Origin of the sequence: Mycobacterium sp. SMC-13 (genome assembly GCF_045311035.1) — a bacterium.
In the GTDB taxonomy this organism is placed as follows: domain Bacteria; phylum Actinomycetota; class Actinomycetes; order Mycobacteriales; family Mycobacteriaceae; genus Mycobacterium.
This window is the reverse complement of the sequence record NZ_JBJIAI010000014.1, coordinates 1-57,671: the sequence shown is the minus strand read 5'-3', so window position 1 is coordinate 57,671 and position 57,671 is coordinate 1. Positions and strand designations below refer to the sequence as shown.

Genomic DNA, 57,671 nt, shown 5'->3' with positions numbered 1-57,671 from the left:
CTGCTGATCACCGACGTCGACGCGCTGTTGCCCGCCGTCGCCGAACCCGTGGCCACGTTGATCCTGACCGAGCTCCGCAAGGCCGTCGCCAGCCGCGGTGTGGCATTCATCGCGACGTCCGCCGTGCCCGACGGTGTGGACGCCCGCCTTCGCGCTCCCGATCTCTGCGACCGTGAGCTGGGACTGACCCTGCCCGACGCCGCCACTCGCAAGGCGTTGCTGGAGGTGCTGCTGCGGTCGGTGCCCGCCAAGGATTTGAACCTGGACGAGATCGCCGAACGCACACCGGGATTCGTCGTCGCCGATCTGGCGGCCCTGGTGCGTGAGGCCGCGCTGCGGGCGGCCGCCCGAGCCAGCGCCGACGGCGCCGAACCCGCCCTGACGCAGGATGACCTGACCGGCGCGCTCTCGGTGATCCGGCCGCTGTCGCGGTCGGCGACCGAGGAGGTCGCGGTCGGGTCGGTGACCCTCGACGACGTCGGCGACATGGTCGCGACCAAACAGGCGCTGACCGAAGCGGTGCTGTGGCCGCTGCAGCACCCGGACACCTTCGAGCGGCTGGGCGTGGAACCACCCCGCGGGGTGCTGCTGTACGGGCCGCCCGGCTGCGGCAAGACATTCCTGGTGCGGGCGCTGGCCAGCTCCGGCCGGTTGTCGGTGCATGCCGTCAAGGGCGCCGAGTTGATGGACAAATGGGTCGGCTCGTCGGAGCGCGCGGTGCGCGAATTGTTCCAGCGCGCACGCGATTCCGCGCCGTCGCTGGTGTTCCTCGACGAGATGGATGCGCTGGCGCCGCGCCGTGGGCAGAGCTTCGATTCCGGCGTCACCGACCGCGTGGTGGCCGCGTTGCTCACCGAGCTGGACGGCATCAACCCGCTGCGCGATGTCGTGGTGGTGGGCGCCACCAACCGGCCGGATCTGATCGACCCCGCGCTGTTGCGGCCGGGCCGGCTGGAGAAGCTGGTCTTCGTCGAGCCGCCCGACGCCGAGGCCCGTCGCGAAATCCTGCGTACCGCAAGCAAATCCATTCCCCTGGCGCCCGACGTCGACCTCGGCGAGCTGGCCGGTGAGCTCGACGGTTACAGCGCTGCGGACTGCGTCGCCCTGCTGCGCGAGGCCGCGCTGACCGCGATGCGCCGGTCGATCGACGCCGCCGATGTCACCGCGGCCGACGTGGCCAAGGCCCGCGAGACGGTGCGGCCGTCACTGGATCCCGTTCAGGTGCAATCACTTCGGGAGTTCGCCGAGGGCCGCTAGGACCCTGCCAGACCCACGACGGCGCGCATCGCGGCCCGGACGCGGCGTTCCAGCTCACCGGGGTCGGTGCTGTCGAACTTGCCGTCCAGGAACAGGAATGCCAGGCCGTGCACGAGCGCCCAGACGGCGTCGCTCAACGCGTCGGCGTCCGCATCCGGAAACACGCGGGCGATGTTCGCGCGGAGGTAGGTCGAGATCGCCGCGACGGCGTCGGCCCGCTCGGGGCTGCCGGCATCGCCCTGCTCGCTGAACATCGCCCGGAAGAGCGCGGGACGCCGCAGCGCGAATCGGACGTAGGCGATGGCGACGTCGGCGATCTCGTCGGCTGTCGAGGGGGTCTGGCTGACGGCCACGAGGTCCTGAGCCAGTTCGCGATAGCCGACGGCCGCGACGGCTGACATCAGCGCGTCGCGGTCCTGGTAGTGCCGGTAAGGGGCGGCCGCGGTGACCCCGGCGTGCCGGGCGACGGCGCGCATCGACAGCGCCGCGGCGCCTTCCTCTTCCAGCAGCGCCAGCGCCGACTGCACCAGGGCGGTCCGCAGATCGCCGTGGTGGTACGTCACTTTCGCCGTCATCCTGCGTCCCGTCTCACAAATGTTGACACTGTTTACATTGCCCCATATAAATGTGAGCAGCGTTCACATCGTACGACCCGAAGGCAACCGACCACCGATGAACCAGCCCGTCCCCCACCACCACGTCGCGATCGTGGTCACCGGCCCAGGCGCGCTCGCGGCGGCGGTCCGGCTGCACCAGGCGGCGGTCGACGACATCGTGCTGGTCGACCACGCCACCGACGATGTGCTGGCACTGCACTGGCGGGCCGACCGGCAGCACTGGCACATCACGACCGCGAGCGGCGAGCAGACGGCGACCCACGTCGTCGTCGACACCGACGCTCTGGCCGACCGGCTGGTCGGCACCGCGGGCGTCTCCATGGCCGAGACCTGGGACGGCGAGCCCGTCGCCTATCTGGGCACATCCGTCCACGGCTTCCCGAACTGCTACCTGGTGCACGGCCCGGACATCGGCCTGCGCCACAACTCGGTCGAACAGATGCGAGAGTCGCAGGCGGAGTACCTCGCCGCGGCAGTGACCTACGCCCGCGACTTCGGCTTCGCCGCGGTCGAACCGACACCGGCGGCCCAACAGAACTACGGCGACTTCCGGCCGCGGCGCACTGCCGATTTCCGCCGGCGCACCAACCGCTTCACCCCGAGGGATCATCTGGTCCAGCGACCGGTGCGCGAGCCGGTCGCCGTCAGCGCGGCGGGTCGCCTCGCCACCGAAAGCTGTTGACGTACTTGCCCATATCCGCGGCCAGCTCCAGGCTGACCCCGGTCGGCGGCCCCGAGCCCGGACCGAATTCGCTGAACGGTCCGGCCGCGGCGGCGATCAACGCGAGGTCGTCCTTGACGGCCACCATGACCAGGATGCGGGTGCGTGAGGCCACGACGTTCTGTCCGTCCGGCCAGTCGTCGGCAGCGACGCCGTAACCCGGGTGGTACCCCACCAACGTGTTGGGTATCTCGTAGGCCACCCGCGAGTCGGGAAACTTGTCCAACAGCAACGTCATGGTGATGTCCCTGGCGTCGCGGCCCCGCGCCGGTTCGCCCCACAGCCGCATGATCCCGCCGGTGCCACCGGTGTATTGGGCCGTCACACCGGTGTCGTCCATGGTCACCGAATAGGCGGTACCCGGCGCCGGGTAGGAGACGCTGAAGGCACCGTCGGGGGCGGTGAAGCGCGGGTTGATCACCACGGGCTTCCCCATCGGCGGGTGACCGCAATTGGGTGGGCACTGATACCGCGCCACCGGTTGGGTCGTCGCAGCGGCGACGCCGACCAGGCCGAGCGCCAGCACCACCACCACCGCCGTCCAGATCGCGACCAGCCGCGGCGCGGACAGTGCGCGCGCGGCGTGGGGGGCGGCGCCGCCAGGTTCTTCGTGCCGCAACGCCAGCCGCAGGACCAGACGGAGCAGCAGCACCCCCAGCCCGGCGAACGCGATGTGCCAGGCCAGCTTCGCCCACTGCGAGATGTCGGCCGAATCCTCGTCACCGAGCCACATGTGCGCCAGCACCGGCACGACCGCGATCAGCAGTACCCGCCACCAGATCCGGCTGCCGCGGGGCCGGAACCACAGTGCGGCACCGAGCATGCCGGCGGCGGCCGCCGCGGTGATGGGCATGGTGATGCCACGGATCACGGCGTCGATGAGAAAATCCGCCAACGGCTGGTCGTGGTCGACGAGTCCCGAATCCAGCTGGGCGAACATCCGGACCGCTGTGGTCGCGGCGGTCAGGCCCAAGGCGCCGCTCGCGCCGATGACATAGCCGTACAACGCTTTTCGGTCACCGGGACTGAAGAGCCGGAGAAGCAGTGCGGGCGCGATGACCAACAGCGCCTCCACCGCCGAGAGGCCGGCCTCGACAGTCCGCAGATGCACTGCGGCAACGCCACTTTCGAGCGGGACACCGTAGGCACGCGCGACGACGGCGCCGGACCCGAGGGCGAAGGCCACGCCGAACGCGATGCCGAGGCCCGCACTCACGAGCAGCCGGGCCTGCGCCGCGCCCTGGTAGTCCAACTGTCGGATGTACAGCGCGAACAGCAGCGGAATCCCCACGGCCACAAGCGAGATGAACAAACCGGGAAGCCGCAGTGCCGCGGCGCCGGCGAGCCATGCGACGAAGACGGCCACACCGATCTGGAACGCCCGGTGGCTGCGTGCCGGGAGCTGCGGGAACAGCGTGCTCACCAGTCCGATGCCGCTCATCCGGTTGTCCCCTGCGCCACCAGCAGGCTGCGCGCCAGCTTGTCGACATCGGGCGTGCCAAGACCGGTGACGGAGTCGAAGCCGGGGCCGGCCATCGCGACCGCGTTACCGCCCACGGTGACATCGTGGAACGCCGGAAGGCGGCCGGCCCGCTCCAGGCGGTACAGCAACGGGTTCAGGTCGCCGAGCAGTCGTCCGCCATGATCGAGCAGGTACTGGTCGATCACCGCGGCCATCCCGGCCCAGATCGGCGCGGACATGGACGTGCCACCGGCCAGCACCGTTTCACCGCCGAAGACCATGCGGGCTCCGGTGAAGAAGTCCGCGACCGCCGAGATGTCCGGGACCAGCCGCTTGTTGCGGCCGCGGTCCGACGGCACACCCCGTTGCCATGCCGGGCGGTCGAACAGGGCCGACGCCCCGCCGCCACTGCCGTGCGTCAGCGGCACGTCGAACCAGGCCAACTCACCCAGCCACTGGCCGTGCTCGTCGGTGGACAGCGTGGTGCCGCCGACGGCCGTCATCTCGGGCACCGACGCCACCGAGTCCAGGCCGATGTCGTCGATGCTCGGCGGTGCCGACCAGTCCTGCCCGCCTTTGCATTCCAGGCCCGCCAGGTCACCACTGGCGTCGAATGCGGTGGTGCCGCTCCGGTGCGCCCGCGCCAGGGCCGAGCGCACCGGCGCCAGATCGGCAGCGGTGAGCATCTTGTCGCAGCCCCAGCCGATCGACAGGCTCCACTCGGCGCCGGGGAAGCGCCGGTCGGCGTCGGCCATCATCTCGCCGATCTTGCGGTAGGCACCGTCGCCGGACACCGTCGGCCGGGCATTGACGTAGACGGTTCGGGCATCGGGCGCGATGGCGTGCGCCATCTGGAGATCCATCGTGGTTTCGCCGGTGCGCTCGGATGGCATGTCCCCCACCACGATGGGGGTGAAGCGCGGCAGCTGGTTCAGGTCGGCGAACATGTCGAGATCGGATTGATCGAAGCCGTCGAAACCGAAGATGACGATGGTCCGTCCCTTGCCCGTGTAGCCCTGATCGGACAGCGGAAAGACGTTGTAGGCGCGGCGCAGATCCTGGGCCGTGAGACCACCGGCGGGCACGTCACGCGGCATGATCAGCGGCCGCGACTCCCGGAACGGCGTGTAGCCGAGGAGCCTGCCGAATCCGCTCAGTTCGGGCACCAGCGACTGCGGCGGCTCAGGCTGACTGGTCGCGGCGTAGAAGGTCTGCCCGCGGCGCCCGCGGTAGTCGCGGACCTCGACGCGCAACGCCCGCGCCATGGCACGGGCGTCGCCTTCGACGGTGGCCCAGTCGTCGCCGGGCCGCCAGTGCACCGAAAGCCCTGCGGCTCTTGCCCATTGGATCAGCCCGTCGGGCCGCGTGGCACGTGTCAGCGCAGCGGTGAGTTCGACGTGCGCTGCTGCCGAGGGGCCGAGATCGACCGACGCCGAGAGCAGGTGGGCCAGTGGACCGGACAGGGACAGCCGTCCGCCCCGCTCAGCAGGCGGGCCGGCGGACGCCAGCGCCGTCAACCCCGCGGCTACCAGTACTGCGCCGATGCGCCGTACGGCGCATCGGCGACCTACTGGGATGGAGCTCCCGTCTTAGTGCGGAGCGGTGACGACGTTGCCCGGCAGCGCCGTCTGCGGTCCCGGAGCCTTCACCGTCGGGGAGAACGAGTTGCCACCCTTGGTGGGCCCGCCCTTCTCGCTCGGCGTCACCGGCGACGAGGAGGCGGGTGCCGACGTCGTGGTGGTGGTGCTCGTGGTGGTGGTCGGCTCTTCCTTGGCCTTCTCGCCGCAGGAAGACAGCAGGCCCATGGCGAGTCCGGCGGTCACGGCGAGGCCGGCCACCATCTTCTTGCGGGTCGAGTGCCGAACGGTGGTCATACCGATTCTCCTTAGTCCATTCCGTTCGCCCCGACGGCCGAAGCCACGAAGAAACGGGCATCGCGATCGTAATCTGATTCGCTTCTCACAGCATACCGACAAGCGATTTCCATTGCTGGGATATCTAGCCCGATATCGGGACATCGCACCATGCCAGCAAACAATGAGGCAGGCATGAGAATTCGGGCCGATAGCGCAACTACTGAGGCCGATGAGGCGGCAGTGGCTGTCAACCCTAAACGTTTCCTCAAAGTAGTACTTGGCGTACCAGTGACCAATACGGTCGGAATGGTTCGGACTTCAATGGCGAAGTCGTTTCACTGTCGAATACATAGGGGAAGTTTCACGTGAAAAACGAATTGCTGTTCCGCCGCACCGCCGCCGCCATCGGCATCGCCGCAGTCACCGGCGCCGCCGTCGTGGCCTGCTCGCAGACCAAGGACATCGGCTCCACCGCGTCGTCGGCCGCCAGCTCCGGCGCGAGTGCGGCATCATCCGCTGCCAGCTCGGGAGCCAGCGCGGCATCGTCCGCGGCCAGCTCCGCGTCGAGCGCCGCGTCATCGGCGATGGCCGGTCCACCCTCGTCCATCAACGCACCCGGCGTCGGCGAGGTACAACTCGACGGCCCCATCGCCGACGCGTACCACAAGGCCGGCGGCGAGGCCGCCCTCGGCCTACCGACCGCTCAGCCCCAGAAGGTCGGCGACGGTACGGTGCAGGCCTTCGCCAAAGGCACCATCTTCAGCTCGCCCGCGACCGGAGCCCATCTGGTACAGGGCGAAATTCTGCGCGAGTACACCGAAAAGGGCGGTGCGGGAGGCGAATTGGGCTTCCCCACCACCGATGAAGCGCAGACCGCAGGCGGCCCGGACGTGCCCAAAGGCGGCTGGATCAGCGAGTTCCAGAAGGGCACCATCACCTGGCTGAACCAGGGTGACGGCACCTTCAAGGCCACCATCACCCCCAAGCAGTAGTCACTGCTCTTCGGCGAGCGCGGCGAGCCGGGCCAGCGAGGCCTGCAGCCAGTCTGCGGAGGTCTGCCTGGCCCGGTTCAGCCGCTTCTCGTCGGTCAGTGCGGTCCAGTCGTAGGTATGGGTGACGCGGGTGTGCCCGTCGTCGATGGGCTCGAGTTCCCAGCGCCACAGGTGCCCCGGCTGCGGCAGTCCGGGTTCGGACGGCTTCCACGCGATGCGCCGTCCCTCGTCGAATTCGACGACGTGGTTCTCCCGGACGGCGCCGACGGTCAGCCCCATGACGAACACGTCACCCACGCCGCGGACGCGTTGGCCGGCGGCCGCCTCCGCCAGGTTGTCGTTGCCGTCCCACCGCGGCTGCTGTGCGGGGTCGGCGATCAGCTCGAAGATCCGCGCCGCCGGGGCGGCGATGTCACGGCTGGCGCTGACTACCCGAGTTTCGTTGTCCACGAGTCATATTCAACCCTATGTCGGCAGTCGCCGGTTGATCACCAGCGCGGAGATCACCGCACACGTCAGGGCAAACACGCCGAGGCGCAGCCATGCCGTCCCACCGGGTCCGCGGATGATCTCGTAGCCGATCTGCTGCTGAATGGCGTCGTAGCTCTTGTTCAGGTCCTCGATCTTGGCCGCCGTGTACATCTGCCCGCCGGACAGCTCGGCGACCCGCTTCATCGTGGTGTCGTTGACGGGGACGTTGACGCTCTGATTGTCGACCTTGATCTTGCCGCCCTTGGTCCCGAACGCGATGGTCGAGATCGGGGTGTCCGACTCTTTGGACGTCCGCGCCGCGGTGTACGCGCCGTGCGGGCTGTCCGGGTTGCCCGGCCGGTTCTCGGCGCCGTCGGACAGCAACACGATGCGTTTCGGCGGCTTGTCGGTGTTGCCACTGCCACCCAGCACGTCCGACAGGGTCGAGATCGCGCGCAGGGCCGCGAAGATGCCGTCGCCGGTCGCGGTGCCGTCGTCGACGGTGAGGTGGTCCAGCGCGGTGATGGTCGCGTTGTGGTCGGGGGTCGGCGACACCAGCAGGTTGGTGTTCCCGGAGAACGTGACCAGACCGAGGTTCACGCCGGGGGTCAGCTTCTTCGCGAACTGTTTGGCGGCGTCTTTCGCGGCGGCCAGCCGGCTCGGCGAGACGTCGTCGGCCTCCATGGACCGGGAGACGTCCATCACCAGCATGATCACCGCGCGGTTGCGCGGGGTCTTGATCTCGTGGGTGGGCGCGGCCAGAGCGACGGTCAGGGACAGCAGCGCGGCCACCGAGAACACCATCGGCAGGTGCCGCCAGCGCGTCGGCTGCAGGGGCACGACGTCGGTGCGCGGCTGGTCGCCGGCATAGCTGCGAAGCCGGGCACTGCGGTTGCGCTGTGCCGCGAGATAGGCGGCGACCAACGCGATGGGTAACAGTGCGGTCAGGAGCGACCAGGGGTGGGCGAAGCCCGACAATGACACCGATCCGATTCCCGGAAGACTCATCGGCGCCCCGTCGCGTTCGTCACCATAAGTGAAAAGTGTAGGAGTCGGTGCATCGTGCACCCGGTAGCGGGGCTGTGGCCTGCGACAACCGTCAGACCACGGCAGTCACAGCCGCCCCGTAAGCTGGCCGCGGACCGTCCCCGACACCCGCCGGAGGCCCATGCTCACCGTTCTGTACGTTCACGCGATCGCCACTGTGCTCGCTCCACTGTTGGTACGACGCTGGGGACGGCGGGCTTTCTATCCGCTCGCGCTGGCGCCCGCCGGCTCCCTGGTCTGGCTGGCTTCGAACTGGCCCGGCACCGGCGAGCAGACGGTGCACATCGACTGGGTGCCGCAGCTGTCCATGGACATCACGCTGCGGCTGGATTCGCTGTCGGCGATCATGTCGGTGTTGGTGCTGGGGGTCGGCACGCTCGTGCTCCTGTACTGCGCCGAGTACTTCCACCACGCGGACGGGCACACCGAGAACCGGCTGCCCAGCTTCGCCGCCGAACTCGTGGCGTTCTCGGGCGCCATGTTCGGACTGGTCTGCAGCGACAACACGCTGCTGCTGTATCTGTTCTGGGAGCTGACGACCATCCTGTCGTTCCTGCTCGTCGGCCACTACGCCGAACGCGTCGCCAGCCGGCGCGCGGCCACCCAGGCACTGCTGGTCACCACGTTCGGCGGCCTGGCGATGCTGACGGGCATCATCATGCTGGGCACGCTCGCCGGCACCTACCGGCTGTCGGACCTCGTCGCCAACGCGCCGACGGGCACCACGTCGTCGGTGGCCGTCGTGCTGGTGCTGATCGGTGCGCTGTCCAAGTCGGCCATCGTCCCGATGCATTTCTGGCTGCCGGGCGCCATGGCAGCGCCGACGCCCGTGAGCGCCTATCTGCACGCGGCGGCCATGGTGAAAGCGGGCGTGTACCTCATCGCCCGCATGACGCCCGGTTTCGCCGACCATCAGCCGTGGCGGCCGACGGTCGTGACGCTGGGTCTGGTCACGCTGCTGCTGGCGGGTTGGCGCGCCGTCCGCGAGTACGACCTCAAGCTGATCCTGGCCTTCGGCACGGTGAGCCAACTCGGGTTGATCACGGTGATGGTCGGCGCCGGCGGTGGCGATCTGATGCTCGCCGGCCTCGCCATGCTGTGCGCGCATGCCATGTTCAAGGCCGCACTGTTCATGGTCGTCGGGATCATCGACCACGCCACCGGCACCCGTGACATCCGGAAGCTGGCCTGGCTCGGCCAACGCAGTCCCGTGCTGCTGGGCATCGCCGTCGCCGCGGCCGCCAGCATGGCCGGGCTGCCGCCCTTCCTCGGCTTCGTCGCGAAGGAAGCCGATTTCGAAACCCTGTGGCACAGCCCGACGTTGGGGGCCTCCGCCCCGTTGGTGCTGGCGACGGTGGCGTTCGGATCGGTCTTCACCATGATCTACAGCCTGCGGTTCCTGTACGGGGCGTTCGCGCGTAAAGGCAAGGACGAGCCCACGATTCGCGTCGCCGAGATGCACCGGCCCACCGTCGGTTTCCTGGTGCCACCGGGCTTCCTGGCCGTCGCCGGCCTCGGCTTCGGGTTGCTGCCGAACGCCCTCGATCACGCCATCGCCGACTACACCGCGACCATGCCGGGCAGTACCGGGTACCACCTGGCGCTGTGGCACGGCGTCAACATGCCGCTGCTGCTGTCGGCCGTGATCGTCGCTGCCGGCGCGGCGGCGTTCGTCCTGCGGCATCGCCTCGAGCGCATCCGGGTGCCCTATCTACCGCTGGGCAACGCCGATCGGATGTACGACGCGGCCATCCGCGGCGCGGACCGCTTCGCCGTGCGGTTGACGGCGTTCACCCAGCGCGGTTCGATCCCGACGACGCAGGCGATGATCCTGTCCACCCTGACCGTGCTGCCCATCGCGGTGCTGTTGCTGGGCCCGCGGGACCAGCCCGACCTGAAATTGTGGAATTCGCCGCTGCAGGTGGTCGTCGGCCTCATCGTGCTGGCGGCGGCAGTCAGCGCGACGGTGATGCGCAACCGTCTGGCGGCCGTGCTGGTCGTCGGCGTCACCGGTTACGGCTGCGGCACGCTCTACATCTTCTACGGGGCACCGGACCTGGCGTTGACCCAATTCCTGGTCGAGACACTGACTTTGGTGGTCTTCCTGCTGGTGCTGCGCACCCTGCCCGCCGAATCCGACGCCGCCCATATGAAGCGGCATCGCCTTCCCCGCGCGCTGCTGGCCACCGCTGTCGGCGCGTCGGTGACGGCGCTGGCGGTCTACGCCATGGCCGCCCGCCACACCCGGCCGCTGGCCGAACTGCTGCCCGACGCCGCGTACTACCGCGGGCACGGCGCCAACACCGTCAACGTGCTACTCGTGGACATCCGGGCCTGGGACACCCTCGGCGAAATCTCGGTGCTGCTGGTCGCCGCGACGGGCGTCGCATCAATGGTGTTCCGGCACAGGCGTTTCGGTTCGGCACCCCGGGTACCGAAGGATCACCGGCCGACACCCGACATCACCTGGCTGCGCGGCAGCGACCTGCGCGATCCGCGGCACCGGTCCCTGGTGCTCGAAGTCGCGACCCGCATGATCTTCCCGCTCATCATGGTGCTGTCGGTGTACTTCTTCTTCGCCGGGCACAACACGCCCGGCGGCGGTTTCGCCGGCGGCCTGACGGCCGGTCTGGCGCTGGTACTGCGGTACCTGGCCGGCGGCCGTTACGAATTGGGCGAGACGCTGCCGCTGGACGCCGGGAAGATTCTGGGCGCCGGCCTGACCCTGTCCGCCGGGACGGCGACGGCCTCGCTGCTGCTCGGTGCGCCGGTGCTGTCCAGCGCGGTCGTGAAATTCACGCTGCCCCTGCTGGGTTCGGTGAAGGTGGTGACGGCGCTGTTCTTCGACCTCGGCGTGTACCTCATCGTCGTGGGCCTGGTGCTGGACATCCTGCGCAGCCTGGGAGCGAAGGTCGACGAAGAGTTGTACGCACCACGTGAGGCGGCCGCCCGATGACGACCTATCTCGTACCGCTCGTGCTCATCGGCGGTCTCACCGGCACCGGTGTGTACCTGCTGCTGGAGCGCAACCTGACCCGAATGCTGTTGGGCCTGTTGCTGATCGGCAACGCGGTGAACCTGCTGATCCTGGTGATGGGTGGCGACTCCGGTAATCCGCCGGTGCGCGGCCGCACCAGCCACGGTCGGACGGGGATCGCCGATCCGCTGGCGCAGGGCATGGTGCTGACTTCCATCGTCATCACGATGGGCGTCGCCGCGTTCGTGCTGGCGCTCATCTATCGGGCCTACCGCCTGACCACGGTCGAAGAGGTGGGCAACGACCCCGAGGACAGCCGCGTGGTGCAGCTGTCGTCCACCGACACCCCGGCGGTCGAGGAGGACCGCGGCAAGCCCGCCGTCGTCACCGACGCCGACGCACCCGCGGAACTCGACGCGCTGCCCGCCGACCCGGTGGAGCAGGCGTGACGGCGGGTGCGGTGCTGGCGCCGCTGCCCGTGCTGATCCCGATCCTCGGTGCCGCCACGACGTTGTTCGCGGGTCGCCGGCCGCGGCTGCAGCAGATCATCGCGGTCGTGGCGCTCGCCGCGGTGACGGCGGTCTGCGCGGCGCTGGTCTACGTCGTCGACCACAGCGGCACCGTCGCCGTCCACGTCGGCGGCTGGGGCCAGACCGAGCCCGGGATGGGACCGCTCGGCATTGTCCTTGTCGTCGACCGGCTTTCGGCCCTGATGCTGGTGGTGTCCTCGATCGTGCTGCTGGCGGTCGTCTGGTACGCCATCGGGCAGGGGATCCGCGACGGCGGTGACGAACAGCCGGTGTCGATTTTCCTGCCGACCTACCTGGTGCTGTCGGCGGGCGTGTGCATCGCCTTCCTCGCGGGCGATCTGTTCAACCTGTTCGTCGGCTTCGAAGTGCTGCTGGCCGCCAGCTTCGTGCTGCTGACCGTCGGCGCCAGCGAGGAGCGGGTCCGCGCCGGCATCGGCTACGTCATGGTGTCGATGGTGTCGTCGGTGATCTTCTTGATCGGCATCGCCCTGATCTACGCGGCCACCGGCACCCTGAACCTGGCCGAGCTGGCGAACCGGCTCGACGGCATCACGCCGGGCACCCGCGCGGCGCTGTTCGCGGTGCTGCTGGTGGCGTTCGGCATCAAGGCGGCGGTGTTCCCGCTGTCGGCATGGCTGCCCGACTCCTACCCCACCGCCCCGGCGCCGGTCACCGCGGTGTTCGCCGGCCTTCTGACCAAAGTCGGTGTGTACGCGATCATCCGGGCCCACACCCTGCTGTTCCCGGGCGGCGCACTGGACGGCGTGCTCATGGTCGCGGCGCTGTTGACCATGTTGATCGGCATCTTCGGCGCCATGGCCCAGAGCGACATCAAGCGGCTGCTGTCCTTCACCCTGGTCAGCCATATCGGTTACCTGGTGTTCGGCATCGCGGTGTCCAACCGGATCGGCATGGCCGGCGCCATCTACTACGTCGCCCACCACATCGTCGTGCAGACCACGCTCTTCCTCGTGGTGGGACTGATCGAGCGGCAGGCCGGGGCGTCCACGCTGCAGCGCCTCGGCGGACTCGCGGCAGCCAGCCCGCTGCTGGCGTTCGTGTTCATCATCCCGGCCCTGAATCTCGGTGGCATTCCGCCGTTCTCGGGCTTCATCGGCAAGGTGGCGTTGCTGCAGGCGGGAGCGACGAGCGCGTCGGTCCTGGCATGGGCGCTGGTCGCCGGTTCGGTCGTCACCAGCCTGCTGACGCTGTACGTGATGGCGCGCGTGTGGACCCTCGCGTTCTGGCGCGCCCGCGCCGACGCGCCGGAGGGCATGCTGTCCACGGCGGCCCCGGCCGGCCTGTTGGAACCGGTCGCGAATGTGGCGGTCGACGACCGGCCGGATGTCGGCCGGATGCCCGTCAGCATGCTGGCTCCGACCGCGGTTCTCATCGCGGTGGGGCTCGCCCTGACGGTGTTCGCGGGGCCCATCTTCGGGTTCGCGGAACGCGCCGCCGACCAGGTCACCGACCGCGGCCAGTACATCTCGGCGGTGTTGACGCCATGAGGCAGTGGTTACCGCGCGTGGGCATCCTGGTCTGGCTGATGGCCGTGTGGATTCTGTTGTGGGGCAACATCTCCGTTGCCAACATCCTCGGCGGGCTCGCCGTCGGCGTGCTGATCACGGTGCTGCTGCCGTTGCCGCAGGTTCCGGTGGCGGGGCGGCTGCATCCGCTGTCGCTGACGTGGCTGGTGCTCAAGGTCGCCTACTATCTGGTGCTGTCCTCGGTACAGGTCGCGTGGCTGGCGATCAGGCCCGGTCCCCCGCCGCTGACCGCAGTGCTGCGGGCCCGGCTCGCGCTGAAGTCGGACCTCGTGCTCGCCGTGGCGGTCAACGTGATCAACCTGATCCCCGGCTCGATCGTCCTGGAGATCGATCAGGACCGCCGGATGATCTACGTCCACGTGCTCGACGTGGGTTCCGAACGTGCGGTGCAGCAGTTCTACCGCCAGATCGCGGAAGTGGAGCGGCTGATGATCGCCTCGTTCGAACGGGAATCCCATTGGCAGCCAGTGGAAGTGGACCCGGCATGAGCACAGTGTGGATCATCGCCGCCGTGATGCTGGTCGCGGCCGCTGCCATCACGGTGTTCCGGCTGCTGGCCGGTCCCGGCACCCTGGACCGGCTGGTCGCGCTGGACACCTTCGTCGCCGTCACCATGTGCGGAATCGGCACGTGGGCGGCGTACAGCCTCGACACCACGGCCACCTACAGCCTGACGGCCCTCGCGCTGATCACCTTCGTCGGGTCGGTCAGCGTGGCCCGGTTCCGCGTCCGCGACACCGCCACCGACCCCGAAGCCGAGCCGCCACGATGAATATCTTCGATGTTGTCGCAGGTGCCCTGGTGCTCTTCGGTTCGGCACTCGCGCTGACCGCAGCGATCGGCGTCGTGCGGTTCCCCGACACCCTGACGCGGATGCACTCCGCGTCCAAACCCCAGGTCCTCGGACTGCTGCTGGTGCTGACGGGCGCCGCACTGCGGCTGCGCGGGCAGGCCGATGTCGGCATGCTGATCCTGGCCGGCTTGTTCACCCTGATCACCGCGCCGGTGGTGGCCAACCGCGTGGGCCAGCTGGCTTATCGTGAGCAGAGTTTCCGCGACGACCTGCTGATCCGCGACGAATTGGACGACAATGGCGCGTACTGACGACGATTCCTGGGACATCACCGAGAGCGTGGGTGCCACCGCGCTGGGTGTGGCCCTGGCCCGGGCCGCCGAATCCGCTTCGGAGAACCCACTGTTCGACGACCCTTACGCACAGCTGTTCATCGACGCCGCCACCGCGGCCGGCTGGTCTTCACCGTTCGCCGGTGGCGCTCCCGGTTCGGTGCAGGCTCAGCGCATTCGCATGGTGTGGGCGTACGCCGCAGCGCGCACCAAATGGTTCGACGAGTTCTTCGCGGCGGCCGGTGCCGCGGGCATCCGCCAGGTGGTGATCCTGGCCGCGGGACTGGATGCGCGGGCCTGGCGACTGCCCTGGCCGGATGGCACCGTGGTTTTCGAGATCGACCAGCCGAAAGTGCTGGCGTTCAAGGAGGAAACGCTGGCGGCCCACGACATCCAGCCGGCCGCCCGGCACGTCGGCGTGCCCATCGACCTGCGCCAGGACTGGCCGGAAGCGTTGCGGCAGAACGGGTTCGACCCCGCCAAGCCGACGGCCTGGCTCGCCGAGGGGCTACTGCCCTATCTGCCCGCCGACGCCCAGGACCTCTTGTTCGACCGCATCCACGGGCTCAGCGCGCCCGGAAGCCGCGTCGCGGTCGAGGGTTTCGGCGCCGGGTACTTCAGTGAGGCGCAGCAGCGCATCCGCGAGGAGCGGATGGCGGCCATCCGGGCTGAAGCCGCACACAGCGGGCAGCCGATCTTCGACGTCAGCAACCTGTTCTACAGCGAACCGCGCGAGGACGTCGCCGAGTGGCTGACCCGCCACGGCTGGCAGACCAGGGTCGAGACGTCCGCCGAGGTCACCGCCCGCTACAAGCCCGAGGTCGCCGGCGAGGTGCCGGATATCGGCAGCGAGTTCGTCGACGCCAAGTTGGTCTGAGCCGATCAGCGGTACCCGTCGATGTACGTTCCGCTGTCGTCCGTACGTACAGCGAGGACGACACCCGGCGCTGCAACAATCTCCTCCGCGTCAGCCGTGGGTGCGGTCCCGGTGGGAACGCAATCCTGGCGGTTGAAGACCGTCAATTGTCTTCTGGCGAACACCACCTCAGCACCGAGAATCACCGCTCGCGCATCCAACAGATCGGTCATCGGGTAGTCCGCGAAGGTACATCGCGCTTGCCCGTCTCGGCCCCTCAACATGAAGTCGTCCGCTGGCTCAGGTCCGGTGGCGAGAAAATCCGCCGACTCGTCACGAGTCCGATAGACAAGCACTTGCCCGTGAAAATCCAGAACGCGCCGATCAGCCGTACTCACGAAAGCACCCACGCCACCAGTGGATTCGACGTCGGCGCCCATCACATATCCATCTCGGCCCGCCCGGCTGATGCCCGGACGGATGGCGTTGAGGTCGTGGCCCGAATATGGCAGGCCCGCTAAAAGCGTTGTTTTCCAGCGAATTTGGCCGTTCGATGGATCGACGTAGACGAAGCGAATATCGGCTTTGTCACCAGACACACACCGATATGCGGAACCCGGCAGGCTGGGGTTTCCGCCGTACCAACCGCGGCATTCGGTGGACGGCGCCGGAATTGACCACAGCAGCTTCCCGGTCCGGGTGTCGTAGCGGGTCCACTCGCTGGCGTCCTTGTTGGTCGCTACCAGGAACGGCGGCGTTCTGCGGTTGTAGTCCAGATAGCCAAATGCTTTCGTCAGGCCAAGGTCGGACGACCACCAAAGTTGTTGGCCGGTCATGGCGTCCAGTCCGATCAACATGTCCGGACGGCCGCCCAGCCTGACCACGACTGTGCTTCCTTGATCGAAAACAGCCACGTCCGCGACAGTCTGAGTACTAGGTCCGCTGCGGCGATAATGCCAACGTTCGACGCCGTCGGACCGGTACGCGGTTACGCCGTCCTTGCCATAGGTCACGAATCCGGCCCCGCCTGACTCAACGCGCCAATTCCGACGACGCGACGTGCCGTTGGCGTCGGCAATGCGGATCGTAAAAGCTTTTTGTCCCAAACGATCTGGACTTGTAGGCACAGCCGTCTGCGTCGCGGTGGTGGCCTCGACAAACCGACCGTCGTCACCGGCTCGCAACGCCGACATTGTCATGGCACCGGCGACCACCACGGCCATCACCAATCCGATACCGACGAGCCAGCGACCACCCCGTGCCCACCGAGCGACGGCGGGCGCGGCGAGGGCGGCAGCCACGGTGCCCGACACAGCCAGCTGCCAACTGCTCACCGCGGTAGGCAGCTTGGGTGTCACCGGGAGGCGTTGCATCCAATCGAAAAACTGCCCCATCCCAGAGCCAGCCAACAGTAAGTACACCAACGCGATACCGGCCGCCAGCACACTCCATCCCCAGTACCGCGACACCCGTTTGAACCGTACGAGCAGCAGCGCGGCAACAAGAATGACTGCGACGGCGCATACCGATGACGCAACTGCTTTGGGGGACATGCTCGCCCAATACGAGGAGTTGTCGCCCTGTCGCACAGACTCTGACCACGCCGCGTAACCAGGCGAGGGGTCCGGCACCAGCCAGCTCCACAGCGATAGCCCAGCCGCCCAAACCAACAGGCCCACGGCCACGCCGAGGCAGACTGTCGACAAGCCCACCAGGACACGCCTCAGCATGCTGCCCCCGCCCCTCCCCTGACGTTGACCATCTGAACTACCGCCGGTTGTCAGGCGCAGTTCACCACCAAGCTCAGTTGAACTTGATCTTCACCTGCTCGCCGCTGACGTCGGCGGTGGTCCCGGTGACGTACGAGGTCAACGTGCCGCGCTTGGTCCCGCCATTGCGGCCCTGCCCGCTCACGTCGTAGTGCACCTCACCGCTGATCCGGACCTCCATGCGGTACTCGTCCAGATCGCCGACCTTGACGGCACTCATGTCGGGCGGGCTCCACGTCACGGTGCCGTCGACCAGATCGCGGTCGCTGATCTTCACGGGGCACGGCGCCGGCGGCACCAGTGAGCGCGACGACGAGCAGCTGCCGTACGCCGCGTCCAGCAGCTTGGCGATGGTCTTGGTGCCCGAATCGTTGAGCGCGAACTTCGGCTGCAGGTAGGCGCTCGACGAATACCCTTCGACGGCGTCGAGCAGCAGCGGCTTGGCGGCGGTGACCGACACGTACGGGCTGGTGCTGCCGAGCTCGAGGAAGCCCGGGAACACGTAGATCGCCGATTCCTCGGCGATCTCCTTGCCGAACACCGTCATGGACTTGCGGGCGGCGTTCTCGGTGCTGCTCAACGACGACAGATCGAGCTTGACGGCGGCGTGGGCCAGCTGCCACTTGCCGCCTTCCTTCTTGACGTGGATCGTGGCGTCGGAGTTCTTGTCGCCGAACTTGGCCGCCACGTGGACGTCGGCGCGGCCGATCGACTCCATGGTCTTGTCTTCGTTCAGGATGCGGATGTCGCTGATCGGCCATTCGGCGATCTGCTTCTTCAGCACGTCGCTGGACAGGAACTCCTTGGAGGCGGGCTGATCATTGCTGAACGACAGCGCCGTGTCGGCGTTGCCGTTCGACAGCGCTTCCAGATAGCCCTTCACCACCTCGCTGGCGGAGCTTGAGCCGCCGCTGTCGCCCGAACCGAACGAGTCGTAGACGTAGTAGATGCCACCACCCAGCACGACGAGCACCACGACAATGGCCGCGATGATCAGCGGCACCTTGTTCTTCTTCTGCGGGGTGACGAACGGCTGTGCGCCGTAGCCGCCTGCCGGCGCTCCCGGCCACCCCTGGCCGGCACCTGGTGCCGCCGGCGGGGTCCCCCATCCCTGCGGCGCCCCGGTGGGTGCGCTCGGCGCCTGGCCCCAGCCGCCGGTCTGCGGCGCGGCCGGCTGGCCCCAGGCCGGTGTCTGCGGCGCACCTGCCGGCGGCTGGCTCAACGGTGGCGGCGTCTGCGGGGGCCATCCGGGCGCGGCCGGCGGCGTGGTCTGGTGAATCGCCGTCTCTTCTTCGTCCGACGATCTACCCGCGCCGCCACCTGGGTTGGGACCGTTGTAACCGCTCCCCTGCCAACCCGTCATCGTGAACCCTCCCCGTAACACAACAAGCTGTGTCAAGGATAAGCGGTGCCGCACCCCCCTGCCTGCACGGAACGGCCGCCGCTACTCCTCGGACAGCTGGAATTCCACCATCGCGGTGAGACTCTCGACCGCTTCTTCGAGCGCGTCCAGCCGGGCCGCGGCATTCGGCGCGGCCAGCACGGAGTACTTGTCGGCCTGGCCGATCGGCAGTAGTGCGGCCAGCGCGTAGAGGCGTTGTCCCACATCGGGTTTGACGGTCCTGGCCAGGATCGAGGCCCGGTCCCGCAGGCGTGCGCCCTGCGCCGACGCGATGCGTTCGAACAGCGCGATGATCCGGTCCTCGACCGCCACGATGGACGCCTCCGGGACCACCGGCCCGGGCTCGTCGGGCCACCGCTCGATTTCGGCCCGCGGATACGGATCGTCGTTGTGCCACTGCACTATTCGGATGCGGTCGGTCACGCTGCAGCTCAGCATGTACCGGCCGACGCCCTGCGGCTGGCACCGGTCGATCTGGGCGAGCGCCCCGACCGAGCACCGGGCGTCGCCGCCGCCGACTTCACGGCCGGCCGAGATCAGCACCACGCCGAACACCTGCTCCGGGGCGGCCATGCAGTCCCGCACCAGTTCGCCGTACCGCGGCTCGAAGATCCGCAGCGGCAGTTCGTCGCCGGGCAGCAGCGCGGACTCCAGCGGGAACATCGGCGTGATGGGCACGGCTACAACACCAGCTCCGACACCAACGCGTCCACGACTTCCAGCAGATCCCCGTCGGTTTCCTCGGCGACCCGGCGCTGGCGTTGATACGAGCCGCCCAGGGTGTAGATGTCGACGACCCGGGCCAACTCGTCGGCGCAATTCAGTGATGCCGCAACCGGTTCCAACCGGTTCAGCAGCTCGTCCAGATCTTCGGTGACCAACCGCTCGTTGCTGTCGGCATCCAGGATGATCTCGGCGTCCAGTCCGTACCGCGCTGCGCGCCACTTGTTTTCCTGCACATGCCAGGGCGGCATGGTCGGCAGCTGCTCGCCGGCGTCGAGCCGGCGGTCCAGATCGACGATCAGGCAGTGCGTCAGCGCGACCAGCGCACCGAGTTCGGCGATGTTGGACACGCCGTCGAAAATCCGGACCTCGATCGTGCCCAGATGCGGCGACGGCCGGATGTCCCAACGGATTTCGTTCATGTGGTCGATGATGCCGGTCTTGCGCTGGTCGTAGACGAAGCGCTCGAAGTGAGACCACTTCTGAAAGTGGAATGGCAGGCCCGCGGTCGGCAGCTGCTGGAACATCATGGCCCGGTTGCTGGCGTAGCCGGTGTCCTCACCGTCCCAGTACGGCGACGACGCCGACAGCGCCAGCAGATGCGGGTACTGGTTGAGCAACGACGTGATGATCGGCATCACCTTGTGCGCCGAGGAAATCCCGACGTGTACGTGCACGCCCCAGATCAGCATCTGCCGGCCCCACCACTGGGTCCGTTTGATCAGTTCGGCGTAGCGCTGCCCTTCGGTGAGCTGCTGGCTCTCCCACTCGGCGAACGGGTGAGTGCCCGCGCAGAACAGCTCCATGCCGCGGTCGCGCACGATCCGGCGTACCGGGCCGAGCGTCGACCGCAGATCGTCCATGGCCTGGCCGGCGGTGTCGCACACACCGGTGACCACCTCAACGGTGTTGCGCAGCAATTCCTTGTGCACATGCGGCGTCTCGCCGATCTCGGCGATGACCGCGGCGGCCTCGTTGCTCAGGTCGCGTGTGCGGGCATCGACGAGGGCGAACTCCCATTCGACGCCGAGGGTCGGCCGTGGCGACCCGGCGAAATCGATTCGCGGTGGGGTGTGGCTGTCCGCGCTACCCGGCAGCGATGACACCGCACGCCACGCGCTTACCGGAGTCACCGGTGTTCATCGAAGCCTCGTCCGCCCCCGGTGCGGCGCCCTGGATCTGCTGGTACCGGTCAGCCGGGATGTTGCCGAAGTTGTCGGCCTTCTCGTGGATGATCAGCGCGGTCTTGTTGCCGGCGAGCAGCTGCTCGGCGGTGAAGGCGTCGGTGGTGGTCACCAGCGAGCCGGTGCCGTCGCCCTTGACCTGCAGCGAGGCGAGATCACCGCTCATCGGGTAGCCGGTGTGGCCCGGAGCCTGGAAGTGTCCGCCGGCGGACAGGAAGTCGCCGGGGGCGCCACCGGTCGGCGCCACCGAGTTCGGCTCGCACTTGCCGGCCGAGTGGATGTGCAGGCCGTGGAATCCGGGCGTCAGCACGCCGCCGGAGGTGGTCTTGACCGTCAGCGTGGCGAACCCACCGTTGAACAGGAACTCGGCGGTCGCGACCGTGGTGCCCTCGGGGGTCTTCAGCTCGGTGACCAGCTTCTCGCCGATCGGGGCGGCCTGCGGGGCCGCCTTCTCGCCGGCCTTTTCACCGTGGCCCTGCGGGGCGTGCTCGACGCCGGTCCACACCGCGGGGGTGGTGCCGGGCACGGACGAGGGGACCTGTCCGGGAGGGGCACATGCAGCGACGACAGGAGCGATGACCGCAGCGGCGGCGAGGAAGCGAATCGGGGCTGAGATCGGCATGCCCGAGAGCCTAACCGGTCACCAGAACGATGACGCCCGGTCCCTTGTCATTGAGCGCCGGGATGCGCGGTTCGACGGGCGCGTCGAGGATTTTGCCGACCGCTTCGGCGGCTTCCTTCTCTCCCGCGGCCTCACCGAAATACACGGTCGTGGCGGCCGGCGGGGCGTCGACGCTGAGGTTGTCGGTCTCGGTCACGTTCCACTGCTGCTCGTGCAGCTTGTTGGCGACGGTCTGCGCGGCGCCGGCCACCTCAGAGATGTTGAACACCTTGACGTCGGCCTTGGCAGGCGCCGGCGTCGTCGACGTCGTGGTGGCAGTGGCGGATGTCGCACTGGCGGAGCTGCTCGACGAGCTCGAGTCGGAGCTGCTGTCTGAACTCAGCGACTGGAACGCCACCAGCAGGAACACGACACCGAGGAACAACAGCACCATGACCATGGCGCGCAGGGGCAGTCCGGAAGACTCTCGCTGATTCATTGCTCCCCACCTTATCGAGGCGGACCCTCAGGGCAGAAAAGCTAGGTGATTTCGAAACCGAGACGACGCGCTGCCTTGGCCTTCTGTCGGCTGGCGCGCTGCCGGCGCAGTCGCTTGACCAGCATCGGGTCCGCGGCCAGCGCCTCAGGCCGGTCGACCAGGGCGTTGAGCACCTGGTAGTACCGGGTCGCCGACATCGAGAACAGTTCCTTGATGGCGTCCTCTTTGGAACCCGCGAATTTCCACCACTGACGTTCGAAACCAAGAATGTCGTGTTCGCGACGGGTCAACCCGTCAGCGAGCTCAGAGTCGTCCCCGGATCGCTCAGTACGCGCCATAGCGCCGTCCATTTCGCCCCTGGACCCTTTCTCTGATCTCGGTATATGCCAGCCTGTTTCGTGCGTCACAACGGATCTGGGACGCTGCAAGTGGTTCGGCGAACATTCAACCACGGCCGACGGTATTGAGCCGTGATCGTTACCCGCGAGTCGGATCATTAAGATTGCTCGTCATGGCTGTCCGTCCAATCTGCATCGTCGGTGACCCTGTTCTGCACACCGCGACCACTCCGGTGGCCGTCGGCGCCGACGGCTCCCTCCCTTCCGATCTCGCCGCGCTGATCGATGACATGTACGAAACGATGGACAAGGCCAACGGCGTGGGCCTGGCCGCCAATCAGATCGGCGTCGGGCTGCGGCTGTTCGTCTACGACTGCGCCGATGACCGCGGCCAGACCGCGCGGCGTCGCGGCGTCGTGATCAACCCGGTCCTGGAGACCTCGGAGATCCCCGAGACCATGCCCGACCCGGACTACGACGACGAGGGCTGCCTGTCGGTCCCCGGCGAGTCGTTCCCGACCGGCCGCGCCACGTGGGCCAAGGTCACCGGTCTGGACGCCGACGGCAAGCCCGTCGAGCTGGAGGGCACCGGCCTGTTCGCCCGGATGCTGCAGCACGAGACCGGTCACCTCGACGGCTTCCTGTACCTCGACTGCCTGATCGGCCGCAACGCGCGGGCCGCCAAGCGGATGGTCAAGTCGAACAAGTGGGGCGTGCCGGGGCTGAGCTGGATGCCGGGCGAGGTCGACGACCCGTTCGGGCACTGATGCCTTCGGTCGGTAGCCGCGTCTCGTTGCGCTACCGATTGTCCGAGCAAGAGGCCGGCCTCGAATCTGAGGCCTTCACCGACGTCGTCGGGCACCTCGAGGCGCTCACCCCGGCTGTGGTGGTGCGCACCAAATCGGGTGAGCGCGTCGAGATCAGCCCCGACGCGGTGATGTCGGTGCGCGAGTTGTCGCACGCCCCGGTGCGCAATTCAGAGATACGTGCGGTCGAGCACGCGGCCGCCCTGGCCTGGCCGGGTACCGAACGGCACTGGGCCGGCGGCTGGTTGCTGCGCGCCGGCGGGACGGACAAGCGCACCAACTCGGCTGCGCCGCTGCTCTTTTCGTCGGACTTGACGACCCTGCCGACGATCGCCGACTGGTACGCCGAACACGGACTGCAACCGTGGGTGGCGCTGCCGGAGCGGCTGCTGCCGGTCCGTTCCGAAGGCGTCGAGCCGAATCGCGTGCTCACCATGGAACTGTCGGGCACCACCCATGCCGAATTGCCCTCGCATCCGGATGCCCGATGGTTGGAGATTCACGCACAGGACGTGCCCGTCGAGCTGCTCAGCACCGTCGTCGACGGAGACGTGGCATTCGCCACGGTGGCCGACGCGGCGGTCGGGCGGGTCGCCGTGACCACGGCGCCCGGCGGCAGGGTGTGGGCCGGGCTGTCGGACGTCGCGGTGCTCGAGCCGCAACGCCGGCGTGGACTCGGCCGGGCCGTCTGTGCCGAGCTGGTGGCCTGGGCCGCCGGCCGCGGCGCGACGCACGCCTACGTCCGGGTTCCCGACGACAACGCGCCGGCGATCGCGCTGGCCGAGTCGATGGGTTTCCGGCTGCATCACCGGTCGCGGTACGTGCTCCTGTAACGCCGCGGCCACGGTTTCCCGCGCGACATCGTCGGCGCCCGGGAAACCGTGGCCTCGGCAGGTACCAGCTAGTGCGCGTCGGCTCCACTGTGGGCCGAACCACCCTGAGCTGCAGTGGATTTCGCCGGTGCCGACTTCTTCACAGGCTTCGGCTTCTCGGCCTTCTCCGACTTCTGCTTGCCCGGCTTCTTCGACTCGGACTTCTTGGTCTCCGACTTGGTGGTCTCGGACTTCGTTGTGTCGGACTTGGTCTCGGACGTCTTCGTCTCCGACTTGGTGGTATCCGGCTTGGTGTCATCCGACTTCTGGTTGTCGGCCTTCGTCGGGGTCGCCGGAGTGGCGGGCGTCGCCGGGGTCGCCGGCGTGGCCGGGGTCGCCGGCGTCTCCGACGTGGCGGGGGTGGCCGGAGTTGCCGAGGTCGCCGGAGTTGCGGGTGTAGCCGAGGTGGCCGGGGGTCTCGGTCTTGGCCGGAGCAGCAGGCTTCGCGGGCGCTTCCGGAGCCTCCGCCGCGGTCGCCTTCACCTGCGTCACCGCCAACGTGGACTGCGGGATCGAGGTGATCGAGTTGTCCGTCGCCGCCTTGGTCACCGACACCTGCGTGGCAGCAGCCGGATCGGCGGCGGTCTTGGGCGCCAGCGGATTACCCGTGCCGCTCCAGCCGATGGCCTTGGCGAGGATGCGGCCGAGCGACACCATGGCGCCGATGGGCCCGATGCCCAGACCGTCGATCTGCAGGTCCGTCCCGATGATGTCGGCATAGACGGTCTGCCCGAGTGAGTTCAGGATCGAACCACCGAGGCCCATCTGATCCCAGCCCGTCGATCCGGCGGTGAACAGTCCGCCGAACTGGATGTTGAGCGCCTTGACGACGGCATTGTCGCTGAGGGGAATGGTCTTGTTGATCAGCTTGGCCACGAGGTCCAAGTTGAGGTTGGCGCCGTTGAGGACGCCGTCCACCATGGCAGCCGGGATGTTGATGACGGTCTGCAGCGCTTTCGCCGCGTCGCCTTGCGACAGGGACGCACCGATGCTGGTGAGACTGTTCGCCAGCGCCACCGCCGGGCTGATCGCCGGTCCTGCCAGGCCGATCAGGACCCCGCTCAGAGGCGATGCCAGGAAGTTGAACACTTCCTGCACGACCCGGTTGGCCATGGCGTTCGAGGCCGTCGGAAGCAGCTTCGGAATCACCTGAAGCAGGATGAAGTGGAAGCCATCGTTCGAGTCGACGGACTGCGAGTTGTTGCCGGGGTCGGTGCCCAGCAACGTCGCGGCGGTGATCGCCGACTGCACGTTGTGCCCGATCTCGCCCAAAACCGTGCCGATGTTGCCGGGATTCTGCAGGATGGCCCCGACATGGTCGATCTGGTTCGCCAGGAACTGCTGCAGCAGCACCGCCGGCGCCTCGGAGAAGGCCTCGCCGATGCGCCCGGCATTCGCCGCGGCGGTCTTGAACGCGTCCTGCCACGGCTGCAGCGGGTTGTACGCCGCAGTCAGTTGCACGGCGGCGGTGCTGACCGACGGCAGCGCCGGAAGCTTGACGGAGGCGGGTGCCGACGTGAGCAGTGGGCCGGCCACGATGGCCGCCGTGGTCGCTGCGCAGATACCCGCCTTGGTATGGCGACGGACCGCTGAATCCATGAGAAAGACTCCTCTTGACGAGTTGATTGGGCTGATTTGGGCAGGACAAAAGAGCTCGGTTGATCGGACGGAAGGTCCGACGGGAATCAGTGGGCCTCCCCCGAGCAGGGAGGCCCACTGACTGCGACTACTTGCTGCTGACTACTTGCTCGAGGCGGCCGAAGCGTGCGAGCCGTCGGCGCCGTTGGCCGAACCACCTTGGCCAGCAGCGGGTTTCGCCGGCTTCTTCGCAGGCTTCGGCTTCTCCGACTTCTGCTTGCTCGGCTTCTTCGCATCGGACTTCTTGGTCTCGGACTTGGTGGTGTCCGACTTCGTGTCCGACTTGGTCGAGTCCGCCTTCTGGTCATCCGACTTCTGGTTGTCGGACTTCGCCGGAGAGGCAGGCGTCGCCGGGGTGGCGGGCGTGGCCGGAGTTGCCGGGTTCGCGGGCGTCTCCGAAGTTGCCGGGGTCGCCGGAGTGGCGGGGGTCGCCGGGGTCGCGGGCGTGGCCGGAGTTGCCGGGGTCGCCGGCGTCTCCGACTTGGCCGGCGCGGCAGGCTTCTCGACCGTCTGCGGAGCCTGGGCCGCGGTGGCCTTCACCGGAGTCACCGCCAACGCAGGCTGCGGGATCGAGGTGATCGAGTTGTCGGTGGCCGCCTTGGTCACCGATACCTGGGTGGCGGCAGCCGGATCAGCAGCAGCCTTGGGGGCCAACGGATTACCGGTACCGCTCCAACCGATGGCCTTGGCCAGCAGGTGGCTGAGGTTCACCAGCGCACCGATCGGTCCGATGCCCTGGCCGGCGATGGTCAACGGGTCGTTCGGGGCAAGCGACGTGACGGCGGTGAGGCCGAGGGAGTTCAGGATCGAGCCACCGATGCCGGTCATGTCCATGCCCGTCACACCAGCGGTGAACAGCCCACCGAACTGGATGTTGAGCTTCTGCAGCTCGTTGCCGGCCGGCATGGTCTTGGTGATCAGCGGCGCCAGCACATCCAGGTTCAGGTTGGCTCCGTTGAGGAAGCCGTTCACCATGGCCGCGGGGATGTTGATGGCGGCTTGGGCTGCGGTCATCGCGTCACCCGCGGCGAGCGAGGTCGCGATCTTGGTGATGCTGTTGACGAGCGCCACGACGGGGCTGATGCCGGGACCCACCAAACCCATCAGCACGCCGCTGAGCGGTGATGCCAGCACGTTGACCACCTGCGTGACGATCGCGGATGCCTGCGGGTTGCCCGCCGTCGGGAGCATGTTGGGGAGCATCTGCGCGACCAGGCCGTGCCACACGTCGTTCGAGCCGGCGATGGTCCAGTCCTCCGGCTTGGTCCCCAGCAGCGTGGCTGCGGTGATCGCCGACTTCACGTTCTGCCCGACATCCTGGATCACCGCGCCGATGTTGCCGGGATTTTGCAGGATGGCCCCGACATGGCTGATCTGGTTCGCCAGGAACTGCTGCAACAACACGGCCGGCGCCTCGGAGAAGGCCTCACCGATGCGCCCCGCGTTGGCCGATGCGGTGTTGAACGCGTCGAGCCATGGCTGCAGCGGGTTGTATGCCGCGGTCAGCTGCACCGCGGCGGTGCTGACCGACGGCAGCGCCGGCAGATGCGCGGCGGCGGGCACTGACGGCAACAGCGGGCTGACCACGATGGCCGCCGTGGTCGCTGCGCAGATACCCGCCTTGGTATGGCGACGAACCGCAACATTCATGAAGTGACTCCTCGGGGGTCGGCTTGCTTACTGGCCGGTAATTTACCGACGAGTAACCGAGTTAATCCAGAGTTTTTGACGAAGTCGTAACGAATCGATAGCGACGGCATGCGGCTCACAGGCCACACCAAGCTGGTTTGCGTATTAGCCGGTAAAGCGCCGTTCATAGCCCCGCTAACCTTCCGGGCAAATGGCCAGTCGGCAAACCCATTTACACCGCCGGGCGAGCCTCCGACGCAACCCTGGAAGACCAGGCGGACCAGCCAGATATATTCCGATTAGTCATGCTCAGGCGCGATTTTCGCGTCGTGACCGAGACCACATCGGATCACGATCGTGACCGGTATCTCACATGGGCGAAGCCGCCTCTGTGAACTCGGACGGGACGCCCCGTGCCCAGTCCGGGGCAAATCAGGCGCCCGCCTCGTGGGCGCGCCAACGCAATTGCTGCGGCCGCCCCGACAGCAGCCCGCCGCGGCCCCGGCAGGTGTCCACATGGTGAGACAACATATGGGACCGGCCGTCCCGGGCAATGCCGGCAACCGTCCCTGCGGGCGCTGCGGGGCACGACCGCCGATGCCGGCCGACGCTTCGCCAAGTATCTTGGACCGGCGGTGGAACGCACCGAAGTGTCAGGCTGGTCAGGGGTTGCGGGTGCAAGAGAATGCGGCGCTGTCGGCCGCCGAGTTGCTCGAACTCAACCGTGACGTTCAGGGCTCGCGCGCGGTCCGGCTGCTGGCGACAAACAACCTCGGCGTCTACGCCACATTGATGGAGCGGCACCTCAGTGACGGCATGATCGCCGAGACGGATCTGGTGGTCCGGCTGGAACGCGACCTGGCGACGCTCGGCGAGACCGACGACCAGCTCGGACAGTCCGGCCTGGCCCTGATCAAGTCGTGGGCCAGCCAGGGCTGGGTGCACCGGGTGACCGAGACGCGCGCCGGCGCGGAACGCAACGTCTGTTATCTGACGCAGGACGCCCGTCGCGCCCTCGACTTCGTGCGCGGCATGCGCCGCGGCGACAGCATCGCCACCGGCGGCTCGATCGCCGGCATCGCGTCCCGCATGCGCCAGATCGCCACCCGCGCCGGCAACGACCCTGACCGCATCCGGGCCGGCATCGAAGCCGAGATCGCCGCGCTGCACCGCGAGCTCGACGAGCTGGAGGCCGGCCTGCGCCCCGAGCCCGACGTCACCGACATGTACGACGAAGCCCGCGCCATCGCGCTGCAGATGGAACGGCTGATCACCGACATCGGCCTCTACGGCACGATGATCGAGCAGGCCACGCAGGCGCTGGACGATCCGATCGACACCAACATCGAGTACCGCGACCGGCAGCGCCAGATGTACGCCGATTACCAGGCGGCCTGGGATTCGGCGGGCCGCGATTCGCATCGGGCGTTCCTGCGGATGATCAACGACCCCGACCAGCGCGCCGAATTCGAGAACGACATCGCCACTGTGGCGTCGGCGCTGCCCGAGCTGGACCCGGCGCTGCGCAAGGTGATGGCCGGGTTCTTCGAGTTGATCGGCCACCAGATCGACGAGGTCGAACGCATCCAGCAGCGCTGCGCGCAGCGGGTCAAGCGGTTCACCGCGTTCGGCACCATGGAGTCCAGCCGGGGTGTGGCCCGCCAGCTCAACGAGGCCATCGGCGCCGCCCGGACACTGCTGAAGTCGTCCCTCACCGACTCCCGGCTGGACATCGAGGTCCCCCTGGCCCGGCACGCGATCAGCTCGATCGGCGCGCTGAGTTTCAAGATCGGCGACCTGTCGGCACCCAAGCCCGCCGAAGCGGCGCAGGGCGACGTCGACCTGTCCACCTTCGCGGCACTGACCACCCAGGTCGATGCGCCCGCGATGTCCGAGATGCTCAACGCCGCGGTCGCGCGACGGCCGGTGTCACTCGCCGAGGCCGTCTCCTTGCTCGATTCGGCATACCTGGGCCACGTCATCGTGTTGTGGTCCTGGGCCCTCAAACAGCCTGGCGGGCAGGGCGACCCGAGCGACGACACCATGTCGGTGCGCTTCCGGTCGCTCGACGGCCGGGACCGCGAGATCGAGGTGCCCTATCTGATGTTCACCGAGCCTGTTGCCGTGGCGGGAGCCCTTCATGACTGACTCACCCATCGATTTCGCCTCGCTGCCCGAGGTCGACAGCACCAGCCGGGCGGTGCAGCAGCGTCGTCCACGCTTCGACGGCGACGTCAGCGCCATGCCGGACCGGGCCTGCTGGGCATTGCAGCACCTGCTGACCCGCCGCTACATCAGCAGCGAGTCCGACCGTGACATCTACAGCTGGATCCTGGAGTACCGCAACGAATTGTCGGTGCGGCTGTCCGAACTCGACCTGCAGTTGCGCATCTCCGAGGGCGTCGACATCGCGTTCATCGAGCAGGCCCGTTACGAGTCGGCCAAGGGCATCAAGCTGCTGCGCCGCGAGCCGCTGGGCACCTACGACTCGATTCTGGCTCTGCACCTGGCGCAGCTGATGCGCGCCGGCGGCGACCAGAGCTTCCTCATCACCCGTGACGAGATGCATGGCATGTTCAGCGGAGTGCTGAACGAAACCGACCGTGACGCAGTCACTTTCACCGCCCGGATCGATGCCGCCATCGCCCGCCTCACCGGTCTCGACATCCTGCGCCGTAGCCGCGACGACGAGGACAGCTACACCGTGAGCCCCGTCATCACGGCCGTGATGACGGCCTCGGTGATCACCGAGCTGCAGCAGCAGTTCGAACAACTCACCGGTGGAGGTACTGAAGCCGATGTCTGAGCAGTTCCACCTGTCCCGGCTCCAGATCATCAACTGGGGCGTGTTCGACGGTTATCACAGCATCCCGTTCAGCGCCGGCGGCTCACTGGTCGCGGGCGGCTCCGGCAGCGGTAAATCGTCACTGCTGGACGCGATTTCGCTCGGCTTCCTACCGTTCAACCGGCGCAACTTCAACGCATCCGGCGACAACACCGCGGCCGGCTCGAGCGCGGGCCGCCGCACCGTCGACAAGTACGTCCGCGGCGCCTGGGGCCAGCGCAGCGAAGCCGGCACGAGCCAGGTGATGTACCTGCGCGGCGAAGGCACCACCTGGTCCGCCGTCGCGGTGACCTACACCAGCAACACGGGCCGCACCATCACGGGCCTGGTGCTCAAATGGCTGACCGGAGAATCGCGTTCGGATTCGTCGAGCCGGTTCGTCATCGGCGACGGCGACCTGGACATCGAGGACGTCTGCAACCGGTGGGCCGCGGGCCGGTTCGATGCCGGCGTGTTCAAGGGTGACGGCTGGCGGTTCACGACCAAGGTCGAGTCGCAGTACCTGGCGCAGCTGTATGCCTCGATCGGTATCCGCGCGTCGGACGCCGCACAGCAGCTGCTCGGCAAGGCCAAGTCCCTGAAAAGCGTTGGTGGGCTTGAGCAGTTCGTCCGCGAGTTCATGCTGGACGAACCGGACAGCCTGGCCCGGCTGCCTGAGGCGCTCAAGCAGATCGATCCGCTGGTCGAGGCCCGGGAACTGCTCGCGGTGGCTCAGCGCAAGCGCAAGATCCTCGGTGACATCGAGGCCATCCAGGTGCGTTACGCCTCCGAGTCGACCGACCTCGGCATCATCGACCTGGTCGACCTGCCGATGGTGCGGGCCTATACCGATCATGTGCGGCTCCGGCACTGCCCCGCGGAGATCGAGACGCTCGATGCGACCATCGACCAGCTGGAGAACGAGAACGCCGACCTGACGCGGCAGCTGAATCTGGCCAAGGCCGAAGGTGATTCGCTCAACGCCCAGATCAACGGCGCATCGGCGAACGTCGGCCCGCTGCAGGCCCAGGTCAATGCGGCCGAAGCGCAGGCCGACGACGTGGCCCGGCGGCGCGCGGCCTACGAGGAGATGGTCGCTGCCCTCGGCGTCGAAGTGCCCGATACGGCCGACGAATTCTGGAACCTGCGCGAGGAACTCACCCGGCAGGCCACCGAGATGCTGGGCAAGCTCGAGTGGGGGCGCGATGCGTCCACCGACGCGGAGTACGCACAGAAGTCGGCACGCATCCTGCGCGACAACGCGGCCAAGGAACTCAAGCGCGTCGAGCACGTCGGCTCGGCGCTGCCCGAGTCCGCCGTGACGATGCGCGACCACATCTGCGCCGGCGTCGGCATCGACCCCGCCGAACTGCCGTATGTCGCCGAGCTTTTCGACTTGCATCCGGAACACTCGCGCTGGCGACTAGCGGTGGAGAAGGTCCTGCGCGGGGTCGGCCTGCGGCTACTGGTGCCGGATCAGCACTATGCCAAGGTGCTGCGGTTCGTCAACGAGACCAACATGCGCGGACGGCTGGCGCTGCACCACGTGCGGGCCGGCGCCTCGGGACGCGAGGCCGAACCGAACACGTTGGCGGGCAAGCTGTTCCTGGTCAAGCCGAAGCACCCTTGTGCGGCCGAGGCCGTCGATGTGATCGCCGCGGCCGGTGACCACATCTGCGTGGACACCCCCGACGTGTTCGTGCGCTTCCGCCGCGCCGTCACCGACACGGGTCTCTACAAGGACTCCGATCGGCTGGCCATCAAGGACGACCGGCGCCCGATCAAGCCGTCCGAGTACATCTACCAGGGCGATATCGGCGCCAAGCTGGAAGCGCTGCACGCCGAACTCACCGAGGCCGAAGAGGCCTTCAACACCGCCCGGCGGGCCGCGGATGAGATTGCGGCGCAACGCCAGCAGTGGCGCGACCGGGCCGCGGCGTGCAAGGCAGTCTACGAACAGTTCCCGCAGTGGAGTCAGATCGACACCGACACCGCCGAGGGTCACGCCGACCGGCTCCGCGAGCAGTACGAGCTGCTGCTGGCCGACCACCCCGACATCGAGGCGCTGTCGGCGCGTGCCGAGGAGTGCTGGGTCGACATCCAGACCCTGATGACCCGGCGCGGCGCGATCCAGACCCGGCGCGACGATCTCGACGCCCGCCGGACACAGCTGATGGACCTGCAAGATCGGCTCTCCCCCGCCGCGGTGTCGGAGCAGGCCACAGATCTGTTGCGCCGCTACGCCGCTGACGTCCCGGTGCCACTGGAACTGCTCAACCCCGAGCCGCACCGCGAGGCGCTGTTCGCCGCCATCCGCCGCGAACGCGACCAGCTCACCGAGAGCCGCCGGCGCTCCTACGAGGAGCTGTCGCGCATCGTCGCGACGTTCGACGCCTCGTTCCCGGATGCGATACCGAACGACTCCGACGACTTCGACGAGCGCATCTACGACTATGTCGCGGTCTGCCGTCACATCGACGAGCGCGAGTTGCCCGACGCCTACGACCGCATGATGCGACTGATCACCGAGCAGGCGCCCGACGCGATCCTGACACTGCACCGCGTCGCCGAGCAGGAGACCCGGCGGATCAGCGAGCAGATCGAGCGCGTCAACACCGGTCTGGGGGCGGTGGAATTCAACCGCGGCACCCGGCTGACGCTGCGCGCCAACCCGCGCAGCATGGCGGCGGTGTCCGAGCTGACCGACATCGTCAAGGCCATCTCCCGGCGCATCGCCGAGGTCGGCCTGGGCGACAAGAAGGCGATCCTCGAGCAGTACGCCGACATCCTGCGGTTGCGAAACCGCCTGGCGGGCAACAACCCCGAGGACCGCGCCTGGACCCGCGATGCGCTCGACGTGCGGAACCGGTTCACGTTCGACTGTGCCGAGTGGGACGTCGCCAGCGGCGAACTGATCCGCACGCACAGCAACGCCGGTGACAACTCCGGTGGCGAGCAGGAGAAGCTGATGGCCTTCTGCCTGGCCGGAGCGCTCAGCTTCAACCTGGCCAATCCCGAAAGCGGCGACAACAAGCCGGTTTTCGCGCAGCTGATGCTCGATGAGGCGTTCTCCAAGTCCGACCCGCAGTTCGCCTCGCAGGCGTTGCAGGCGTTCCGCAAGTTCGGCTTCCAACTGGTGATCGTCGCGACGGTGCAGAACGCCACCACCATTCAGCCCTACATCGACGGCGTGGTGATGGTGTCCAAGTCCGAGGCCACCGGCCGCAATGCCCGACCGGTCGCGAACGTCGCCACCAAGACCATCACCGACTTCACCGCCCTACGTCGGGAACTGAAAGTCCCCGAGCCTGTCTGATCGGAGCGTCATGCGTATCGCCACCTGGAACGTCAACTCCATCCGCACCCGGGTCGACCGGGTCACGGACTGGCTGTCCCGCGCGGACGTGGACGTGCTCGCCATGCAGGAGACCAAGTGCAAGGACGAGCAGTTCCCGACGATGCCGTTCGCGGCACTCGGTTATGAAGTCGCGCACGTCGGGCACAGCCAGTGGAACGGCGTGGCGATCGCGTCCCGCGTCGGAATCGAGGACGTGCAGGTCGGCTTCGACGGCCAACCGCAGTGGCAGGACGCCGACGAGGCGCGTGCCATCGGCGCCACCTGCGGCGGGGTCCGGTTGTGGAGTCTGTACGTGCCCAATGGCCGGACGCTGGAAGACCCGCACCTGCCCTACAAGCTGAAATGGCTTTCCGCCCTGCGGGATACCGCGACCGGCTGGCTGGCCGACGATCCGTCGTTGCCGTTGGCCCTGATGGGCGACTGGAACATCGCGCCGACCGATGAGGACGTCTGGGACATGGCGGTGTTCGCGAACTCGACGCACGTCTCCGAGCCGGAGCGCGCGGCGTTCCGCGCCATCAACGACGCCGGCTTCGCGGACGTGGTCCGCCCGTTCACCCCGGGTCCGGGCGTCTACACCTACTGGGACTACACGCAGCTGCGGTTCCCCAAGAAGCAGGGCATGCGCATCGACTTCGTGCTGGGCTCACCGGAATTCGCGGCGCGCGTCACGCACGGCGAGATCGTTCGCGAGGAACGAAAAGGCAAGCAGCCCAGTGATCACGCGCCGGTGCTGGTGGAGTTGGCGCCGTGAGCGCGGTCATTCACGCCACCGAGCCGGCCAGCCTGCGCGCGCGCATCATTCACTTCTTCGCGTCATTGCTGTTGGCCCGCATCCTGATTCGCGCGCTGACCACGGCGGAGTACGAGGCGACGTCACAGCGGATCGTGCGGGTGGGACGCAACGTCAACAAGTTGGCCAGCCTGCAGCGTCGTCGGCCACCGCGCGGCTTCCGATTGGTCGCCGAGAACTGGAGCGGCCTGCCGGTCGAATGGGTGTCGCCGTCCGACCTCGACCCGCCCATCACCGACGGGGTCATCTTGTATTTCCACGGCGGCGGGTTCGTCCTCGGCGATCTGAACACCCATCTACGCGCCGTCGCGGCGCTCTCGCGCGTCACGCGATTGCCGTTGGTACACATCGAATATCGGCAGTACCCCGAGGTCGACCTGGAGACGACCATCCAGGACTGCCTGAGCGCTTACCGCCACCTGCTGAGTCTGGGCGTCGATCCGGCCAAGGTGGTCCTCGCCGGTGACTCGGCCGGCGGATTCCTGGCGTTCGCGACCGCGCAGCAGGCCCCGAAGCACGGGCTCCCGAGTCCCGCAGGGGTGGTCGGCATTTCGCCTCTACTGGAATTGGACAACGCCGCACGCACTGCGCATTCGACCGCGGCGACGGACGTCTTCGGGATCGCCGCCGGCTTCCCGGTCATCACCGAACGCATCTGTCCCGCCGGCAATCTCGAAGAATTGGAGCCGGTTTCCGGTCCGATGGATTCGATGCCGCCGTCGCTGATCGTCGCCTCCGAGACGGAGTCACTGCTGTGCGACGCCGAGCGGATGCAGGACAAACTGCACGAGGCCGGGCGCAAGTGCGAGGTCGCGGCGTGGCCCAGTCAGGTCCACGCGTTCCCGGCCATATTCCCCGGGCTGCCGGAGAGCCGCCGGGCCTACGCGCGCATGGCCGGTTTCATCGCCGACTGCCTGTCCGGCACAGCCCCGGCAAAGTCCGCCTAATTCAGGTACTGCTCCACCGACTCGACAAGCGCCGCCTCGACACGGCGTAGCGGCACGTCCGACTTGGTCGCCTGCGCCATGACGATGGCGCCCTCCACCGCGGCGACCGTCAGCGTCGCCTGGCGAGCGGCGTCATCGGCTGACAACCCCGCGGTTTCGAGCCCGGCGGCAATTCGACGCTCCCAGTCCAGGAAGACCTCACCGGCGGTGTCGGCGGCGGCAGGTGCCTCGGACCTGCCGAGGGCTGCCGCCATGATCGGGCAGCCGACCTCGAAGTCACTGCTGGCGAGGTTCGAAATCCACATCTCGACAAAGGCACGCACCGCCCCGACCGGACCCTTTTCGCCGATCAGGCGGTCGATGCCGTCGCCCAGCATGTTTCCTGCCGCAACGGTCGCGTCGGCGACGAGTTCGGCCTTGCCACCAGGGAAATTCAAGTAGAGGGACCGCCGCGCGGTACCGCTGCGTTCGAGCAGCTGGCTGAGCCCGGTACCTGAAACGCCCTGGCGCCGAATCAGATCGATGGCTGTGACGACGAGCCGATCGCGCGCACTCATGTGACGTAACTCCCTGTCTTTCAGCATTGTTTGTACACCAGTCGGTCTACTACCGTCTGCCTCCAATAGTAGACCGAACGGTGTAGTTCTGGTCTCGAATCGGAGGGGATCCGGGTGGGACACAACAGCAGGTTTTTCGCCGCCACCAGCCGTTTCTGTGCCAAATGGGCATGGCTCGTCATCGGCTTCTGGGTAGCGCTCGCCGGAATCCTCAACGTCGCCATCCCCCAGCTCGAGCAGACCGTCGCCGAGCATTCCGCGCCGTTCATGCCGGCGAACATCAAGGCCGCGCAGACGCTGCGCGAGATGTCGGACGCCTTCGGTGTCCCGCGGTCCTCGGCCGTCGGCAGCGTCGTGCTGGTCGACGAGAAGGGCATCAATGCGGCCGACGAAGCCCTCTACCGCGACATCGTCGCCACCTTGCAGCGCGACACCACCAACGTCGCCTACGTGCTCGACACCTACGACAATCCGCAACTGCGCGACATCGCGCTGAGCCCCGACCACAAGGCGATCAACCTCGTCCTGGCCGGCACCGGCGACGTCGGGTCCACCAAGGCGCACAAGAACACCATCGCGATCCGCGACCAGCTGCACGCCCTGTCCAAACCGCCCGGAGTCGGGGTTTACCTCACCGGGCCGTCACCAACATTGGCCGATCTTTTCAGCGCCATGGACTTTTCGCTGCTGATCATCACCGCGGTGTCTGTCCTGCTGATCACCTTGGTGCTGCTGATGGTCTATCGGTCGCTGGCCACTGCCATGGTGCCGTTGCTGACCATCGGCATCGCACTCGGCGTGGCCCGCCCGATCGTGTCCCTGCTGGGTATGGCTGGGGTACTTACCGTTTCGAACTTCACCATCTCGCTGATGACCGCGATGCTGCTCGGCGCCGCCACCGACTACGCGATCTTCATCCTGGCCGGCTATCACGAAGCCCGGCGTAGCCAGGTGCCCGTCATCGACGCGATAGCGCAAGCCGGACAGCGGGTTTCGGGCATCCTGATCGCCTCGATGCTGACCATCGCGGCGGCCGCCACAGCCATGGGATTCACCGAACTCGGCATGTTCAAGGCCGCCGGCCCACCGATCGCCATCGCGATCGTCGTCGGACTAGCCGTCTCGATGTCCCTGCCCTACGCCCTGCTGTCGCTCCTCGGCAAGCGCGGACTGGCCGAACCGCGCCCCCTCAACGACCGCCGGTGGCGCCGCATCGGATCCACCATGATCCGCCGGTCGGGCGTGCTGGTGGCCGCTTCGCTGGTGCTGTTGCTCAGCGCCGCAATGGTTCTGACCACGTTCCGGGTGAACTTCGACGAGAACGCCATGCAGCTCGACGACACCGAGAGCTCCCTCGGCTACGAAAAGACCTACGCCCACTGGGGCGTCAACGAGGCGGCGCCGGAATACCTGATCGTGTCGGCCGACCATGACATGCGGAACACCGACGATCTGGCCGCGCTCGACCGTGTCGCGGGCCGCCTCGCCGGGATGCCCGAGATCGCCTATGTCCGCTCCATGACGCGGCCGGCCGGAAAGCAGTTGCCGCAGAACACCATCGGCTACCAGGCCGGGATCGTGGCCGACCGGCTCGGCGATGCCAAGAACCAGGTCAACAAGGCGGTTCCCGACATTCACCGGCTGGACTCCGGTGCGGCCCAGCTGCGCGACGGCGCTGCCTCCGCGGTGACCCAGATTCCCCAATTGGTTTCCGGTATCAGGCAGGTGACCGGGCTGGCCCATCAGGTACTCGACGGGTACCAGGCCGCCGGCGCCGGGCTGTCCACGCTCACCGACGGCACGGTGGACGTCCGTTCGGCGTTGGCCGATCTCAGTTCCTCCACCGGCTTGCTCGACGCGGCATTGCAGGCCATCGACGGCAACGCGCAGGTCGCCGATGCCGGCCGGCTGGTGAGTTCGGCGCTCGGCTCCGCGCTGGATCCGCAACCCGGCCCCGACTGCCTGATGAACCCCGTGTGCAGCCGGGCCCGCGCGGACATCGCCGACCTCGACGCCATCTCCAACGGCGCGGTCAGCCGCGCGCTGCTGCAGGCCCAGCGGCTCTCTGCCGTCCCGCAAGTGACCGTCGAGAAGGTGCGGGCCGCCGAGCCCGCCATCCGAAATGCGTTGGCCACGTTGCAGAAAATGGTGTCGAATCTGCCCGGTGGTTCGCCGACCCAGGCTCGCACCCAGTTGGCCGAACTCGTGCGCGGCGCCGATCAGCTCAGCGCCGGGATGACCCGGCTGGCCGTCGGGCTCGACCAGGTCAAGGGCGGCGTGGACCAGGTGGTCACCATGTCAGGGCGCCTCACCGACGGGCTCGGCCAGGCGACGGACTACCTGACGACCTTGAGCACGCACACCGGCGACGGGCCGGCATCGGGCTTCTACCTTCCGCCACAAGGCTTTTCCGACCCCGCCTTCCGGGCCGCGCAGGACCTGCTGTTCGCCCCCGACGGCAAGACGGCACGGATGCTCGTCATCTGGAAGATCAACCCGTACAGCGCCCAGGCCCTCGACGCCTCCCGCGCACTGGCGCCGGCCGCGACCGAAGCCGCATCCGGAACCTCTTTGCAGACAGCACGTTTCGCCAGCACTGGCCTGGCGTCACTATCGGCCGACATGCGTGATCAGGTGTGGCACGACTTCGCGGTCTACGGCACCGTCGCGATCCTGGGCGTGCTGCTGGTGCTGGTCGCGCTGCTCCGTAGCATCCTCGCGCCGGTGTTCATGGTCGCCGTGGTGACGCTGTCGTTCGCCGCCGCCTCCGGATTCAGCGTCCTGGTGTGGCAGCACCTCATCGGTGTCGACATCGACTGGTCGGTGTTCCCGGTGTCTTTCATGGCGCTCATCGCCGTGGGCGCGGACTACAGCATGCTGTTCGCCGCCCGCATCCGCGAAGAGTCGGGTGACGGCATGATCCGCGGCATCATGCGCAGCTTCGGCAGTACCGGCAGCGTCATCACCACCGCCGGCATCGTCTTCGCGCTCACCATGTTCGCGCTGATGACCGGGCGGGTGATCAACCTGCTGCAGATCGGATTCACCATCGGCATCGGCCTGCTGATCGACATCACCCTGGTCCGCACGGTGCTGGTGCCTGCCGCGATGGCCATGATCGGCAACCGCATCTGGTGGCCGAGTAAGCCGAGCGCGCACCCGTAGGGAATCGTCGACGATTAGATCGGCTCGGTGGTTCTGGCCGAGCCCATCCCGACTCGGGCCGCCCGGGGTCACCGGTCGGCGCTGCGATCCTTGACGGTTAGGTGTGCTCGGTAGTTCGGGCCGACCCGCCCCGACTCGGCCCCACGGTTCGCGCGTGATCCTCGGTGGTTAGGTGTGCTCGATGGTTCTGGCCGTGCCCATCCCGACTGGGCTGCCGGGGTCTCCGGTCCGCGCTGCGATCCTCGACGGTTAGGTGGGCTAATCGGCGCCTGCCCCCTGGCGGTCGCGGTCCCGGATTCTTCGGTGGGCCGTCCACCGGCGGTCCGCTCCAAGGCCTCGATAACTAGCTGACCCAACCGTCGACGATCCCTGCCCGCGCTGCCTGCCCGTGCCAATCCTGCTGCGGCCCTTCTGTTTAGGTGCCCTAACCGTCGTCGATGGGTCGCGTCCGCGACGGCCGATTCGTGTCGGTGGGCGGGTATACATTCGAACGTATGAGCGAATTAGATGGTGATCCCCACGCCGCGGCCGCGGCGGTCGACGCGATCACCCTGGCCACCCGGCAAGAGAACGCCGCCGGCGCCCGCCGCCTGGGGGCGATCGGTGACCTGTGGGCGCTGCGGGCCCCCGACGACGACATCGAGAAACGGTATTGGGCGATCGACGGCTATGCCGGGCTGGTCGTCGAGGTCGCCGCCGCGTTGGGGATATCGCGTAAGCGGGCCCAAGCCCAGGTGGACCGGGCGGTGACGCTCCGCACCCGCCTGCCCAAAGTGGCGGCCGTCTACGCCAACGGCCTGATCGATGCGGTGATGGTCGCCATGATCGTCGCCCGCACCGACCTGATCATCGACGACGACGTCGCCGGGCAGGTCGATGCCGACCTGGCCGCCAAGATCGTGGCCTGGGGTCGGTTGTCGAAACCGAAAATGGAACAGCGCATCGACGCCATCATCGCCGCGTCCGACCAGGCCGGGGTCCACGCCCCCAGGCCCCCGTCGCAGGCCCGCTACCTCGACATCCGCGCCTGCGGCCCCGGCGCGGCCAGCATCTGCGGCACGGTAGACGCGGCGACCGCCGCCGTGCTCGACGCCGCCATCGACGACCTCGCCAAGAGCGTGTGCCGCAACGATCCGCGCTCCCATGATCAGCGCCGCGCCGCCGCCATCGACGCCCTGGCCCGCGGGCAGCGCCTGGCCTGCCAATGCGACAACCCGGACTGCCCCGCCGCCGCGGCCGCCATGGGGGAACTGCCGGCGCAGACCGTCGGCACCCGCGCGGTCATCCACGTCATCGCCACACCGGAGGCAGTGAACGGGCAGGCCCCAGGATTCCTGCCCGGGTACGGGCAGATCCCCGCCGAGCAGATCGCCCGCCTCGCCGACGGCGCGACCATCCGCGAGGTCGAGATCCCGCCGGATGCGGCCGAGCCCCGCTACCGTCCGTCGGCCAAGCTGGCGGAGTTCGTCCGCTGCCGAGACCTGACCTGCCGATTCCCCGGCTGCGACCGGCCCGCGCAAGCCTGCGACCTCGACCACACCGTCCCCTACCCGGCCGGGCCGACGCACCCGTCAGACCTCAAATGCCTGTGCCGGTTCCACCACCTACTCAAAACATTCCACGGCTGGACCGACCACCAATACCCCGACGGCACCGTCGTCTGGGTCGCCCCCACCGGGCACACCTACATCACCAAACCCGAAGGCGCCCACTGGTACCCACAACTGGCCACACCCACCGGAACACCCACAATCACCGAACAACCACCACGCACCCCCGGGCGCGGCCACTGCATGCCCAAACGCAAACGCACCCGCGCCCAAGAACGCCAACAACTCATCAACCAAGCACGCATGCTCAACGAAGAAACCATCGCCAGCGAAGAATGGCACCGATACCGCGAACTCGAAATGGCCCGCGCCGCAGAGGAATGGGATGAACCCGCACCCTTCTGAGCACGGAAGGCGGCAGCCCACAACGGGTTTCACCGTCATCAGCTACGCCGAGTGCTACGGGCACCCCAGGAACTGGCAGGTCGCGTTGGTGTTCTCGCCCGCGACGGTGCGGTAGTGGGGGTGGCCGCCGTACCAGCCGTCTTCGGCGGTCATGCCGACGACCTGGGGCGGCATTCCGCGGTGTACCAAGTTGTATCGATGGCAGGTCGTCCAGTCCCAGTCGACCTCGGTGAAGCCTCCGGGGACCGGCTGGCCCGGACACCAGGTGCCCGAGGAGGGTTCTGCCTGGGCAGTGCCGGCACTCAACCCGAAAGCGGCCAGACTCATCCCGCCGGACAACAGTGCCGCCGCGGCCAGTCGTGCGATTCGTCGCGTCATGTGAACTCACCTGTCTCTGCTGCTGATTGGTGAAGGAAGCATGCAGCCCGACGCTTGGCAGATTCTTGGCTTGCCCCCCACGGGGCAGCCGAACACGACCCGGCACCGGTCCGGTCCCCGGGTCGGTTCGGCGCCTGCGGCTAAACCAGTTCCGGCACCCGCAGGTGAGCGAAGGCCACGTCGAACTCGGCCTCGTCCAGCTCGGCCGCACCGGTTTCCTTCATGCGCATCTGCTTCATCGTGCGCGCGCCATCCCGGTTGCGCTCCATGGCTTCTCGGCTGTCGAACGTCGTGCAGGCCACGCCGCGTCCGGTGTTCCGATTGACCAGCAGGCTGGTGCTGCAGAAGCCCTCGAGCGCCTCACTGTCGGGGACGATGTTCATCTTGAAATGCTCGATGGCGGCGTCGGCGTGGGCCGGGTCGACATGTCCCCACGTAACCCGCGCGCACGCGCCCTCGGGCATCTGGCGAGCGCGGTGCAATATCGCGATGTCCCACTCGTCAACGGTCGGGGCGCCGCCACTGAACATCTGGGTCGCCTTTTCGCGAATCGGCCGAACCTGCTCGGCGACGGCGTTCATCGCGTCCTGGGACTCCCACGCGGTCACCACGATGCACCGGCCGGACTCCCGGTCGGTGAGCAGCGACATGCCGACGAACCCGTCGAGACCTTGGAGTTGGGGCATCACTTCATCGCGGAGGTGAGCCACTCCCGAGTCGATAGCCGAGGGTTGTGCGTTGATAGTGGTAGAGCGTGCGTACACGGCCCACCCCCTCTATATCGGGGCAGCGCCCCAGCGGCGCCGCCGGTCCACCGATATACGTTCCTCCGATGTTCGGCGGGTGGCAATAGCCGATCGACACGGGTCTCGATATTGACGAGTGAAGACGAATTCCGTTCTGCGAGAACAGGAATTGACGACTAGCTTCGTTTTACGCCGGGAAGCCGGTCGACGAGCCAGCCCAGCCGGGCCACCGTGGTATCGAGCGGCTCCACGACTTCGGCGAGCCGCTTCAGGCTCGGCAGGGTCGCCGCGATGGAGTTGGCACCGTGGGCGATCTTCTCGGCAGACGTGTCGATGCCGGCCGCGGCCTCGGTCAACGTGGTGATCTGGCTGGCGATCAGTTCGGCGTGCCTGTCGATGCCCGCTGCGCTCTCGCTCAGGGCGGCGATGTTGTCGGCGATGAACTGCGCGGATTTCCGGAGTTCGGCGACATCGTCCATCAATGCGAACACCGCTTGGACGAGGGTCTTCGGCCCGCGCTTCCGTTTGCCGGAGGAAGCCTCAGCTCCGTCTGCCTGCGCCATGACTCACGCCTTCCGTTCGACAGGAGCCCCCTTGTCCTTGGCCTCCTGCTGGTACTGCCGCAGCTCGGCTCGCACCGCTTCATCTAACGCGCGGTCAAGGCTAGCGTGGGCAGAACGGCGGGATACACGGCGCATGGCATCGATCAGGTCGGCGGCCCAGGCAAGTTCGACGTCGTTGCTGGGGTACCAGCCCGTCCCCCGCTGCCGGACCACCTCGGTGTGCCCGGCCCGGGTCATGGCCCGGGCCGCTTCGTCGAGCTTCTTGTCGACCGCGGTGGTGGTCTTGAGGATCGCCGCCAACGGCATCCCGCGGGAGATGAGCCTGGCGAAGTCGTCGATAACCCGCCGGTCAGGTACCAGGTAGGCATCCTTGTCGTCCGTCGGCTCGATGATCCGGCCGGCGACGAGCCGTCGCAGCGTCGCGCCGTCGAGCCGGCCCAGCGCCATCTCCAGCTCTTGGCGCGTCATGGTCTGCGCCTCGGGGTTCGACCACGGCGAGATCACCAACTCCTCGAGCTCGGCGAGGTCCAGCACCTCGACGAGCCCCTCACCGCGCTGCAGGCCGGTGAGGAACTTCAGGATGTGCTTGACGGTGAAGCCCTCGCTGAGCAGCCGGACGATCGCCTGCAACTGGCTCAGGTGCCGATCGGTATAGATCGCGACCCGGCCCCGGCGCTGGGGCCGGGGCAGCAGGCCGTTCTCCTGGTAGACGCGGACGTTCCGGGTTGTCGTCCCCGCTTCGCGCGCGAGGTCGTCGATCCGGTACTCAGCCACCAGCGGATTCTATGCGGTCAGGACCGACGCACCGCTGGTCTGTTCAGCAGTGATCTTGAAGTCGTGCAGATTGACCGCCTTCAACTGGTTGACGTACTGGGTGGCGAACCCCGGGAACATCGTCGCGTTGAAGCCGTCCTCGGTGAGGTACCAGCTCTGGCAGCCTGAGTTCCACGTGGTGGACTGCAGCCGCTGCTGGATGTCCTCGTTGTAGCGTGCCTGCACCTCGGGACGCACGTCGAGCGACTTCCACCCGAACTGCAGCAGCTTGGATATCGCCTCGACGATGTAGTCGATCTGCGCCTCCATGTACACCAGCGCGGAGCTGTGTCCGGGGCCGGAGTTGGGTCCGAAGGTGAAATACAGGTTGGGGTAACCGGATACCGCGACGCTGCGGTAGGCGTACGCGCCCCGGCTCCATTCCGTGGCGAGCTCCCGGGCGTCGATGCCGATGACGGGGAACGGGGTGCCGGCCTTGGACACCTCGAAACCGGTGGCGAACACGATGGCGTCGAACTGGTGCTCGATGCCTTCGACGGTCCGGATTCCCTTGGGCGACAACCGGGCAATGGGCCAGGTGACGAGCTTGCAGTTGTCGGCCTGCAGCGCCGGGTAGTAGTCGGCGGTCATCAGCAGTCGCTTGCAGCCGGCTGAGAAGTCCGGGGTCAGCTGGCGGCGCAGCCACGGGTCCTTCACCTGCCGGCGCAGGTTCGCCAGGCTCAGGGCTTCGACCACCCGGGTGAACGGGCTGTCCCACACCACACCGAGCGCCACCGACTCATGGCCCCAGAACCACGCCGAACGCATCAGCTTCTCGGCGAGCGGCACGTCCTTGTAGATCCGCTTCATCCAGCCGCTGGTGGCTCCGTTTATCCGCGGGATCACCCAGCCCGGCGTGCGCTGGAACACCTTGACCGACTTGGCGACCTTGATAAGTTCCGGGACGATCTGCACGCCGCTGGCGCCGGTACCGATGACGGCGACCTTCTTGCCGGTGAAGTCGTAGTCGTGATCCCAACGGGCGCTGTGGATCTTGTGGCCTTCGTAGGTTTCGATGCCCTCGATCTTCGGGAAGCTGGCGTTCGCCAGCGGCCCCGAGGCGACGATGACGGTGCGTGCCTGCACCGGTTCACGACCCTCGAAGTTGACGGTCCACTCCCCCGCCACCTCGTCGTACTCCACACCGGTGACGTTGTGGCCGAACCGGATATGCGGTGCGATACCGAACGACTCGACCATGCTGTCGATGTACCCGAGGATCTCGTCGCTACCGGAGTAGGTGTGCGACCAGTCCGGGTTCGGCGCGAAGCTGTAGGAGTACAGGCGCGACGGAATGTCGCACGCCGCACCGGGATACGTGTTGTCACGCCAGGTGCCGCCGACGCGGGTGCCGCGTTCGAAGATCTCGAAATCGGTGATGCCCTGGTCTTTGAGCCGGATGGCGGCGCCGATGCCGGCGAAGCCCGCACCGATGATGGCTGTTGAGATAGTCATTCGTGAGTTCCTTTACGCGACCGGCTCATAGGTCAGCTCGTCCGACCACGTCGGCGTGTACTTCACCAGCGGCATCGGGATGGCGCCGGTGACCACCACCAGCGAATCGGCGAGCCAGTGGTACTTCGAGGTCCGGTCGATCACCTTCTTGGCATGCCACGAGATGAACCGGTACATGGGTACCCGGCGCGCGAAAGCGCTTCGCTCACCGACACTTTGGAACCGGCGCATCGCCTGGTACAGACGTTCCTCGTTGACGCCCATGGCCACGATGTTGTCGCGCATCTTGTTGAGCAGGGGGAAGTAGCTCAGCGTGCCGACGATCAGCGCCGGGTTCATCCAGCTGCCGACGAAGTCGACGACCAGCTTGCGCATGTCGGCGTGGCCGAGGATGTCCATGACCTCGAAGTCGACCGCGAGGTGCCGCGACTCGTCGGAGTTGATGCGCTTGAAAACCTCCTGCGCCACCGGATCTTTGACCTCATCGGTGATGAATTTGATGAGTGCCCCGTCGAGCGCCACCTCCAGCATGGGGATGACGGTGCCGAGGATCGACAGCGACATGCCGTCGGAGAACTTGTCGAGCCAGGTGATCACCAGCTGCACATTGACGCTCGGCGGCGGGACCTCGTCGTTCTCGAGCATGCCCCAGCGCCGCATCAGGGCCAGCTCGGCATTGGCGTGCTTCTGCTCCTCGGCGTGGAAGTGCTCATAGATGCTCTTGAGCGTCGGGGTCGGGGCCTTCCGCGCCAGCGCGGCGAAGCCACGGGCGCCGACGTTCTCGATCCACATCAGATCGGTCATGAACGGCTTGAGTTTGGCCCACAGCTCGGGCTCGATCAGCTCGGCACCCGGTGCGTCCCAGTCGATGTCGGCCAGGGCCCACTGCTTGTCCTTGATGCGCTGCAGCATCTCGTCGAGATCCATTGCCATGATGGGTTCCTTTCAGTCCTTGGGAAGTACGCGTCCGAGTAGTCCGGCGCCGCGGACGTACAGGGCGGGGAAGTGTCGCTTGAGGTGCCAGATGACGGTGGCGTCGATCTGCGGCACCACGTAGAGCCGGCCGCCGTCGTGCGCGTCCAGGGTGCGGGCGGCGACGTTGTCGGCGGACAGGCCGGTCCAGCGAGCCAGCTGCTGGCTCAGGCTCATCGAGCTCGGGGTGATGCGGCCGTCGGTGAAGACGTTGGTCTTCACGAAGGTCGGGCACAGCACGGTGACGGCGATGTCGGTGCCGTCGAGTTCGGCGGCGAGGGTTTCCGACAGTGACATCACGCCGGCCTTGGACACGTTGTAAGCCGCCATCGACGGTGCGGCGGCGAACCCGGCGGCCGAGGCCACGTTGATGATGCCGCCCCGGCCGGCCTCGCGGAGCAACGGCGTGAAGACCTCACAGCCGTACACCACGCCCCACAGGTTGATGCCGAGCGCCCAGTCCCAGTCCTCGAAACCGATGTCGCCCACCGGTTTTCCACCGATACCGACACCAGCATTGTTGATCACCAACGTCGGCGCGCCACCGAAGATCTCCTGCGCCTGCTTGGCCAGCAGCTCGATGGCGGTGCGATCGGCGACGTCGCACTGCACGGCGTGCCCTTTGCCGGTCGGCAGCTGGTCGATCAGCGCGACGGTCTCCTTCGCGCGCTCCAGGCTGATGTCCGCGCAGATGATCTCGCCGCCCCGGCGCGCGAGCTCGAGCGCGAACGACCGCCCGATGCCGCTGCCGGCGCCGGTGACCACCGCCTTCGCCTTGTCCGAGCGGCGCTGACCGCGAAAGACATTCAGGATCGTGTCAAGGCCGATCATCAGCACACCTCTTCGAGCTCGTTGGATCGCTTGTAGGCAGCGTCGACGAAGGCCGCGGCACGGCGCAGTGCCGGGCCGGCCTCGGGTGCCAGATGCGGCAGGGCCTGGAAGACGTGCACCATGCCGGGCCAGACCTCGAGCGTGCTGGTGCCGCCGGCGCGGCGCAGTTCGGCGTCGAGGTAGCGCGCGTCGGCGCGCAGCATCTCGAATCCGCCGACCTGAATCAGTATGGGCGGCAATTGATCTGCCTTGGCGAAGTCGAGGCGCAGCCGCGGATCGGCCAGGTTCTGCCCTTGGGTGTACAGCCCGACCATGCGCGCGGCCGCGGTGGCCGACATCGCCGGATCGCGGTACGTCGCCTTCTCCTGCTCGAGTGCGAGACCGAGCGTCACGTCGATCAGCGGCGAGAACAGCACCACGCCCGCGGGCCGGAAGTCCGCGTCACCGGCGTGCGCCAGCAGCATGTCGCAGGTCAGGTGACCGCCGGCGGAGTCGGCGCCCATCACGATGTCCGATGCCGCATAGCCTTCCGACAACAGCCACCGGTACCCGGCTTCGACGTCCTCGGCCGCCGTCGGGAAGCGGTGCTCGGGTGCCAGCCGGTAGTCCACGACGAACATCGGCAGTCCGGTCGCCTCCGACAACCGGGCCACCAGCTTGCGGTGGGTGCGTGCCGAGCAGATGACGTACGCGCTGCCGTGCACGTAGTAGCCGGCGCGGCTGCCGAACTCGACACCCGGGCCGAGAACCCATTCGCCTCGCAGGTGCGGCGTGCGGACCGGGACGATCCTGGTGCCTTCGGGCATGGAACCAAAGGCCTCCATGATGGTGGCGATCAGCCCGCGCCCGAACCAGACACCGGGGGTGTTCATCGGGATGACGCTGGTCAGATTGCCCAAGGTCCAGCGGGTCACCGTGGCCGAGAGCGCGGCGCGCACCGTTGCGCGCGTGGGTACTTCGGGCAGCGTTGCCCGATCCGTTTCCGTCACGGCAACTAGGTCATCATTAACTGTGCCATTTGTCAATGGCACAGTTAGCGGCGACAATCTGACCTGGTCCCACGACGGAAGGCATTTCCCATGACCGCATCGACAGCGTCCAGGTCACACGAGTTGACCGTGGTCGAGGTGATCACCGAGACCCCCGACGCCGTGTCGCTCGTCCTGATGGCCGCGCACGACGCGCGTGAGCAGTTCGCCTACCAGGCCGGCCAGTTCCTGACCCTGCGCATCCCGGCGCACGACAGCTCGGTCTCGCGGTGCTATTCACTGTCGAGCAGCCCGTCCACCGACGAGCACCTCAAGGTGACCGTGAAGCGCACCGCGGGCGGCCTCGCGTCCAACTGGCTGTGCGACCATGCCGAGGCCGGTATGACACTGGAATCCCTCACGCCCGCAGGCGCTTTCACTGTCCGCCCGGCAGACAGCGAGCTGATCTTCATGGCTGCCGGCAGTGGCATCACTCCGGTCATCTCGATGATCCGCGCCCAACTGCTGCAGTCCGGCCGCCGGGTGACGCTGGTCTACGCCAACCGCGACCGCGACTCGGTGATCTTCGACGCCGAGTTGGCGGAACTGCTTGCGGCGCATGGTGACCGGCTGACGGTCGCGCACTGGCTCGAGTCGGAGTCCGGCCTACCCACTCCGGCCGGACTGCGCACATTGCTGCCCGCGAAGCCGGGCGCCGACACCGCCGCATACCTGTGCGGCCCAGCGGCATTCATGGACGTGGCCGCGGCCGCCCTGCACGACGCCGGCGTCGCCCGTGAGCACGTGCACCGCGAGGTCTTCGTCTCCCTGACCACGGATGCCTTCGCCGCGCCGGAGCCGGCAACCGATGCTGGCGCGGACGGCGAGTCCGCCACCGCCACGGTCGAAATCGACGGCGATACCCACGAGATCAGCTGGCCTAAGACTCAGGTCTTGCTCGATACCCTGTTGGACAAAGGTATCGACGCACCCTACGCATGCCGCGAGGGTAACTGCGGCGCGTGCGCGTACACCCTCCGCCAGGGCGTGGTGAGCATGCGCGTCAACGACACCCTCGACGACTACGAACTCGGGATCGGCGTCCGGCTGGCGTGCCAGTCGTTACCCGAATCCGATTATTTGACAGCCGTTTTCGACCGCTGATCGGCCGTCACGCCTCGTTGTCGGCGCCGGGCTCCGTGGCGTACGTACCCGGATTGAACATCGACGCCACGGCGCCCAGCAGCATCATGATCGCCGCCGCGCCGAACACCACGACCAGGCCGGAGTGGAACGGTTCGGTGATCAGCTGCGGGAAGAACGTCTGGCCGGTCAGCGTGCCTGCGTTGACGCCGGGCTGCTGCAGGGTGTGGAAGGGGGCCAGCAGCTCGGCTATCGGGTTGTAGCCGAGGAAGGCCGCGAACAGGCTGCCCACCGGCGGCAGTTCGGCCACCTGCTGCGCGACGTCAGCCGAAACCCCTTGCTGCTGCAGACCACTGGACAACGCGGTCGGCAAGGTGCCGGCCAGCCCGACGACCATGAGCGAGAAGAAGATACCGATCGACAGCGAGCTGCCGGCGTTGAAGAACGTCGACCGCACACCCGATGCCGCGCCGCGCTGCGCCGCCGGCACGCTGGACATGATGGCCGCGGTGTTCGGCGCGGTGAAGATACCGCCGCCGACGCCGTTGAGGAACACCAGCAAGGCGAATTCCCAGTACTCGAAATTGACCGGAATGAGCAGCAGCGCAACGAAGGTCACCGCCATCAGCAGCATGCCACCGACCGCCAGCGGCCGCGCCCCGAAGCGGTCGGACAAGCTGCCGGCGACGGGTGCCGCCACCAGGAAGCCGATGGTCGCCGGCAGCAGGTAGATGCCCGCCCACAGCGGCGTCGATTCGAAGTCGTAGCCGTGCAGCGGCAACCAGATGCCCTGCAGCCAGATGATGAGCATGAATTGGAGGCCACCGCGGCCCACCGACGACAGCAGCCCGGCCAGGTTGCCCATGCCGAAGGTCGCCGACTTGAACAGCCGCATGTCGACCATCGGCGACTCGACCTTGAGCTCGATGATGCAGAACACCACCAACAGCAGCAGACCCACACCGATGGAGCCGAGGACGGCGGGACTGCCCCAGCCCGTCGGCGAATTGCCGTACGGCTGAATGCCATACGTGATGCCGAGCAGCAGCACCGTCAGGCCCAGGCCGAATGTCACGGTGCCGGCCCAGTCCAGCTTGCCGGGCGACCGGGTACCCAGCTCACGCAGCGAGCGGTAGCTCCAGATGGCGCCGATCACGCCGATCGGGATGCCGACCCAGAACACGGCCTTCCACTCCCATTCCGAGAGGAACCCGCCGATCAGCAGACCGAGGAACGATCCGGCCACCGCGGCCACCATGTTCACGCCGAGTGCCATGCCGCGCTGGTTGGCCGGGAAGGCGTCGGTCAGGATCGCCGACGACGACGCCATCAGCATCGCGCCGCCGACGCCCTGGATCACCCGCCAGGCGATGAGCCAGATCGCACCGCCACCGAGGTGGAACGGATCGAACGACAGCGCGACGGCCGCCAGCGTGAAGATGACGAAACCCAGGTTGTAGATGCGGACCCGGCCGTACATGTCCCCGAGCCGGCCGAACGGCACCACGAGCACGGCCGTCACCACGAGGTAGCCCATCAGCATCCACAGCAGGTAGCTGACGTTGCTCGGCGCCAGCGGGTTCAGCCCGATACCCCGGAAGATCGCCGGCAGTGAGATCAGCACGATCGAGGCGTTTATCGTGGCCAGCAGTGTGCCCAGCGTGGTGTTGGCCAGCACGACCCACTTGTAGCGCGGGTGGTCGTGGTCCATCTGGACGCGTCGGCGCGCGGTTGCCGCGAGTGCGGTGTCGGGCTGCCCGGTGAGCTCGGTGTCAGTCGTCATCAGTCGGTCTTCGCTCCAATATCAGAAAAACATATGTTAGCTATACAAACGACCTCATGACAATTCCGTTCCGTTCACCGGGCCGCAACGCACCCTTGCCTTCCGGCGCGCATCGACTACGGTGAACAACGTCCGCGCGGGAGCGCACACCCTGGTGCGCTGAGAGGACGGCTGAATGGCGCCGTCGACCGTATGAACCTGACCGGGTAATGCCGGCGTAGGGAGTAAGCAGATGACTGCAATTGCTGTATTCAACGACCTTTCCTGCGGCCCGATCCAGGGCAGCACCAAGGTCTACCGGGAGCTTCCCGACGGTGGAAAGGTCCCGTTCCGCCGGGTCAACCTGACCACCGGCGACCACCTCGACCTGTACGACACCTCGGGTCCGTACACCGACGAGACCGCCACCATCGACCTGGAGAAGGGCCTGCCCGCCCGCCCCGGCGTCGTCAAGGACCGCGGCACCCAGCTGCAGCGCGCCCGCAACGGCGAGATCACCGCGGAGATGGCGTTCATCGCCGAGCGCGAGGGCGTGCCGGCCGAGCTGGTCCGTGACGAGGTCGCCATCGGCCGCGCCATCATCCCGGCCAACCACAACCACCCCGAGCTCGAGCCGATGATCATCGGCAAGGCCTTCGCGGTGAAGGTCAACGCCAACATCGGCAACTCGGCTGTCACGTCGTCGATCTCCGAAGAGGTCGACAAGATGGTGTGGGCCACCCGCTGGGGCGCCGACACGATCATGGATCTGTCCACCGGCAAGGACATCCACCAGACCCGCGAGTGGATCCTGCGCAACTCCCCCGTCCCGGTCGGGACCGTGCCGATCTACCAGGCGCTCGAGAAGGTCAACGGCGATCCCACCAAGCTGACCTGGGAGCTGTACCGCGACACCGTCATCGAGCAGTGCGAGCAGGGCGTCGACTACATGACCGTCCACGCCGGCGTGCTGCTGCGCTACATCCCGCTGACCGTCAAGCGCGTCACCGGCATCGTGTCGCGCGGCGGCTCGATCATGGCGGCGTGGTGCCTGGCGCACCACCAGGAGTCGTTCCTCTACACGCGCTTCGAAGAGCTCTGCGAAATCCTGCAGCGCTACGACGTCACGTTCTCGCTCGGTGACGGCCTGCGTCCGGGCTCCATCGCCGACGCCAACGACGAGGCCCAGTTCGCCGAGCTGCGCACCCTGGGCGAGCTCACCAAGATCGCCAAATCCCATGGCGTGCAGGTGATGATCGAGGGCCCGGGCCACGTCCCGATGCACAAGATCGTCGAGAACGTGCGCCTGGAAGAAGAGCTGTGCGAGGAGGCCCCGTTCTACACGCTGGGCCCGCTGGCGACCGACATCGCGCCGGCGTACGACCACATCACCTCGGCCATCGGCGCGGCGATCATCGCCCAGGCCGGTACCGCGATGCTGTGCTACGTCACCCCCAAGGAGCACCTGGGCCTGCCCAACCGCAAGGACGTCAAGGACGGGGTGATCGCCTACAAGATCGCCGCGCACGCCGCTGACCTGGCCAAGGGTCACCCCGGTGCGCAGGACCGCGACAACGCGCTGTCGCAGGCCCGCTTCGAGTTCCGCTGGCACGACCAGTTCGCGCTGTCGCTCGACCCGGACACGGCCCGGGAGTACCACGACGAGACGCTGCCCGCCGAGCCGGCCAAGACGGCGCACTTCTGCTCGATGTGCGGCCCGAAGTTCTGCTCGATGCGCATCACGCAGGACATCCGCGACGCCTACCCGGACGGGGTCGCTCCCGATTACGCGGACGAGATCGCCCAGGGCATGGCGGAGAAATCGCAGGAGTTCGCCGACCACGGCAACCGGGTGTATCTACCCATGCTGGAATGATGCGTCCGTGACCTTTTTACCTCTGACCCCGCCGGGCGAAACGCCGCTGCGGGTGATGACCATCGCCGGCTCGGATTCCGGCGGCGGCGCCGGAATCCAGGCCGACCTGCGCACCTTCGCGATGCTCGGCGTGCACGGATGCGTCGCCGTCGCCGCGGTGACGGTGCAGAACTCGGTGGGGGTCAAGGGTTTTCACGAGCTGCCGCTCGACATCATCAGCGGGCAGATCACCGCGGTGGTCGACGACATCGGCATCCAGGCCGCCAAGACCGGCATGCTGGCCTCGGCCGAGATCATCGGCGCGGTCGCGGAGACCTGGCAGAGCCTCGACGGCGACATCCCGCTGGTCGTCGACCCGGTGTGTGCGTCGATGCACGGCGACCCGCTGCTACACCCGAGCGCGCTGAATTCGGTTCGCATCCAGCTGTTTCCGATTGCCACGCTGGTCACCCCGAACCTCGACGAGGTCCGGCTGATCACCGGCATCGACGTGGTGGACGCCGCGACTCAACGTGATGCCGCCAAGGCCCTGCACGGCCTGGGCCCGAAGTGGGCCCTGGTCAAGGGCGGCCATCTGCGATCCAGCGATCACAGCCCGGACCTGCTGTACGACGGCAACGAGTTCTACGAATTCACCACCGAGCGCATCGACACCGGCCATGACCACGGCGCCGGTGACACCCTCGCCGCGTCCACGGCCTGCGCACTGGCGCATGGCTTTTCGGTGCCCGACGCGGTCGCGTTCGGCAAGAGCTGGGTCACCGAATGCCTGCGGGCGGCCTACCCGCTGGGCCGCGGCCACGGTCCGGTCAACGCGCTCTTCCGGTTGGCGGATGAGCGCTCGCGCGAAGACGATCGGGCCTGAGCATGAGCCTCGAGGACATCGCGGGTGTCGCGCACGAACCTGAACGCACTCCGACGGGCGTCGTGCTGCTGACGCACGGCGCGGGCGGTAGCCGCGACGCCCCACTGATCATCCGGCTCTGCGACGAATGGGCCAGTCACGGCTGGCTGGCGATTCGCTACAACCTGCCCTACCGGCGCCGCCGCCCGAAGGGGCCGCCGTCCAACTCGGCGGCGTCGGATCAGGCCGGCATCGTCGAGGCCATCGAACTGGCGCACACGCTGACCGATGGCCCGGTGATCGCCGGCGGCCATTCCTACGGGGGCCGGATGACGTCGATGGTGGCGGCGCAGGGCGCTGACCTGGCGGCACTGACGCTGTTCTCCTATCCCTTGCACCCGCCCGGCAAGCCCGAGCGGGCGCGCACCGAGCACCTGGGCCAGATCAAGGTCCCGACGGTCTTCACCCACGGCACAGCCGACCCGTTCGGGAGCATCGACGAGCTGACGGCCGCAGCCCAGCTGATCCCGGCGCCCACCGAGCTCATCGAGATCACCGGGGCCCGCCATGACCTGGGATCCAAGACCCTGGACGTCCCGGCGCTGGCGGTCGCCGCGGCGCTTGTGTTCGTGGCGCGAAGCGGTACCTGAGGTACCGTCTGAATATGACGACGCAGCAGTTCGACGCGGTCATCGTCGGCGCAGGATTCGCCGGTATCGGTGCGGCCATCCAGCTCAAACGCCTCGGGATCGAGAACTTCACCCTCCTGGAGCGCGAGGACGACCTCGGCGGCACCTGGTACGTCAACCACTATCCCGGACTCGCGGTCGACGTGCCCACCACCACGTACTCCTATTTCTTCGAGCCCAACCCGAACTGGTCGCGGCTGTTCACCCCGGGCCCGGAGATCAAGCGGTACGCCGACGACGTCGCCGCCAAGTACGACGTGCGGCGGCACATCCGGTTCAACGTCGTCGTCAACGGCGCCCGCTGGGATGAGGAAGCGTCGCTGTGGCGCGTCAACATCGCCGACGGTGAAACGCTCAGCGCGCGCTATCTGATCACGGCCACCGGCTTCCTGTCGCAGCCGAACATCCCGGCGATCCCCGGCATCGAAAGCTTCGAAGGTCGCGTCATCCACACCACCGACTGGGATGACGACTACGACCCGGCCGGCAAGCGCATCGCCGTCATCGGTACCGGCGCGACCGCGGTGCAGCTGATTCCCGAGCTGGCCAAGACCGCCGCCGACCTGACGGTGTTCCAGCGCACGCCGATCTGGGTGGTACCCAAGATCGACCCGCGCTTCGGCGCCCGCGCCAAGAAGATGTTCGCCCGATTCCCGTTGACGCAGCGTGTACTGCGCTGGCTCACCGACTCGATCTACGAGGTCATGGTGTCGGTCGGGGTCCGGCATTACGGAATGTTCCGCGGCCGCTTCAACATCTCCGCGTCCGACCTGTCGAAGATGCACCGCTTCTTCGTCATCCGCGACAAGGACCTGCGGCGCCGGCTGACCCCGGACTACGACTTCGGTTGCAAGCGGCCGACTTTCAGCAACGGCTACTACCAGGCCTTCAACCGGCCCAACGTGCACCTGCAGGACGCCGGCATCGACCACATCGTCGCCGACGGCATCATCGGCAACGACGGCGTCAAGGTCGAGATCGACACCCTGGTCCTCGCCACCGGTTTCGACCTGTGGGAGGCAAACTTCCCGGCCATCGAGGTGATCGGCCGCGAGGGCCGTGATCTCGGAAAGTGGTGGCGCGAAACGCGTTTCCAGGCCTACCAGGGCGTCTCGATGCCGTACTTCCCGAACTACCTGAGCCTGGCCAGTCCGTACGCGTTCCTTGGGTTGAACTTCTTCAACACCATGGAGTACCAGATGCGGCTGATGGACCGGCTTTTCACCGAAGTGAAGAAACGCGGAGCGACGACGTTCGAGGTCACCGAGGAAGCCAACACCGCGTTCCTCGACCGAATGACCGAACTGCTCGGCGACTCGCTGTTCACCCTCGGCAACTGCGCCAGCGCGCACTCGTACTATTTCAATCCCGCGGGTGAGCCCACGCTGCTGCGCCCGTCGTCGACCGAGACGGCGATTCGGGAAGCTTCCGAATTTCCGTTGAGCGACTACAAGATTTCGTGATCAGAGAGGACCACAGGTGACCGACGCCGCTGAGAACACCGCTGGAAAGAAGGGCCTGCTGGCCGGGATCGGCCTCGCGCTGGCCGGGCTGGCACACTTCGTCAAGCCCGACCTGTTCAAGGGCATCACCGCGACGGCGTTCCCGGACGACATCGACAAGCACCTCAAGGTCAACGGATCGATCGAGACGGCGCTCGGCGTCGGCCTGATCGTGCCCCAGACCCGCAAGCTCGCGACCGTCGGCGTGATCGGCTACGTCCTGTACCTGGGCGCCAACGTCGCCCGCAACCGCTAAGCGCGGGCCGGCAGGTGCTTGGACCAGCCTGCCGCACAGATCACGGTGCAGGCTGCCGCAAGTAGGCCGACGACGGTGAGCATCGCCGGGTAGCTGACGTAGTGGGCCAGCGCGGCGAGCACGGCGGGCAGCAGGAAGCCGACGTACGCCAGCGAGTAGTACACGCCCGACACCCCGGCCAGTTCGTGGGGTTCGGCGATGCGCTGAATCTCCAGCAGCCCGGACACGATGGCGATGCCGTACGCGCTGCCCAGCAGCATGGCCACCAGCACCGCGATGGCCGGTGAGCGCGTCACCGCCGTGGCGACCGCGGCGAACACCCCGGCCGACATCAGCACCATCGACACCACCACCGCGCGGGCGCTGGAATGGTCGTCCAACCGGCGGGCGATCGGTTGCACCAGCACGCCACAGGCGAGCGTCAGCACCGTCAGACCCGCGGTGTACAGCAGCGCCCATGGGCCCAGCCGGTCGGCGACCAGAGCCGGCACGATGGCGTACGCGATGGCCGCCGAACCGAACACCCAAGGCGCCATCGGCGCGACGACGCGGACGAAGCGGCGGTGCGTGGCGGCTGGAACCCGCAACTGGGACAACAGGTCTCCACTGACCCGAGCACCCCGGGTCTCGACCGTCTGCGTCAGCACCAGCCACAGCGCCGGCACGCACAGCGCCGCCTGCACCAGGTACGTCAGCGTCAACGGCAGCGGCGCGAACTGCGCCAGCAGGCCCGAGCACAAGGGGCCGATCGCCAGCCCCAGCGACAGCCAGATCGAGGCCCGCCGGGCGCCGGCCCCCGTCGCTGCGGTGTCATACGGCGGTGCGGACAGCTCCGCGATCCAGGTCGAACCGACGGCCATCGCGACACCCACGCTCAGCCCACACAGCAGCCGGCCGACGAAAAGTGCTGGGAATCCGCCCAATTCACCGGTCGCGAGAATCAGGCTGCCCAGCGCCGAGCTGATCAAGCCCGCGACCATCAATGGGCGCCGGCCGTACCGGTTCGACATGGCCGCCGCGACCAGCAGGCCGGGGATCAGGCCCAGCACGTAGGCGCCCAGCAGGACGTCGACGTCCACGCGCGAGTATCCGGCGCGGTGCACGTATTCGATCAGCATCGGGGTGAATTGGTTTCCGCCCCAACCGATGCAGAAGACACCGGCGGCGACGGCGAGCCATGGCTTCACACGGGCGCGACTCATCGCAGCACCACCTCGTACGTCGACTCGAGGTGCGCCAGCAGGCGGGCGTCGAACGCCGTCGCGTCGCGGACGTCGATGGCCTGGGCCAGCTCGGCGTGTTCGGCGATGAGCCGTTCGACGAGCGTCTGGTCGGCCTGCACGGCGTCGGCCATCATGCGGCGTTGCCGGTCGCCCAACGAGCCGTAGAACCGCTGCGCGATGCAGTTGCCGGCGGAGTCCACGATGTGCCGGTGGAAGGCGTCGTCGAGCTCGGCGAAGCGCGCCAGATCGGTGGCCGCGCCACGCTGCTGGTCGATCAGCCGGGCGAGTTCGGCAGCCACTGCCTGCGCGGTGGCCTCAGAACGGCAGAGGCGGCGCACAGCACTGCCCTCCAGCGCCAGGCGCATCTCGAGCAGGTCGGTGGCCTCACGCGGTGGGATCGGTACGACGACGGCGCCCCGCCGGGGCAGCAGGTCGAGCAGGTCCTCGGCCGCCAGACGCAGGAAGGCCTCGTGCACCGGTGTCCGGCTCACGCCGAGCTCCGCCGCGACTTCCACCTCGCTCAGCAGCTGCCCGCCCTTGACCGCGCCGACCAGGATCTTGCTCTTGGTGTCACGGTAGGCGCGCTCGCTGGCGGGAGTCTGATCAATGGCCACGGGACGACAGTAGCAACTTGCATGCAAGCTTGCATACAAGCAGTGACGGACCTAACTCAGGGCCTGATCAGTGCTGCTGCGGCCCGAAGTTGTTGAAGCCGCCGCGCTCGCGCGGCTGCGGCTGGTAGACCGTCGAGGTCTGCACCGACGTCGACGTTTCCGTCGAGGTCTGCACCGACGTCGAGGTCTCGGTCTGCGTCTGGGTCTCGGTCTGGGTGGCCGTCTCGGTGTTGGTCACCGTCTCCGGAGCGGGCGCCGGCGCCTGCTGCTGACCGCCGCCCGCGCTACCGCCGCCACCACCGCCGTGGTGCTGCTTGGCCGTCGTCGTGGTGGTCGTGGTGCTCGACGGGGTGACCGTCACGGTGGCCGGCGCGTTGTTGCCCTGCGAACCACAGGCGACGGTCAGCCCGCCCATGGCCACGACAGTCACGGTGCCGGCAACGGGGAGCAATGATCAGAACCTGTGGATGAGCCTCGGCGAGGCGGCGTAGGAAAGGGCGCACCTTCCCGAGGATGAT

At 67.6% G+C, this 57,671-nt stretch carries 53 protein-coding genes and 1 riboswitch (1 of these 54 running past the window's edge); of the genes, 25 read left to right on the top strand and 28 right to left on the bottom strand.

The genetic code is table 11. From position 1 onward, the window contains the following. Positions 1-1,257, top strand: partial view of an AAA family ATPase gene (locus tag ACJH6I_RS20330; RefSeq protein WP_318986635.1) — the 3' portion only. The gene continues 954 nt to the left of window position 1, outside the view; only the last 1,257 of its 2,211 coding nucleotides appear in the window; its start codon lies beyond the left edge, outside the window; its stop codon occupies positions 1,255-1,257. On the opposite strand, the gene ACJH6I_RS20325 is transcribed toward ACJH6I_RS20330, so the two are convergent. Continuing rightward, entirely contained in the window at positions 1,254-1,832 is a 579-nt protein-coding gene (locus tag ACJH6I_RS20325) for a TetR/AcrR family transcriptional regulator (protein WP_318986636.1), read from the bottom strand. The two genes, ACJH6I_RS20330 and ACJH6I_RS20325, sit on opposite strands and share 4 nt — an antisense overlap. Before the next feature lie 97 nt (positions 1,833-1,929). On the opposite strand from ACJH6I_RS20325, the gene ACJH6I_RS20320 reads away from it, so the two are divergent. Beyond that, positions 1,930-2,556, top strand: a complete 627-nt coding sequence (locus tag ACJH6I_RS20320) for a hypothetical protein (protein WP_318986637.1) — start codon at positions 1,930-1,932, stop codon at positions 2,554-2,556. On the opposite strand, the gene ACJH6I_RS20315 is transcribed toward ACJH6I_RS20320, so the two are convergent. The 3 genes from ACJH6I_RS20315 to ACJH6I_RS20305 all read right to left on the bottom strand — a co-directional run bounded on the left by ACJH6I_RS20315 (position 2,519) and on the right by ACJH6I_RS20305 (position 5,931). Continuing rightward, on the bottom strand, positions 2,519-4,036 hold the full coding sequence (locus tag ACJH6I_RS20315) for a zinc ribbon domain-containing protein (RefSeq protein ID WP_318986638.1): 1,518 nt from the start codon (positions 4,034-4,036) through the stop codon (positions 2,519-2,521). The two genes, ACJH6I_RS20320 and ACJH6I_RS20315, sit on opposite strands and share 38 nt — an antisense overlap. Further along, complete coding sequence (locus tag ACJH6I_RS20310) at positions 4,033-5,574, bottom strand: S53 family peptidase (RefSeq protein WP_318986639.1); 1,542 nt, start codon at positions 5,572-5,574, stop codon at positions 4,033-4,035. Before ACJH6I_RS20310 ends, ACJH6I_RS20315 begins: the two co-directional genes overlap by 4 nt. A 72-nt stretch (positions 5,575-5,646) precedes the next feature. Next, a complete protein-coding gene (locus tag ACJH6I_RS20305) occupies positions 5,647-5,931 on the bottom strand; it encodes a hypothetical protein (RefSeq protein WP_167526427.1) in 285 nt (94 codons plus the stop codon). A 347-nt stretch (positions 5,932-6,278) separates the two neighbouring features. On the opposite strand from ACJH6I_RS20305, the gene ACJH6I_RS20300 reads away from it, so the two are divergent. Further along, positions 6,279-6,905: an LGFP repeat-containing protein gene (locus ACJH6I_RS20300; protein WP_406774292.1), complete on the top strand. Its 627-nt coding sequence runs from the start codon at positions 6,279-6,281 to the stop codon at positions 6,903-6,905. On the opposite strand, the gene ACJH6I_RS20295 is transcribed toward ACJH6I_RS20300, so the two are convergent. Beyond that, positions 6,906-7,355, bottom strand: coding sequence for an SRPBCC family protein (locus tag ACJH6I_RS20295; RefSeq protein WP_318986640.1), 450 nt, complete (start codon positions 7,353-7,355; stop codon positions 6,906-6,908). Between the two features lie 15 nt (positions 7,356-7,370). Continuing rightward, positions 7,371-8,384 carry a VWA domain-containing protein gene (locus ACJH6I_RS20290; protein ID WP_318986641.1) on the bottom strand — a complete coding sequence of 338 codons (1,014 nt, stop codon included), beginning with the start codon at positions 8,382-8,384 and terminating at the stop codon, positions 7,371-7,373. Between the two features lie 160 nt (positions 8,385-8,544). On the opposite strand from ACJH6I_RS20290, the gene ACJH6I_RS20285 reads away from it, so the two are divergent. Genes ACJH6I_RS20285 through ACJH6I_RS20255 form a run of 7 tightly spaced genes read left to right on the top strand, consistent with a single transcriptional unit; the run spans position 8,545 to position 15,479 of the window. Beyond that, the gene (locus ACJH6I_RS20285; protein ID WP_318986642.1) at positions 8,545-11,379 is read left to right on the top strand and encodes a Na+/H+ antiporter subunit A; all 2,835 of its coding nucleotides are present in this window, start codon (positions 8,545-8,547) and stop codon (positions 11,377-11,379) included. After that, positions 11,376-11,849 (top strand): Na(+)/H(+) antiporter subunit C, encoded by a 474-nt coding sequence (locus tag ACJH6I_RS20280; protein WP_318986643.1) that lies wholly within the window; start codon positions 11,376-11,378, stop codon positions 11,847-11,849. The genes ACJH6I_RS20285 and ACJH6I_RS20280 overlap by 4 nt, the downstream gene beginning before the upstream one ends. Continuing rightward, on the top strand, positions 11,846-13,438 hold the full coding sequence (locus ACJH6I_RS20275) for a Na+/H+ antiporter subunit D (RefSeq protein WP_318986644.1): 1,593 nt from the start codon (positions 11,846-11,848) through the stop codon (positions 13,436-13,438). The genes ACJH6I_RS20280 and ACJH6I_RS20275 overlap by 4 nt, the downstream gene beginning before the upstream one ends. Next, entirely contained in the window at positions 13,435-13,965 is a 531-nt protein-coding gene (locus ACJH6I_RS20270) for a Na+/H+ antiporter subunit E (protein WP_318986645.1), read from the top strand. The genes ACJH6I_RS20275 and ACJH6I_RS20270 overlap by 4 nt, the downstream gene beginning before the upstream one ends. Next, a complete protein-coding gene (locus tag ACJH6I_RS20265) occupies positions 13,962-14,249 on the top strand; it encodes a monovalent cation/H+ antiporter complex subunit F (protein ID WP_318986646.1) in 288 nt (95 codons plus the stop codon). Before ACJH6I_RS20270 ends, ACJH6I_RS20265 begins: the two co-directional genes overlap by 4 nt. Then, entirely contained in the window at positions 14,246-14,581 is a 336-nt protein-coding gene (gene mnhG / locus ACJH6I_RS20260) for a monovalent cation/H(+) antiporter subunit G (protein WP_318986647.1), read from the top strand. Before ACJH6I_RS20265 ends, mnhG begins: the two co-directional genes overlap by 4 nt. Continuing rightward, positions 14,568-15,479, top strand: coding sequence for a class I SAM-dependent methyltransferase (locus ACJH6I_RS20255; protein ID WP_318986648.1), 912 nt, complete (start codon positions 14,568-14,570; stop codon positions 15,477-15,479). Before mnhG ends, ACJH6I_RS20255 begins: the two co-directional genes overlap by 14 nt. 5 nt (positions 15,480-15,484) lie before the next feature. Here ACJH6I_RS20255 and ACJH6I_RS20250 read toward each other — a convergent pair whose 3' ends face one another. From ACJH6I_RS20250 to ACJH6I_RS20220, 7 genes are all read right to left on the bottom strand, one after another. Beyond that, complete coding sequence (locus tag ACJH6I_RS20250) at positions 15,485-17,011, bottom strand: PQQ-binding-like beta-propeller repeat protein (protein WP_318986649.1); 1,527 nt, start codon at positions 17,009-17,011, stop codon at positions 15,485-15,487. 250 nt (positions 17,012-17,261) lie between these two features. Beyond that, a complete protein-coding gene (locus ACJH6I_RS20245; protein ID WP_318986650.1) occupies positions 17,262-18,590 on the bottom strand; it encodes a proline-rich domain-containing protein in 1,329 nt (442 codons plus the stop codon). 81 nt (positions 18,591-18,671) lie between these two features. Beyond that, on the bottom strand, positions 18,672-19,307 hold the full coding sequence (locus ACJH6I_RS20240) for an LON peptidase substrate-binding domain-containing protein (protein WP_061001366.1): 636 nt from the start codon (positions 19,305-19,307) through the stop codon (positions 18,672-18,674). Positions 19,308-19,309: 2 nt separating this feature from the next. Next, a complete protein-coding gene (locus ACJH6I_RS20235) occupies positions 19,310-20,458 on the bottom strand; it encodes a glutamate--cysteine ligase (protein ID WP_061001367.1) in 1,149 nt (382 codons plus the stop codon). Continuing rightward, the gene (gene sodC / locus ACJH6I_RS20230; protein ID WP_061001368.1) at positions 20,439-21,158 is read right to left on the bottom strand and encodes a superoxide dismutase[Cu-Zn]; all 720 of its coding nucleotides are present in this window, start codon (positions 21,156-21,158) and stop codon (positions 20,439-20,441) included. Before sodC ends, ACJH6I_RS20235 begins: the two co-directional genes overlap by 20 nt. Positions 21,159-21,168: 10 nt before the next feature. Next, positions 21,169-21,636, bottom strand: coding sequence for a LytR C-terminal domain-containing protein (locus ACJH6I_RS20225; protein WP_064860083.1), 468 nt, complete (start codon positions 21,634-21,636; stop codon positions 21,169-21,171). Positions 21,637-21,677: 41 nt separating this feature from the next. Next, a complete protein-coding gene (locus ACJH6I_RS20220) occupies positions 21,678-21,986 on the bottom strand; it encodes a DUF3263 domain-containing protein (protein ID WP_029105136.1) in 309 nt (102 codons plus the stop codon). Positions 21,987-22,147: 161 nt separating this feature from the next. On the opposite strand from ACJH6I_RS20220, the gene ACJH6I_RS20215 reads away from it, so the two are divergent. Together ACJH6I_RS20215 and ACJH6I_RS20210 are read left to right on the top strand one after the other, a co-directional pair. Next, complete coding sequence (locus ACJH6I_RS20215; protein ID WP_064860082.1) at positions 22,148-22,741, top strand: peptide deformylase; 594 nt, start codon at positions 22,148-22,150, stop codon at positions 22,739-22,741. Continuing rightward, complete coding sequence (locus ACJH6I_RS20210; protein ID WP_406784430.1) at positions 22,741-23,613, top strand: GNAT family N-acetyltransferase; 873 nt, start codon at positions 22,741-22,743, stop codon at positions 23,611-23,613. Before ACJH6I_RS20215 ends, ACJH6I_RS20210 begins: the two co-directional genes overlap by 1 nt. A gap of 294 nt (positions 23,614-23,907) precedes the next feature. Here the strand turns inward: ACJH6I_RS20210 and gjpA (ACJH6I_RS20205) are convergent, their stop codons facing one another. After that, a complete protein-coding gene (gjpA, locus tag ACJH6I_RS20205) occupies positions 23,908-25,251 on the bottom strand; it encodes an outer membrane porin GjpA (protein ID WP_406784429.1) in 1,344 nt (447 codons plus the stop codon). A 141-nt stretch (positions 25,252-25,392) separates the two neighbouring features. Continuing rightward, positions 25,393-26,940 carry an outer membrane porin GjpA gene (gjpA, locus tag ACJH6I_RS20200; protein ID WP_061010394.1) on the bottom strand — a complete coding sequence of 516 codons (1,548 nt, stop codon included), beginning with the start codon at positions 26,938-26,940 and terminating at the stop codon, positions 25,393-25,395. Positions 26,941-27,594: 654 nt separating this feature from the next. Here gjpA (ACJH6I_RS20200) and ACJH6I_RS20195 point away from each other — a divergent pair. From ACJH6I_RS20195 to ACJH6I_RS20175, 5 genes are read left to right on the top strand one after another with little or no spacing between them, the layout of a single operon-like run. Further along, entirely contained in the window at positions 27,595-29,067 is a 1,473-nt protein-coding gene (locus tag ACJH6I_RS20195; RefSeq protein ID WP_204158306.1) for a DUF3375 domain-containing protein, read from the top strand. After that, positions 29,060-29,725 (top strand): DUF4194 domain-containing protein, encoded by a 666-nt coding sequence (locus ACJH6I_RS20190; RefSeq protein WP_061001375.1) that lies wholly within the window; start codon positions 29,060-29,062, stop codon positions 29,723-29,725. Before ACJH6I_RS20195 ends, ACJH6I_RS20190 begins: the two co-directional genes overlap by 8 nt. Beyond that, positions 29,718-33,059, top strand: coding sequence for an ATP-binding protein (locus ACJH6I_RS20185; protein ID WP_406784428.1), 3,342 nt, complete (start codon positions 29,718-29,720; stop codon positions 33,057-33,059). Before ACJH6I_RS20190 ends, ACJH6I_RS20185 begins: the two co-directional genes overlap by 8 nt. Before the next feature lie 10 nt (positions 33,060-33,069). Further along, a complete protein-coding gene (locus tag ACJH6I_RS20180; RefSeq protein WP_061001377.1) occupies positions 33,070-33,855 on the top strand; it encodes an exodeoxyribonuclease III in 786 nt (261 codons plus the stop codon). Continuing rightward, positions 33,852-34,841 carry an alpha/beta hydrolase gene (locus tag ACJH6I_RS20175; protein ID WP_061001378.1) on the top strand — a complete coding sequence of 330 codons (990 nt, stop codon included), beginning with the start codon at positions 33,852-33,854 and terminating at the stop codon, positions 34,839-34,841. Before ACJH6I_RS20180 ends, ACJH6I_RS20175 begins: the two co-directional genes overlap by 4 nt. Here ACJH6I_RS20175 and ACJH6I_RS20170 read toward each other — a convergent pair. Further along, a complete protein-coding gene (locus tag ACJH6I_RS20170) occupies positions 34,838-35,398 on the bottom strand; it encodes a TetR/AcrR family transcriptional regulator (protein ID WP_406784427.1) in 561 nt (186 codons plus the stop codon). The genes ACJH6I_RS20175 and ACJH6I_RS20170 overlap by 4 nt on opposite strands. A 114-nt stretch (positions 35,399-35,512) precedes the next feature. On the opposite strand from ACJH6I_RS20170, the gene ACJH6I_RS20165 reads away from it, so the two are divergent. Then, positions 35,513-38,563: an MMPL family transporter gene (locus ACJH6I_RS20165; protein WP_406784426.1), complete on the top strand. Its 3,051-nt coding sequence runs from the start codon at positions 35,513-35,515 to the stop codon at positions 38,561-38,563. Positions 38,564-39,057: 494 nt separating this feature from the next. After that, positions 39,058-40,518, top strand: a complete 1,461-nt coding sequence (locus ACJH6I_RS20160) for a DUF222 domain-containing protein (RefSeq protein ID WP_406784425.1) — start codon at positions 39,058-39,060, stop codon at positions 40,516-40,518. Between the two features lie 54 nt (positions 40,519-40,572). Here ACJH6I_RS20160 and ACJH6I_RS20155 read toward each other — a convergent pair whose 3' ends face one another. From ACJH6I_RS20155 to ACJH6I_RS20120, 8 genes are all read right to left on the bottom strand, one after another. Next, positions 40,573-40,896: a hypothetical protein gene (locus ACJH6I_RS20155; RefSeq protein ID WP_061004478.1), complete on the bottom strand. Its 324-nt coding sequence runs from the start codon at positions 40,894-40,896 to the stop codon at positions 40,573-40,575. Positions 40,897-41,036: 140 nt separating this feature from the next. Beyond that, complete coding sequence (locus tag ACJH6I_RS20150; protein ID WP_061004476.1) at positions 41,037-41,660, bottom strand: hypothetical protein; 624 nt, start codon at positions 41,658-41,660, stop codon at positions 41,037-41,039. A gap of 158 nt (positions 41,661-41,818) precedes the next feature. Then, the gene (locus ACJH6I_RS20145; RefSeq protein ID WP_061004475.1) at positions 41,819-42,205 is read right to left on the bottom strand and encodes a hypothetical protein; all 387 of its coding nucleotides are present in this window, start codon (positions 42,203-42,205) and stop codon (positions 41,819-41,821) included. Between the two features lie 3 nt (positions 42,206-42,208). After that, positions 42,209-42,979, bottom strand: coding sequence for a MerR family transcriptional regulator (locus tag ACJH6I_RS20140; RefSeq protein WP_061004473.1), 771 nt, complete (start codon positions 42,977-42,979; stop codon positions 42,209-42,211). Between the two features lie 9 nt (positions 42,980-42,988). Beyond that, complete coding sequence (locus ACJH6I_RS20135; RefSeq protein ID WP_061004471.1) at positions 42,989-44,473, bottom strand: NAD(P)/FAD-dependent oxidoreductase; 1,485 nt, start codon at positions 44,471-44,473, stop codon at positions 42,989-42,991. A 12-nt stretch (positions 44,474-44,485) separates the two neighbouring features. Further along, positions 44,486-45,406, bottom strand: a complete 921-nt coding sequence (locus tag ACJH6I_RS20130; protein WP_064860947.1) for a hypothetical protein — start codon at positions 45,404-45,406, stop codon at positions 44,486-44,488. Between the two features lie 12 nt (positions 45,407-45,418). After that, positions 45,419-46,276, bottom strand: coding sequence for an SDR family NAD(P)-dependent oxidoreductase (locus ACJH6I_RS20125; protein ID WP_110767803.1), 858 nt, complete (start codon positions 46,274-46,276; stop codon positions 45,419-45,421). Beyond that, positions 46,276-47,265, bottom strand: coding sequence for an alpha/beta hydrolase (locus ACJH6I_RS20120; protein ID WP_406784424.1), 990 nt, complete (start codon positions 47,263-47,265; stop codon positions 46,276-46,278). The genes ACJH6I_RS20125 and ACJH6I_RS20120 overlap by 1 nt, the downstream gene beginning before the upstream one ends. Before the next feature lie 90 nt (positions 47,266-47,355). Between ACJH6I_RS20120 and ACJH6I_RS20115 the strand changes: the two genes are divergently transcribed. Next, entirely contained in the window at positions 47,356-48,408 is a 1,053-nt protein-coding gene (locus ACJH6I_RS20115) for a 2Fe-2S iron-sulfur cluster-binding protein (protein WP_406784423.1), read from the top strand. Positions 48,409-48,415: 7 nt separating this feature from the next. Here the strand turns inward: ACJH6I_RS20115 and ACJH6I_RS20110 are convergent, their stop codons facing one another. Further along, the gene (locus ACJH6I_RS20110; protein WP_406784422.1) at positions 48,416-50,170 is read right to left on the bottom strand and encodes an MFS transporter; all 1,755 of its coding nucleotides are present in this window, start codon (positions 50,168-50,170) and stop codon (positions 48,416-48,418) included. Between the two features lie 126 nt (positions 50,171-50,296). Then, a riboswitch (TPP riboswitch) is annotated at positions 50,297-50,412 on the top strand. Here ACJH6I_RS20110 and thiC point away from each other — a divergent pair. From thiC to ACJH6I_RS20085, 5 genes are all read left to right on the top strand, one after another. After that, the gene (thiC, locus tag ACJH6I_RS20105; protein WP_406784421.1) at positions 50,403-52,025 is read left to right on the top strand and encodes a phosphomethylpyrimidine synthase ThiC; all 1,623 of its coding nucleotides are present in this window, start codon (positions 50,403-50,405) and stop codon (positions 52,023-52,025) included. (Overlaps the previous riboswitch by 10 nt.) A 7-nt stretch (positions 52,026-52,032) precedes the next feature. Continuing rightward, complete coding sequence (thiD, locus tag ACJH6I_RS20100; protein ID WP_406784420.1) at positions 52,033-52,890, top strand: bifunctional hydroxymethylpyrimidine kinase/phosphomethylpyrimidine kinase; 858 nt, start codon at positions 52,033-52,035, stop codon at positions 52,888-52,890. A gap of 2 nt (positions 52,891-52,892) precedes the next feature. Continuing rightward, positions 52,893-53,519 carry an alpha/beta family hydrolase gene (locus tag ACJH6I_RS20095; protein ID WP_293017765.1) on the top strand — a complete coding sequence of 209 codons (627 nt, stop codon included), beginning with the start codon at positions 52,893-52,895 and terminating at the stop codon, positions 53,517-53,519. Between the two features lie 14 nt (positions 53,520-53,533). Next, entirely contained in the window at positions 53,534-55,021 is a 1,488-nt protein-coding gene (locus ACJH6I_RS20090) for a flavin-containing monooxygenase (RefSeq protein ID WP_406784419.1), read from the top strand. 16 nt (positions 55,022-55,037) lie between these two features. Then, the gene (locus tag ACJH6I_RS20085) at positions 55,038-55,316 is read left to right on the top strand and encodes a hypothetical protein (RefSeq protein ID WP_406784418.1); all 279 of its coding nucleotides are present in this window, start codon (positions 55,038-55,040) and stop codon (positions 55,314-55,316) included. Here ACJH6I_RS20085 and ACJH6I_RS20080 read toward each other — a convergent pair. From ACJH6I_RS20080 to ACJH6I_RS20070, 3 genes are all read right to left on the bottom strand, one after another. Then, positions 55,313-56,518 (bottom strand): MFS transporter, encoded by a 1,206-nt coding sequence (locus ACJH6I_RS20080; RefSeq protein WP_406784417.1) that lies wholly within the window; start codon positions 56,516-56,518, stop codon positions 55,313-55,315. The two genes, ACJH6I_RS20085 and ACJH6I_RS20080, sit on opposite strands and share 4 nt — an antisense overlap. Continuing rightward, entirely contained in the window at positions 56,515-57,153 is a 639-nt protein-coding gene (locus ACJH6I_RS20075; protein ID WP_260936730.1) for a GntR family transcriptional regulator, read from the bottom strand. Before ACJH6I_RS20075 ends, ACJH6I_RS20080 begins: the two co-directional genes overlap by 4 nt. 67 nt (positions 57,154-57,220) lie before the next feature. Beyond that, a complete protein-coding gene (locus tag ACJH6I_RS20070) occupies positions 57,221-57,604 on the bottom strand; it encodes a hypothetical protein (protein ID WP_406784416.1) in 384 nt (127 codons plus the stop codon). Positions 57,605-57,671: the final 67 nt, after the last annotated feature.

Coding starts and splice junctions, on each gene's coding strand:
- ACJH6I_RS20325 (WP_318986636.1), bottom strand. CDS start 1,832: ATGACGGCGAAAGTGACGTACCACCACGGCGATCTGCGGACCGCCCTG.
- ACJH6I_RS20320 (WP_318986637.1), top strand. CDS start 1,930: ATGAACCAGCCCGTCCCCCACCACCACGTCGCGATCGTGGTCACCGGC.
- ACJH6I_RS20315 (WP_318986638.1), bottom strand. CDS start 4,036: ATGAGCGGCATCGGACTGGTGAGCACGCTGTTCCCGCAGCTCCCGGCA.
- ACJH6I_RS20305 (WP_167526427.1), bottom strand. CDS start 5,931: ATGACCACCGTTCGGCACTCGACCCGCAAGAAGATGGTGGCCGGCCTC.
- ACJH6I_RS20290 (WP_318986641.1), bottom strand. CDS start 8,384: ATGAGTCTTCCGGGAATCGGATCGGTGTCATTGTCGGGCTTCGCCCAC.
- ACJH6I_RS20285 (WP_318986642.1), top strand. CDS start 8,545: ATGCTCACCGTTCTGTACGTTCACGCGATCGCCACTGTGCTCGCTCCA.
- ACJH6I_RS20280 (WP_318986643.1), top strand. CDS start 11,376: ATGACGACCTATCTCGTACCGCTCGTGCTCATCGGCGGTCTCACCGGC.
- ACJH6I_RS20270 (WP_318986645.1), top strand. CDS start 13,435: ATGAGGCAGTGGTTACCGCGCGTGGGCATCCTGGTCTGGCTGATGGCC.
- ACJH6I_RS20265 (WP_318986646.1), top strand. CDS start 13,962: ATGAGCACAGTGTGGATCATCGCCGCCGTGATGCTGGTCGCGGCCGCT.
- mnhG (WP_318986647.1), top strand. CDS start 14,246: ATGAATATCTTCGATGTTGTCGCAGGTGCCCTGGTGCTCTTCGGTTCG.
- ACJH6I_RS20255 (WP_318986648.1), top strand. CDS start 14,568: ATGGCGCGTACTGACGACGATTCCTGGGACATCACCGAGAGCGTGGGT.
- ACJH6I_RS20250 (WP_318986649.1), bottom strand. CDS start 17,011: ATGTCCCCCAAAGCAGTTGCGTCATCGGTATGCGCCGTCGCAGTCATT.
- ACJH6I_RS20245 (WP_318986650.1), bottom strand. CDS start 18,590: ATGACGGGTTGGCAGGGGAGCGGTTACAACGGTCCCAACCCAGGTGGC.
- sodC (WP_061001368.1), bottom strand. CDS start 21,158: ATGCCGATCTCAGCCCCGATTCGCTTCCTCGCCGCCGCTGCGGTCATC.
- ACJH6I_RS20225 (WP_064860083.1), bottom strand. CDS start 21,636: ATGAATCAGCGAGAGTCTTCCGGACTGCCCCTGCGCGCCATGGTCATG.
- ACJH6I_RS20220 (WP_029105136.1), bottom strand. CDS start 21,986: ATGGACGGCGCTATGGCGCGTACTGAGCGATCCGGGGACGACTCTGAG.
- ACJH6I_RS20215 (WP_064860082.1), top strand. CDS start 22,148: ATGGCTGTCCGTCCAATCTGCATCGTCGGTGACCCTGTTCTGCACACC.
- ACJH6I_RS20210 (WP_406784430.1), top strand. CDS start 22,741: ATGCCTTCGGTCGGTAGCCGCGTCTCGTTGCGCTACCGATTGTCCGAG.
- gjpA (WP_406784429.1), bottom strand. CDS start 25,251: ATGGATTCAGCGGTCCGTCGCCATACCAAGGCGGGTATCTGCGCAGCG.
- gjpA (WP_061010394.1), bottom strand. CDS start 26,940: ATGAATGTTGCGGTTCGTCGCCATACCAAGGCGGGTATCTGCGCAGCG.
- ACJH6I_RS20190 (WP_061001375.1), top strand. CDS start 29,060: ATGACTGACTCACCCATCGATTTCGCCTCGCTGCCCGAGGTCGACAGC.
- ACJH6I_RS20185 (WP_406784428.1), top strand. CDS start 29,718: ATGTCTGAGCAGTTCCACCTGTCCCGGCTCCAGATCATCAACTGGGGC.
- ACJH6I_RS20180 (WP_061001377.1), top strand. CDS start 33,070: ATGCGTATCGCCACCTGGAACGTCAACTCCATCCGCACCCGGGTCGAC.
- ACJH6I_RS20170 (WP_406784427.1), bottom strand. CDS start 35,398: ATGAGTGCGCGCGATCGGCTCGTCGTCACAGCCATCGATCTGATTCGG.
- ACJH6I_RS20160 (WP_406784425.1), top strand. CDS start 39,058: ATGAGCGAATTAGATGGTGATCCCCACGCCGCGGCCGCGGCGGTCGAC.
- ACJH6I_RS20155 (WP_061004478.1), bottom strand. CDS start 40,896: ATGACGCGACGAATCGCACGACTGGCCGCGGCGGCACTGTTGTCCGGC.
- ACJH6I_RS20145 (WP_061004475.1), bottom strand. CDS start 42,205: ATGGCGCAGGCAGACGGAGCTGAGGCTTCCTCCGGCAAACGGAAGCGC.
- ACJH6I_RS20135 (WP_061004471.1), bottom strand. CDS start 44,473: ATGACTATCTCAACAGCCATCATCGGTGCGGGCTTCGCCGGCATCGGC.
- ACJH6I_RS20130 (WP_064860947.1), bottom strand. CDS start 45,406: ATGGCAATGGATCTCGACGAGATGCTGCAGCGCATCAAGGACAAGCAG.
- ACJH6I_RS20125 (WP_110767803.1), bottom strand. CDS start 46,276: ATGATCGGCCTTGACACGATCCTGAATGTCTTTCGCGGTCAGCGCCGC.
- ACJH6I_RS20115 (WP_406784423.1), top strand. CDS start 47,356: ATGACCGCATCGACAGCGTCCAGGTCACACGAGTTGACCGTGGTCGAG.
- ACJH6I_RS20110 (WP_406784422.1), bottom strand. CDS start 50,170: ATGACGACTGACACCGAGCTCACCGGGCAGCCCGACACCGCACTCGCG.
- thiC (WP_406784421.1), top strand. CDS start 50,403: ATGACTGCAATTGCTGTATTCAACGACCTTTCCTGCGGCCCGATCCAG.
- ACJH6I_RS20095 (WP_293017765.1), top strand. CDS start 52,893: ATGAGCCTCGAGGACATCGCGGGTGTCGCGCACGAACCTGAACGCACT.
- ACJH6I_RS20090 (WP_406784419.1), top strand. CDS start 53,534: ATGACGACGCAGCAGTTCGACGCGGTCATCGTCGGCGCAGGATTCGCC.
- ACJH6I_RS20080 (WP_406784417.1), bottom strand. CDS start 56,518: ATGAGTCGCGCCCGTGTGAAGCCATGGCTCGCCGTCGCCGCCGGTGTC.